This is a genomic window from Micromonospora sp. DT41, from assembly GCF_049841715.1.
Classification (GTDB): Bacteria; Actinomycetota; Actinomycetes; order Mycobacteriales; family Micromonosporaceae; genus Micromonospora; species Micromonospora profundi.
This window is the reverse complement of sequence record NZ_JBNCKU010000009.1, coordinates 24,157-66,259: the sequence shown is the minus strand read 5'-3', so window position 1 is coordinate 66,259 and position 42,103 is coordinate 24,157. Positions and strand designations below refer to the sequence as shown.

Below are 42,103 nucleotides of genomic sequence, written 5' to 3'. Positions count from 1 at the left end.
GGGGGGGCCCCCGGGCCGGCGGGCCGTGCGCGCCCCGGGGGGGGGGGGGGGGGGGGGGGGGGGGGGGCCCCCCCCCCCCCCCCCCCCACGCCGGTGACGGTGCTCAGCTCGCCTTGCTCAGCGCCTCGAACTCGTCGTCGGTGAGTTGCACCTCGGCCGCTGCCACGTTCTCCTCCAGGTGCGCCACCGAGGACGTACCGGGGATCGGCAGCATCACCGGCGAGCGGCGCAACAGCCAGGCCAGCGCGAGCTGCGCGGGCGTCGCGCCGTGCTCGGTGGAGATGGCGTCCAGCGGGCCGCCCGGCCGGGCCAGCTCACCGGTGGCGATCGGGAACCACGGGATGAACGCGAGGTCGTTGCGCTCGCAGTGGTCAAGCACGTCCTCGGCGCTGCGGTTGACGAGGTTGTACAGGTTCTGCACCGAGACGATCTCGGTGATCGCGCGGGCCTGCTCGATCTGCTCCACGCTCACCTCGGACAGCCCGATGTGGCGGATCTTGCCCTCCTCGCGCAGCAACGCCAGCTCGCCCAACTGGTCGGCGAGCGGCACCTGCGCGTCGATCCGGTGCAGCTGGTAGAGCGGAATGCTGTCCAGGCCGAGGTGGCGCAGGCTCAGCTCACACTGCTGGCGCAGGTACTCCGGGCGGCCCAGCGGGCGCCAGTCGCCGGGGCCGGAACGGCTCAGCCCGGCCTTGGTCGCGATGACAAGATCATCGGTGTACGGGTGCAGGGCCTCACGGATCAGCAGCTCGGACACGAAGGGCCCGTACGAGTCGGCGGTGTCGATGAACGTCACGCCCATCTCGACGGCCCGGCGCAGCACCCGTACCGCCTCGGCCGGGTCCTTCGGGTCGCCCCAGACGCCCGGCCCGGTGAGCTGCATCGCCCCGTAGCCGAGCCGGTCAACAGTGACGTCACCCCCGATCCGGTACGTGCCGGACGCCTTCGCGGGCTGGTTGCTCAGGTCGGTCGCCATACGCGGATCCCCAATCGTCTTGGTTGTGACCGGGACGAAACACCCGACCACCCACTGATCGTGCCCCGGGACCGGCTCGCCATGCGTCCGGCGGGTCGATTGTGCGCCGCGCCACGGCAGTTGCGCCGAGCGGCCGGTACCGCCGTCGGTGACGTGCGACGCTGAGCGCGTGCCGGTACGGGAGGCTCGGGCAGCCCGACCGATGCGGGCCGGCGCGACGGCGGAGGGAGCACCATGGCGGGGGAGCCGCAGGTCGACTTCGCGCTCGACACGTACGAGTGCATAGTGATCTATCCCGGCGCGGCCGGCCGTGCCCTGCCCGCCGAGACGGTGCAGCGGTTGCAGGCCGAGCACGCCGAGCACATGCAGGCGTTGCAGCGGCGCGGCATCGTGCTGGTCGCGGGCTCGATCGACGGCACCACGAGCAACCCGGAGCCCCCGATCGGGTTCGGGCTGGCCCGCACCGGCAGCGTCGACGACGTACGCAGCGTGCTGGAGGCCGACCCGGCAGTGCAGGCCGGCCTCTACCGGATCGACGTGCTGACCTTCCTGTGCCCGGCTGGCTCGCTGGAGTTTCCGCTGGTCAAGACCGAGAGCTGACCGGTTGGCCCGGCAGTGGGTGTCGGGCGGACGACCGCGGCGGTGGTCCACCGGTGCTACGGTCGCGCCCACGGGGGGCCGGGTCCGGGGCGTGCGCTGAAGCCGTGGTCCGGGCGTGTGCGCGGGAGCGCCCCCGAGTGGACACGCCGATGGAGGCGTACCATTCCGGGCGCGCGGTCGCCGATGCCCGTCGCCACAACGTTCCCGGTGCGGTTCCGCCCGCCGGCCCGACGCGCACCGCGCGTCGTTGGACAAAAGTTCCGCTGCCTGCAAGGGGTCGGCCCCGAGTCCGACCCGAAGGAGAGACTAGCCTGATGGGCGTGACACGCCGCGCGAAGATCGTCTGCACTCTTGGTCCCGCCACCTCGTCCCCGGAGCGCATCCGGGGTCTCGTCGAGGCCGGCATGAACGTGGCGAGGCTCAACTTCAGCCACGGCAGCCACGCCGACCACGAGGCGGTCTACCGACTGGTCCGGGAGGCGTCCGAGGCGTCCGGCAAGCCGGTGGCCGTCCTTGCCGACCTGCAGGGCCCCAAGATCCGCCTCGGCCGGTTCGCCGACGGCCCCCACGAGTGGCGCACCGGCGACTCCGTCGTGATCACCGGCGACGACATCGTCGGCAGCAAGGACCGGGTCTCCTGCACGTACCGCAAGCTGCCGCAGGAGGTGCGCGCCGGCGACCGCCTGCTTATCGACGACGGCCGCGTGGCCGTCGAGGTCACCGACGTCACCGGCAACGACATCCGCTGCCTCGTCACCGAGGGTGGTCCGGTCTCCAACAACAAGGGCGTCTCGCTGCCCAACGTGGCGGTGAGCGTGCCCGCCATGTCGGAGAAGGACGCCGAGGACCTGCGCTTCTCTCTGGGGCTCGGCGTCGACCTGGTGGCGCTCTCCTTCGTCCGCTCGGCCGAGGACATCAAGCTCGTGCACGGCATCATGGCCGAGGAGGGCGTGTTCCGGCCCGTGCTGGCCAAGGTCGAGAAGCCGGAGGCCGTGGACAACCTCGAAGCCATCGTGCTGGCCTTCGACGGCGTCATGGTCGCCCGCGGTGACCTCGGCGTCGAGATGCCGCTCGACGAGGTTCCGCTGGTGCAGAAGCGGGCCGTGCAGCTGTGCCGGGAGAACGCCAAGCCGGTCATCGTGGCCACCCAGATGCTCGACTCCATGATCGAGAATTCCCGGCCCACCCGGGCGGAGGCCTCCGACGTGGCAAACGCCGTGCTCGACGGCGCGGACGCGGTGATGCTCTCCGGCGAGACGAGCGTCGGCAAGTATCCGGTGCTGACCGTCAGCACCATGGCCAAGATCGTGACGACCACCGAGTCCGGCTCGATCGGGGTGCCCCGGTTGCAGCACGACCCGCGTACCCACGGCGGCGCGCTCACAGTTGCCGCCTCGTCGATCGCCAGGGCCATCAACGCCAAGGCGCTCGTCGCCTTCTCGCAGACCGGCGACACCGTCCGGCGGCTCTCCCGGCTGCACTGCGACCTGCCGCTGCTGGCCTTCACCCCGGTCCCCGAGGTGCGCGACCAGCTCGCCCTGAGCTGGGGCGTCGAGACCTTCCTGATGCCGTTCGTGCAGCACACCGACGACATGTTCCGTCAGGTCGACCAGGCGCTGCTCGGCCTCAATCGGGCCAACCCGGGCGACTACGTGGTGATCGTCGCGGGCAGCCCGCCCGGCACCCCCGGCTCGACAAACACGCTGCGCGTCCACCAGCTCGGCTCGCTTGTCGACGCCGCGTCGGCGCGGGCGTTGCAGTGAGCGACGGCCGCGCCGCGGTCGGCCAGGCCGCCGTGGACCAGCTGCTGGAGGTGCTGGACCTCGACCCGACCGGGGAGATGACCTTTCGGGGGATGAGCCCTCCGGTCGGCCCCCAACGGGTGTACGGCGGCCAGGTGGCCGGTCAGGCGCTCGTCGCCGCCGGCCGCACTGTCGACCCGGAGCGGTTCGTGCACTCGTTGCACGGCTACTTCGTCCGCCCCGGTGATCCCGCCGAGCCGATCGACTACCAGGTGGAGAACATCCGCGACGGTCGGTCCTTCTCGGTCCGCCGCGCGGTAGCGCTCCAGCACGACAAGCCGATCTTCTTCATGTCGGCGTCCTTCCAGCGAGCCGAGGAAGGGCTGGATCACCAGGCCACCTCCCCGCTGGACGTACCGGAGCCGCAGGACGTGCCGACGATGTCCGACCGGCTCGCCCGCTACCCGGAGCGCCTGGGCATCTGGGGTCAGATCCCGCGCCCGATCGACGTGCGGTACGTCGGCGAGCCTGGTTGGGTCCGTCCGGGCGACCGGCCGGCCGACCCGCACCAGCGGGTCTGGATGCGCGTCGACGGCAAGCTGCCGGACGATCCGCTGCTGCACGCCTGTCTGCTCACCTACGCCTCGGACCTCACCCTGCTGGACTCGGTGCTGTCCATGCACGGCGAGGTGTGGGGGCCCGGCGGTGTGGTCGGCGCGAGCCTCGACCACGCGCTCTGGTTCCACAGGCCGTTCCGCGCCGACGAGTGGTTCCTCTACGACTGCTGGAGCCCGTCGGCGTCCGGCGCCCGCGGCCTGGCCACCGGCCGGATGTTCACCACCGACGGCCGGCAGATCGCCAGCGCCGTGCAGGAGGGCCTGCTGCGCCGCGTCGGCGCCTGACGTTCGCGGTCATCCCCGCCAGGTACGCCCCTGCACGCAGGTGGCGTCATGGCGGGGACGACCGCCGGGCGGAGTCACGTCTGGTGGATGGCCTCGCCGGCGATCTCGATCTGGACGGTCCGGCCGACCAGAACGCCGCCGCTTTCCAGCGCGACATTCCAGAGCAGGCCGTAGTCCTCCCGGTTGATTTCGGCGCTCGCGCTGAAACCGAAGATGTTCTGCCCGTACGGGTCGCGGCGGGCGCCACCGAAATTCACCTGTAGGTCGACGGCCCGCGTGATTCCCTTCACCGTCAATTCGCCGGTGAGCACGAATCGATCGGGGCCTGCCTGTGGTGGCGGATTGTGACCTCTTCCTCGCCCACCGAAACGGTGGTTCCGCAGGCGCGCCCAGTAGAAAATGGGGTCCTCAGTGGACTTCAACTGGATGCCCGTGCTTCGATATTCGAGCGTCGGATAGCGCTCGACGTCGAGAAAGTCGGCACTTTTGAGGTGGGTGTCCCGGTCCTCGCTGCCGGTGGTGATGCTCGCCGTCTGGATGGTGGCGGTCACGCCCGACAGCAGCGGATCCTCGGCCACGGAGATCTCGGCGGTCGCCTCGGAGAACTCGCCGCGTACGGGGCTGACCATCATGTGGCGGGCCAGAAAACCGATCCTTTTGTGCGCCTGATCGAGGCGATAGGTGCCGGCGGCCGGGATGGTCATGCCATCCCAGGTGCGTGTGGCGACATCGGTCATTGGTGGTGCCTTCCCCCCGGGCTGAAAGAACCCGGGTGTTTATCAATGTGCTGCCCGAGCCCCCGTAAACGGTCAGACAGTCGTACCTCCCACCCAGCATAGGGACGCGCCGAATCGGCTCCCCAGGCCCCCGAAGGCCGTCGATCATGACGTATCTCACGACCTTGTCGTGAAATCCGGCGCGGCCCAGATATATGTCGATGCCTGACCGATCGGCCGAGGGTCGCCCGGCCGGGCGGACGACCAGCGGGCTAACCTTGCCGGCATGCGTCTCTCCGCCCGGGTCGACTATGCCCTCCGCGCGGCCGCCGAGCTCGCCGCGACGGCCAGTGGCCCCGGGCGCGGCCGGCCGGTCACCGCCGACCAGATCGCCCGCGCCCAGGAGATCCCGCCGAAGTTCCTGGAGAGCATCCTGCTCCAGTTGCGCCGGGGCGGCATCGTGCACGCTCAGCGTGGCCCCGAGGGCGGCTACTGGCTGGCCCGCCCCGCCGAGGAGATCTCTCTCGCGGAGGTGATCCGGGTGATCGACGGGCCGCTCGCGCACGTCCGAGGGCAGCGCCCGGAGCAACTCGGCTACCACGGTCCGGCCCGCGCCCTCCAGGAGGTCTGGATCGCGTTGCGGGCAAGTGAGCGGGAGATCCTGGAGCTGGTGAGCGTCGCCGACGTGGCTGCCGGCACCCTGCCTCCCCGGGTCACCGAACTGGTGGCCGACCCCCGCGCCTGGATCTGATCCCGCTCCGCCGGTCCGGCCCCGCCGTACCGCTCGGCGGCGTCCCATCCACCGATCAGGCACTTGACCCAGGCTTCTCCGTGGCGCATTGTCGACCAAGTTGATAGGAGATACCGAAAAGCTAGGGGGCGCTCGTGCGCAAGCTGCTGGTCCTCGCTCTGGTCGGACTTGCCGCGCAGCTCGTCGATGGTTCGCTCGGCATGGCGTACGGGCTGACCTCGTCCACCCTGCTGCTGCTCGTCGGGGTCGCCCCCGCCGCCGCGTCGGCCTCGGTGCACCTGGCCGAGATCGGCACCACCCTGGCCGCGGGCGTGTCGCACTGGCGGTTCGGCAACGTCGACTGGCGGGTGGTGACCCGCATCGCGCTTCCCGGCGCGATCGGCGCGTTCGCCGGTGCCACAGTGCTCAGCTCGATCTCGACCGAGTCGGCCGCACCGTGGATGGCCGGCATCCTCTTCACGCTCGGCGCGTTCCTCCTGGTCCGCTTCGCCAGGCCCCTGCGTACCGACCGGATCGGCGGGCGACTGCGCGGGCGGTTCCTCGGCCCCCTCGGCCTGGTCGCCGGCTTCGTCGACGCCACCGGCGGCGGAGGCTGGGGTCCGGTGGCCACCCCGGCGCTGCTGGTCTCCGGCCGCATGGAGCCGCGCAAGGTCATCGGCTCGGTGGACACTGCCGAGTTCGTTGTGGCGGGTGCCGCAAGCGTCGGCTTCCTGATCGGGTTGGGCACCGAAGGTTTCCTGCTCCCCATCGTCGGCGCGTTGCTCGTCGGCGGCCTCATCGCCGCCCCGCTGGCCGCCTGGCTGGTGCGTATCGTCCCGGCGCAACTGCTCGGCGCGGCGGTCGGCGGCGTGATCGTCCTGACCAACGCCCGGACGTTGATGCGCTCCGCCGGGCTGGACGGTCCGGTCCCTCCCGTGATCTACGTCCTCCTGGCGGCCGGCTGGGTGGCAGCGCTGGTGCTGGCCGTACGGGCCCTGCGCCGCACCCGCCAAGCCCAGGCCGCAGCCGCAGCCGCAGCCGCAGCCGGGGTCTCCCCGGCCCCCGAGGTCGTTTCGGCCGGTCTCAGCAGCGCCGACACGCCAGCCGCCCACTGACCTTCGGCGGGTGGTCGGCAGTCTGCGGACCCTGGTGGTAGGCCGCCCGTCCGCTGAGCGGCGGTAGGCGCGGCCCTACGGCACGCCACCTCGGCTCCGGCTGAGCCCGGCGCATGTCAGTCGGGGACTGCCGCGCGATCGGTGATACCTGTGAGTCATCTTGATGACTCACAGGTATCACCTGCCTGACGGGCTCGGCCGGTCAGGTGAGCAGGTCGTCGGCCGCCTCGGCCAGCAGCGCCCACGTCTCGTCGACGTGTCGCTCGGCGGTCTGCGGCGAGCCGACCGCCAGCCGCAGGGTGTACCGGCCGTCCACCCGCGTGTGGGTCAGGTGCGCCCGTCCGGTGCCGTTCAGGCGGGCCAGCAGGTCGGCGTTTGTGTCGTCGTCGGCGCGCAGCCGGAAGCAGACAAGCGAGAACGGGTGCGCCGCGGCCAACTCGAAACGATCGTCGGAGCGGACCCGGTCGGCGAACCGGGCGGCCAACGCCACCCCGGACCGGATGTGCGCGCGTAGCCCTTCGACGCCGTACCAGCGCAGCACGAACCACAGCTTCAACGCCCGGAAGCGGCGGCCCAGCGGGACCTGCCAGTCCCGGTAGTCGATCACCGCGCCGGAGTCGGACGCCGCGTTGCGCAGGAACTCCGGCAGTACGGTCAGCGCCTCGATCAACTCAGCCCGGTCGGCTACCCAGAACGCGTCGCAGTCGAAGCCGGTGAGCAGCCACTTGTGCGGGTCGAAGCAGTACGAGTCGGCGTACTCCAGGCCGGCGTGCGACCAGCGCAGTTCGGGACAGACGGCGGCGGCCCCCGCGTACGCGGCGTCCACGTGCAGCCAGATCCCGTACTCGGCGCAGATCGCGCCGATCTCCGGCAGTGGGTCGACGGCGGTGGTGGAGGTGGTGCCGATGGTGGCGACCACGATGGCGGGGACGTCCCCGGCGGCCAGGTCGGCCTGGATCGCGGCCCGCAGCGCGTCCGGTAGCAGTGCCTGCGTGGCCGGGTCCACAGCGATCGACCGGACCCCGTCGGTGCCCAGACCGGCGATGCGCACGGCTTTCTCGATCGAGGAGTGCCCGTGTACTGACGTGTACGCGCGGTAGCGCCGGTCGACGCCGACGTCGCGCCACCGACCTCCGCTGGCCCGGTGCAGCGCGGCCAGTGTGGCGACAAGGGTCGCCGAGGAGGCCGAGTCCTGGATGACGCCGCCGCCGGTGCCGGTCGAACGGAACCGCTGGGGAAGGTCAAGCAGTTGGGCCAGCCAGTCCATCATCACCGTCTCCAACTCGGTGCAGGCGGGGCTGGCGGCCCAGAGCATGCCCTGTACGCCGAGCCCGGAGCTGACCAGGTCGCCGAGCACGCTCGGGCCGGAGGTGTTGGCCGGGAAGTAGCCGAAGAAGCCCGGGTGCTGCCAGTGGGTGAGGCCCGGCGCGACGATGCTGTCCAGGTCGGGCAGGACCGCTTCGATCGGCTCGCCGACGGTGGGCGGCCCGGCGGGCAGGGCGCCCGCCACAGTGCCTGGCGGGTCGGCCGGCGCGACCGGTCGCTGCTCCAGTGTGGCCCAGTAGTCGGCGATCCAGTCGACGACGGCGTGGCCGGCGCGGCGGAACTCGTCGGGGTCCATGTGGGGAACGCTCACCACAGGAGTCGATCAGGCATCGGTTGCCGGGGCAAGACCGGTAGGTCGGAGGGGTCGGGGCAGGGTGTGACGGTCGTCGATATTGCGGACCGGAAAGCGCTTGCCCTACGATGCGCCTTGAGCCGGATCCGCGCATTCCCAGGGCGTCTCACCCGATCAGATCGCCGTCCGTCGCCGTCGTGACGGGTCGTCCACCGTGCTTCCCGGGCAGGGCCGGTGGACCTACAGCGGTCACCACCGGATCTCCGGAGGCAGTTCATGCACGCGTCCAAACAACGGCTGATCCTGCTGGCCGCCACAACGGCGACAGCGGTCGTGGCCGGCAGCGTCGGCGCGGTCGTCGCCTCAGCCGCCGCCGTCGGCTGCCAGGTCGACTACCAGGTCACCAACCAGTGGCAGGGCGGCTTCGGCGCCAACGTCACAGTCACCAACCTCGGCGACCCGGTCAACGGCTGGGCCCTGACCTGGTCGTACGCCGCCGGGCAACAGGTCACGCAGGCGTGGAGCGCCGCCGTCACCCAGTCCGGCGCGCAGGTCACCGCGCGCAACGTCGACTACAACGCCGCGATCGCCACGAACGGCACCGCCTCGTTCGGCTTCAACGGCTCGTGGACCGGCAGCAACCCGGCGCCGACGAGCTTCGCGCTCAACGGTGTCACCTGCACCGGCGCGCCGGCCACCGATGGCCCGACGACGCCGCCACCCACCACGCCGCCACCGACGACCCCACCACCGACCACTCCACCACCGACCACACCACCACCGACCACCCCGCCGCCGACCTCCGGCGTACTGCAGATGGAGAACCTGGACCGGGGGCTCGTCAGCGTCCGATCCGGCAGCGGCAACCTGGTCTCCTGGCGGCTGCTCGGCACTGAGACCTCGGGCGTGGCGTTCAACCTGTACCGGGGCTCGACCCGGGTCAACTCCAGCCCGATCACCGGTGCCACCAACTACCTCGACAACGGCGCGGCGGCCGGCTCGACGTACACGGTGCGGGCCGTGGTGGGCGGCGCCGAGCAGGCGGCGTCGGCACCCGCGCTCCAGTTCGGCGACGGCTACCTGGACGTCCCGTTGCAGGTCCCCGCCGGGGGCACCACCCCCAGTGGGGAGAGCTACACCTACAGCGCCAACGACGCCTCCGTCGGTGACCTCAACGGAGACGGCAGCTACGAGATCGTGCTGAAGTGGGATCCGTCAAACGCCAAGGACAACTCCCAGTCCGGCTACACCGGCAACGTCTACGTCGACGCGTACACCCTCACCGGCACCCGGCTGTGGCGCATCGACCTGGGCCGCAACATCCGGGCCGGCGCGCACTACACCCAGTTCCAGGTGTACGACTACGACGGCGACGGCCGCGCCGAGGTGGCAATGAAGACCGCCGACGGCACCCGCTCCGGCACCGGTCAGCTCATCGGCTCGTCGTCTGCGGACTACCGCAACTCCAGCGGTTACGTGCTCTCCGGCCCGGAGTACCTGACCATGTTCAACGGCCAGACCGGCGCGATCCTGTCCACAGTCAACTACGACCCGCCGCGCGGCACCGTGTCGTCGTGGGGCGACTCGTACGGCAACCGCGTCGACCGCTTCCTCGCCGGTACCGCGTACCTGGACGGGCAGCGCCCCTCGCTGATCATGGCGCGGGGCTACTACACCCGGGCAGTCATCGCGGCCTGGGACTTCCGCAACGGCACGCTGACCAAGCGTTGGACGTTCGACTCGAACTCCTCAGGCAACGGCGCAGCCGCCGGTCAGGGCAACCACCAGCTCTCCGTGGCCGACGTCGACGGCGACGGCCGCCAGGAGATCGTGTACGGCGCCGCCACAATCGACGACAACGGCCGGCTGCTCTACTCCACAGGCAACGGGCACGGTGACGCCCTGCACGTCGGCGACCTCGACCCGGGCCGTGCCGGCCTGGAGGTGTTCAAGGTCGACGAGGACGCCAGCAAGCCCAGTTCCTGGTTCGCTGACGCGCGTACAGGTCAGATCCTGTGGTCCACGCCGGCCTCGGGCGACAACGGCCGGGGCGTCTCGGCGGACATCTGGGCGGGCAGCCCCGGCGCCGAGTCGTGGTCGTCGGCGGTCTCCGGGCTGGCCAATACCCGCGGTCAGAACGTCGGCCGCAAGCCGTCGTCGGCAAACTTCCTCGCCTGGTGGGACGGCGACCCGGTGCGGGAGCTGCTCGACGCCACGAAGATCGACAAGTACGGCACGGGCGGGGAGACCCGGCTGCTCACCGGTAATGGCGTGGCGTCGAACAACGGCACCAAGTCCACTCCGGCGCTTTCCGGCGACATCCTGGGCGACTGGCGCGAAGAGGTGATCTGGCGGACCAGCGACAGCCGGGCGCTGCGCATCTACAGCACGCCGACGCCGACCAGCACCCGGATCTACACGCTGATGCACGACCCGCAGTACCGCGTGGCTATCGCCTGGCAGAACACCGCCTACAACCAGCCACCGCACCCGGGGTTCTTCATCGGCGACCAGATGGGCAACCCACCGACACCGAACATCTACCTGCGTTGATCTGGTGGTCCTGATCGGGTTCGCCTAAGGTGGCAGGCACCGGGCCGCAGCCGCGGAATCCGCACAGCTCCGGCCCGGTGCTCCACACCGCGGCACTCCCGACCCGTCCCGACCGGGAATGCCGTACCACCACCGGAACCAACATTAGGCACCGTCCGGGTCGCGGGGGTGACGCTGACGTGAAGATCGTGTTTCACGCGTCCCGGCGCAAACCGCCCGCCACCTGCTCGGCGATCAACTCGTACGAGCGCACCCGGTCCTGTACGTCATAGACGAGCGTTGTCAGCATCAGCTCGTCGGCGCCTGTGCGCTCCAGCAGGTCGGTCAGCTGCTGCCGCACCGTCTCCGGTGAGCCCATGGCCTGACCGTCGCGCCGTTGCAGGACGAACTCCCGCTCGATCTCGGTGTACGGGTACGCCGCTGCCTCGTCGGGCGTGGACAGCGGCTCCGGCCGCCCGGACCGCAGCTTCAAGAACGACAGGGCGCTCGGCCCGGCCAGCCACTCGGCCCGCTCGTCGGTCTCGGCGCACACCGCGTTGACGGCAACCATCGCGTACGGCTTGTCCAGCCACTGCGACGGCCTGAAGTTCTGCCGGTACAGCGCCAGCGCCGGAAGCGTGTTCGCCGAGCTGAAGTGGTGCGCGAAGGAGAACGGCAGACCGAGCAGGCCGGCGAGCTGGGCGCTGAACCCGCTGGAGCCGAGCAGCCACACCGCCGGCTGCTCACCCTGACCGGGGGTGGCGATGATCTGCCCCGGGCGCTCCCCGCTGAAGTAGTTCATCAGGTCGGCCAGCTCCCGCGGGAAGCCCTCCGCCGAGAGCCCCTCCATCGTGCGGCGCAACGCCAGGGCGGTCACCTGGTCGGTGCCCGGCGCCCGGCCGATGCCCAGGTCGATCCGGCCCGGGTGCAGCGCCTCCAGAGTGCCGAACTGCTCGGCCACCACGAGCGGCGCGTGGTTGGGCAGCATCACCCCACCCGAGCCGAGGCGGATCGTCGAGGTGTTGGCGGCCAGGTGGGCAAGTAGCACCGCCGGAGCCGAGCTGGCGATCGCCGGCATGTTGTGGTGCTCGGCCACCCAGAACCGGCGGTAGCCCAGTTCCTCCGTGCGCCGCGCCAACTCGGTGGTGGCCCGCAACGCCGCGCCGGCGGTGGTTCCCTTGGCGACCGGGGCAAGATCAAGAACAGACATCGGTACGGTGATCACACGCGTGGCCAACCCGCCGCCGGTCGGTTTTGTTCCGGCCTCGGTGTGTTCGTCGGGCAACTCACCCGCTGCTCAGCCCAGCCCACGGGCCTGTTCGAAGATCAAACTCGTCTGCGTGTGCTGCACCGCCGGGTCGACCGCCAGGTGGTCCAACACGAAGTCCCGCAGCGCGTCACCCGAGGCCGCTCGGACGTGCAGCACGTAGTCCTCCGCACCGGCCACGTGGAACACCGACACCACCCCGGGCAGCCGCACCGACCGGGCCCGGAACGCGTCCACCGCCGCCCGCTCGTGCGCGGTCAACCGCACCGACACCAGCGCCTGCAAGGGCAGCCCCAGCGCCGCCGGGTCCACCTCGGCGTGGAACCCGCGGATCGCCCCGCGCTCGCGCAACGCCCGGGTACGCGTCAGACACGTCGACGGCGCCACCCCCACCCGCTCGGCGAGGGCGTTGTTCGGCAGTCGGCCGTGCGCGGCCAGCTCGGCGAGGATCGCGCGGTCCACTTCGTCCAGGGGTGGATACGACCGCACAACGTTCGGCTCAGGGGGCATCCCGCCATCCTTTGCCGAATTGGCTACCGATGCTAGACCCTCGTGCAGAATTATCTGCCGAACCGTTGCCCGAACGACACCAGATGTTCGACGCTACCGCCATGATGACGGTGGACACCCAAGCCGTACACGCCGGCCGTGACGACCTGCGCGCCCTCGGCGTGCACGTACCGCCTATCGACTTCTCCACCACCAACCCACTGCCCTCGGTCGACGACGGCGGTAACGCCTACGAGCAGCTCGCCACCGGCGGCACCCTCCCCGCCGAAGGCGGCGCCGTCTACCAGCGGCTCTGGAATCCCACCGTCGCCCGCTTCGAAACCGCCCTCGCCGAACTGGAGGGCACCGCCCAGGCCGTCGCTTTCGCCAGCGGCATGGCCGCCCTCACCGCGACGGTGCTAGCCGCCACCCGGGACGGCAAGCGTCACATCGTCGCCGTCCGGCCCCTCTACGGCGGCACCGACCACGTCCTGGCCACCGGCCTGCTCGGCACCACCGTCACCTGGGCGGACCCGGACCAGGTCGCAGCGGCCATCCGCCCGGACACCGCGCTCGTCGTCATCGAGACACCCGCCAACCCGACCCTCGACCTGGTCGACATCGCGGCCCTCGCCGCCGCGGCCGGCGACGTGCCCCTGCTCGTCGACAACACTGTCGCCACCCCCGTCCTGCAACAACCCGCCCGCCACGGCGCGGCCCTCGTCCTGCACAGCGCCACCAAGAGCATCGGCGGCCACGGCGACGTCCTGGCCGGTGTCGTGGCCTGCGACGCCGACTGGGCCAGCCGACTGCGCCAGGTCCGCGCCGTCACCGGCGCGATCCTGCACCCCCTCGGCGGCTACCTCCTGCACCGTGGCCTCCAGACCCTGCCGCTGCGGGTCCGCGCCCAGCAGGCCAGCGCCGAGAAGCTCGCCGGCTGGCTCGCCGACCACCCCGCCGTACACCGGGTGCACCACCCCTCGGTGTACGACCCGGCGGCGCTCGTCGGCCGGCAGATGGCCGGCCCCGGCAGCCTCCTCGCCTTCGAGGTACGCGGCGGCGCACCCGCCGCTGCCACCGTCGCCGGTGCCTGTCAGCTCATCACCCACGCCGTCTCGCTCGGCGGCGTCGACACCCTCATCCAGCACCCCGCCTCGTTGACCCACCGGCCCGTCGAAGGCGACGCGAAGCCGGCAGGCGGCCTGCTGCGCCTCTCGGTCGGTCTGGAAGACCCCGAGGATCTGCGTGCCGACCTCGCCCGGGCGCTGGACACGATCGCCTGACGGCCCGCGGCCCGCGGATCCGTCCAGCTGCGCGGGCTGCGTATCGCCACGTCGCTGGCGGCGCGCTGAGGCGTTGGCGGAGCAGTGGCCGCGCAGCACCGACCCGCCGGTCGTCACGAGGCGCTGTCGCCAAAAGAAGGGACCGGGTGGCCGGCGGGTCGGTCGGATTGTCGACATCCGGCGGGCGACGACAGCACCCCGGCCTGGTGCCGGACATCGCTGGTGCGGGTCGGCCGAAGCGCCATTGCCGGAGCCTGGTGCGGGGCTTGCCGGAGCACGGCGCGGGCGCTCACTGTCGAGCGGATGGTGTGCCCGCGAGCGCAGAGAGTGCGGGCTCGCGCCCGCATCTGCGGTGTGCGCACACCTGCCTGGTCGAACAGGTGTGCGTCAGGGGTGCCGGGAGCGGGATTCGAACCCGCAAGCCCTTTCGGGCAGAAGTGTTTGAGACTTCCGTGTATGCCGTTCCACCATCCCGGCGGGTGCCGCTTACTGTACCCGACTACGCTTCTGCGGGAGCATGGGTGGTAGCCGTGCAGAAGCGATGGTGGGGGTAGGGCTGGTGGCTGAGATGCCGACGGATGCCGAGCGCAGGCGCGTACTGATCGCCGAGGACGAGGCGCTGATCCGGCTGGACCTCGCCGAGATGCTTGTCGAAGAGGGCTACGAGGTGGTGGGGGAGGCCGGCGACGGCGAGACCGCCGTCCGTCTCGCCGAGGAGTTGAAGCCCGACCTCGTCATCCTCGACATCAAAATGCCGATCATGGACGGGCTGGCCGCCGCCGAGCGGATCGCCGGCGCCCGGATCGCTCCGGTGATCATCCTGACCGCGTTCAGCCAGCGCGACCTGGTGGAGCGGGCGCGGGCGGCGGGCGCGATGGCGTACCTCGTGAAGCCCTTCCAGAAGAGCGACCTGGTCCCGGCGGTGGAGATCGCGCTGTCGCGTTACTCGGAGGTCGCGGCCCTGGAGGCCGAGGTCGCGAGCCTCACCGACCGCCTGGAGATCCGCAAGACGGTGGAGCGCGCCAAGGGTGCGCTGATGACCACCTACGGGATGACCGAGCCGCAGGCGTTCAAGTGGATCCAGCGCACCGCCATGGACCACCGGATGACAATGAAAGAGGTCGCCGAGCGGATCCTCATGGAGACCGCCGGCGGCGAGGCGGCTCAGCCGACCGTCTGAGCGCCCGGCCGCGCGGGGCGCCGCGTGCGCCCGCCGGTGGCTAGCATCGACGGGTGTCCGTCCGACGGGTTGTCGCGGTGTCCGGTCTCTTCGCGCTGCTGCTCGTGGGTTGTGACGGGCCGCCGACGGGCGACGGGTCGGCCGGGCCGACGACGGCTGCCGCGCCGGCGCTGCGGCCGGGTTGGCAGGCGCTGACGCTTCCGGCGCCGCCGGGCGACGCCGGGCGGTTGTTGGTCCGCGACCTGGCGGCCTGTGCGGGTCGGTGGTTCCTGGCCGGCGGCGTCGCGGACGCTGCCGGCGGCACCCGTCCAGCCGTGTGGACCAGCGTGGACGGTACGACCTGGACGTCGCTGCCGGTACGCGCGGATTCCTTCTACGGCAGGCAGAACGTGCTGTCCTCAGTGGCCTGCCGCGACGGCGCGGCGGCGGTGATCGGTGCGAAGGTCGGTGGGGCACACGGTTATCCGCGGATCAGCACCTGGCGGCAGCGGGCCGACGGCGCCCTCGTCGAGGTGCAGGCGCCGTTCGAGACGTACGGCGGGCCGAAGGCGGTGAACGTGTCCCGGCTGGCGGCGGGTCCGTCGGGCTGGCTGATCGTCGGCAACCGCTCGGCGGGCGCGGCCTCCTGGGTGTCGGCGCCGGCCGCGGCGGAGTTCGCGCTTATCGAGGGCGCACCGGAGCTGGCGAGTGACGCCACAGGCGTGACCTGGGCGTTCGACGCGGTGGCCGTACCGTCGGGTTGGCTGGCGGTGGGCGGTCTGCTACCGGCTGGCCGGATCGACAGGGACCCAGCGGTGTGGTCGTCGCCGGACGGGCGGTCGTGGCGGCGCACGGTGCTGCCGGGCGGCCCGGAGTACGAGGAGTTGCAGCGGGTGGCAGTGGTCGGCGGGGTGCCGGTGGCTGTCGGGTTGCGCGGGTCGACGTTCGGGGCGTGGCGGCAGGAGCCGTCGGGCTGGGTGGCCGCGGGTTCGTTCGGGCGGCGGTCGTCGACGGGCGTGCCGATGGTGGCGTCGCTGGCGTCGGCGGGAGATCGCCTGGTCGCGGCGGTGACCGACGGTGCCCGTCACTCGCTGTGGATCTCGATGGACCGGGGTGGGTCGTGGCGGGAGGCCGTGCTGCCCCTGGAGGTAGCGGCGGGTGCCGATCGGGACGTTGCGCTGGTGGCGGTGGGTGACCGCTGGTGGTTGGCGGCGGACGACGGTTCGCGGGCCGGTCTGTGGTGGGCGAGCGGGTCGGGCACCTGACGGGCGGCGAATGGGCGGCGCCGCGGCGCAGTCGCGCCGACGATCGGGAATTTTCCCAGCTCAGACAGCGTTTTCGCGCGTTCTGATGGGCCCGATGGGGGTGGTGTGGTCCCCTCCGGACGCAGACTTAAGGACCGATCGACGGATTCGCCTGTTACGGGCAACTGCACGATGGTGCTCGTCTTCGTAACGGTTTCGCAGACCCCCCGTTCAGGCCTTCCACGACGGTGCGCGATGTCGGTACGCTCCGCCATCACGAGCCGTAACGCAGGGGAAGTCCCTGCGGGGTGGGTGGAATTGCGGGTCAGCTGCTGTCGCCGTCACTAGCGGGTCAGTCGCGTCCGCATCTGGAGGAGGTCAGGAAGCCGTGAGGCGAAGCTATGTACGGGCGCTGGGAACTGTCGCGCTCGCCGCGTCCCTGGTGGTCGCGGCCGGTTGCCAGGATTCCGGTGGCAGCGAGGGTGGAACCGCGTCCGGTGACTGCGGTGGCAAGATTGCTATCTTCGGCGCGTTCACCGGTGACAACGCGGGCCTGGTGATCCCGTCGCTGAACGGCGCGAAGCTCGCCGTGAAGCAGTTCAACGAGGCGAACCCGGACTGCAAGGTCACCATGCAGGAGTTCGACACCCAGGGTGACCCGGCTGTCGCGACCCCGTTCGCGAACCAGATCGCGGGGGACAACTCGTTCCTCGGTGTCATCGGTGGTCACTTCTCCGGTGAGTCGGACGCGACGATGCCGATCTACCAGGCCGCGGGCCTGGCGATGGTCAGCCCGTCGGCGACCCGGACCGACCTGACCCAGAAGGGCAACACGTCCTTCTTCCGGGTCGTCGGCAACGACGGCACGCAGGCCGGCGCGGTGGCGAGCTACATGAAGTCGCAGAACGCGCAGAAGGTCTTCATGGTCGACGACGCCAGCGCGTACGGCGCGGGCATCACCGACGAGCTGGGCAAGCAGCTCGGCCCGCTGGTGGTCAACAAGGACAAGATCCAGGAGCGGCAGTCGCAGTTCGACGCCACCATCTCCAAGATCAAGTCGTCGCAGGCGGACTTCGTCTTCTACGGCGGTTACACCCGTGAGGCCGCTCCGCTGGTGAAGCAGATGCGTGCCGCCGGTGTCCAGGCCAAGTTCGTCGGCCCGGACGGTCTGTACGACACCGCGTTCCCGAAGGGTGCCTCCGGCGGTGCCGAGGGCGCGATCATCACCTGCCCGTGCCTCCCGGCCGACAAGGCCGGCGGCACCTTCTCCGCCGACTACCAGAAGGAGTACGGCATCCCGCCGGGCTCCTACGGCGCTGAGGGCTTCGACGGCGCGAAGGTCTACCTGGACGCCTTCAAGGACGGCAAGAAGACCCGGGCCGACATCCTGGCGTACGTGAAGTCGTACGACAAGCAGGGCGTGTCGAAGTACATCAAGTTCGATGACAAGGGCGACGTCGACCCGTCGAAGGTCGTCATCTGGGCCTACCAGATCAAGGGCGAGGCCATCGAGGCGCTGCAGGAGCTCAAGCTCAGCTGACGCCCAGGCGCTGGAGTGCGGCCGGGGTCTATCCACCCCGGCCGCACTCGATTCAAGGAGACCCCCGGTGCATTTCGATGAACTGATCGGCCATCTCGGCCAGCACACGGTCGACGGCCTTTCCAAGGGCGCCATCTACGCCCTGATCGCCCTCGGCTACACCCTCGTCTACGGCGTCCTTCGCCTCATCAACTTCGCGCACTCCGAGGTCTTCATGGTCGGCACCTTCGCGGTGCTGATCGTCTGGAACCAGCTCGGGGTGGAAAATAACCCGCCTATCGGCCAGGCGATCCTGCTCCTGGTGCTCGGTCTGATCGTCGCGGCGGTCGCGTCCGGTGGTACGGCTCTGGCGCTGGAACGGATCGCGTACCGGCCGTTGCGGCGTAAGAACGCGCCGCCGCTGATCTTCCTGATCACCGCGATCGGCCTGTCGTTGGTCTTCGTGGAACTCTTCGGGCAGGTGCTGCCCAAGCTGTTCGGCACCCTGTTGCCGGATGTGTTCGGCCGGCCCCGGCAGATCGTCGGTATGCCGACGATCATCCAGCAGGAGACCCTGTTCACCATCGGCAACACGGCGATCACGAACATCCAGCTGATCGTCTTCGTGTCGGCTGTCGTGATGATGGCGCTGCTGGACTGGTTCATCAACCGCACCCGGTACGGCCGGGGTGTGCGGGCGGTGGCACAGAACCCGGAGACCGCCGCGCTGATGGGCGTCAACCAGGAGCGCGTGATCATGCTGATCTTCGTGCTCGGCGGAATCATGGCCGGCGCCGCCGCCCTGTTGTGGAGCATGCGGTTCGGCTTCACGCAGAACAGCATCGGCTTCGTGCTCGGCCTCAAGGCGTTCACGGCCGCGGTCCTGGGTGGCATCGGTAACCTGCGCGGCGCGCTGCTGGGTGGCCTCTTCCTCGGCATCGTCGAGGTCTACGGCGCCACGCTCTTCGCGTCCAACTGGGAGGACGTCATCGCCTTCGTGGTGCTGATCGTGGTGCTGATGTTCCGGCCCACCGGCCTGTTGGGTGAGTCGCTCGGGAGGGCCCGCGCATGATCGACAAGCTTCGCACCGCAGACCGCCGCCGGGTCGGCATTCTGAACTCGGTCGGCGACCGTTGGCAGGCACTGCCGAGGTGGCAGAAGGCCGTGGGCGTCGTCGCTCTGCTGGTCTTCCTCTACCACCTGCCGTACCTGGGCAAGCTGCCCGGTGGTCTGATGATCCCCGGTCTGAACAACCTGCGTACCGACTCGATCGAGGGCGGCAACAACTGGGCGGGCGTGCTCTTCGTCTGCGCCATCTACGTGCTCGTCGCGATCGGCCTGAACGTGGTGGTCGGCCTCGCCGGCCTCCTCGACCTGGGCTACATCGGCTTCTTCGCCATCGGCGCGTACAGCGTGGCGCTGTTCGGTTCGGTGAACTCGCCGGTGGTCAAGTGGATCCAGCAGGAGTTCGACCTGCCGCCGACCTGGGCGGTGACCTGGGGCATCTGTCTCCTGCTCGCGATCGTGTTGACGATGATCTCCGGGGTGATCCTGGGCTGGCCGACGCTTCGGCTGCGCGGTGACTACCTCGCCATCGTGACGCTCGGCTTCGGTGAGATCATCCGGATCGTGGCCCGCAACGCCACTGGGGTCACCAACGGCCCGGTCGGTATCTCGGCCATTCCCGGTCCGGAGGGTCCGCCCTCGGCGGACAACAAGGTCTTCGGTCTGATCGACGCGAAGCCCTGGTACTGGCTGGCGATCACGTTCGTGCTGCTGATGGTGGTCCTGGTCCGCCGGTTGGAGCACAGCCGGGTCGGCCGGGCGTGGCTGGCGGTCCGTGAGGACGAGGACGCCGCCGCGGTGATGGGCGTGTACCCGTTCAAGTTCAAGCTCTGGGCGTTCGCAATGGGTGCGGCGCTCGGTGGCCTGTCGGGCTTCCTCTTCGGCAGCCGGAACGCGTTCATCGACCCGACACAGTTCAACGCGAACCTGTCCATCCTCTTCGTCGCCATGGTCGTGGTCGGCGGTTCCGGCAACATGATCGGCGTCTCGCTCGGCGCCGTGCTGTTGGCGTACCTGCCGGAGCGGTTCCGCGACTTCGCCGACTACCGGTGGCTGGTCTTCGGCCTGGCCATGGTGCTGGTGATGATCCTGCGTCCACAGGGTCTGATCCCCAGCCGGCGGCGAGCCCGCGAGTTGAAGGACCGCGCGGCGGAGGCAGAGGAGGCGCCCGCTCATGTCTGACCAGCCCACCAGCACTGCGACGCCGAAGATCCCGACTCAACCGGGGCCCCGGCAGGTGCTTCTCGAAGTTGACGACGTCACGCTCCGCTTCGGCGGCGTGGTCGCCCTCGACAAGATCAATTTCCAGATCTACGAGGGTGAGATCCTCGGTCTCATCGGGCCGAACGGCGCCGGCAAGACCACAAGCTTCAACGTGATGACGGGGGTCTACAAGCCGACCTCCGGTGCGGTTCGGTTCCGTGGCCAGAAGGTGACCGGCCGCAAGCCGCACCAGATCAGCCAGCTCGGCATCTCCCGGACGTTCCAGAACATCCGTCTCTTCCCGGAGATGACGGCGTTGGAGAACGTCATGGTCGGCACGGACTCCCGGCACAAGACAAGCGTGCCGGGGGCGCTCTTCCGGTTCCCCCGGAAGAAGGCGAAGCCGCACGAGTTGCCGCAGGTGACCGCCGAGTCGGGCATCCAGCGGACGTGGCAGGAGACGCGCCGGGCGTTCGCCAAGACGTTCGGTCTGTCCCGGCACATCCTGGAGGAGCGGGCAGCCGAGGCCAAGGCGCTGGAGCTGCTGCGCTTCGTCGGGATCGCCGACCGGGCCAACGACGAGGCACGCAACCTCCCGTACGGCTACCAGCGTCGGTTGGAGATCGCCCGTGCGATGGCCACCGAGCCGAAGCTGATCTGCCTGGACGAGCCGGCCGCCGGCTTCAACCCGGCGGAGAAGGAGGAGCTTCTCACCCTGATCCGGAAGATCCGCGACATGGGCCTGACCGTGCTGCTCATCGAGCACGACATGCGGCTGGTCATGGGGGTCACCGACCGGATCGTGGTGCTGGAGTTCGGCCGCAAGATCGCCGAGGGTGCGCCCGCGGAGGTCAGCCGCGATCCGAAGGTGATCGCCGCGTACCTGGGGGAGTCCGCCGATGACGCTGCTTGATCTCGAGAACGTCTCCGTCGCCTACGGCCGGATCGAGGCGCTGCACGGCATCAGCCTGACCGTCAACGAGGGCGAGGTGGTGGCCCTGATCGGCGCTAACGGCGCCGGTAAGACCACCACCATGCGGGCCATCTCCGGGACCCGGGCGCTCGCCGGCGGCAAGATCACGTTCAACGGCGAGGACATCAGCAAGCTCCGGGCCGACCTGCGGGTCGTCCGGGGGTTGTGCCAGTCCCCGGAGGGCCGGCAGATCTTCCCGGGTATGACGGTCATGGAGAACCTGGACATGGGGGCGTACACCCGGCGGGACTCCGCCGGCATCGCCGCCGACCTGGAACGGGTGATGACCCTCTTCCCGCGGTTGCGCGAGCGGCGCAAGCAGGCCGGCGGCACCCTGTCCGGCGGTGAGCAGCAGATGCTCGCTGTCGGTCGGGCGCTGATGAGCCGGCCGAAGCTGCTGCTGCTCGACGAGCCGTCGATGGGTCTGGCTCCGCTGGTGATCCGGCAGATCTTCGACATCATCACGGAGATCAACCAGCAGGGCACCACCATCCTGCTGGTGGAGCAGAACGCCCAGCAGGCGCTCTCCCGGGCGCACCGCGGGTACGTGTTGGAGACCGGCCGGATCGTGAAGGAGGGGTCCGGGCAGGACCTGCTGCACGACCCGTCGATCAAGGAGGCGTACCTCGGCGTGGCCTGAGCCATCCCGTCCGGCGGCCGGCTGTCCCCACGCGGGGGTGGCCGGCCGTCGGCGTTGGGTGCCCGGCTGTCCGTTTTCGCGGCAGTGGCACGGTGTCGCCACTCGGGTATGCCGCTGCGACTTTCGCGACGGTGGCGCGGTGCCGCCACCCGGGGTTGTCGGTGCGACGGACTAGAGTCGCTGCCGTGACAGCTACGACGCCGCGCCTGCTCCTCGTCGACGGACATTCCCTGGCATACCGGGCTTTCTTCGCCCTGCCGGTCGAAAACTTCTCGACCACGACGGGTCAGCCGACCAACGCGGTCTACGGCTTCACCTCGATGCTGATCAACGTGCTGCGTGACGAGCAGCCCACCCACATCGTCGTCGCCTTCGACGTCTCCCGCCGTTCCTTCCGCACCGAAAAGTACGCGGAGTACAAGGCCGGCCGCAGCGAGACCCCTACCGACTTCAAGGGCCAGGTCAGCCTCGTCAAGGAGGTGCTGGCAGCCCTCCAGATCCCCGTGGTCGAGATGGAGGGCTACGAGGCCGACGACGTCATCGCGACGCTCGCCTGCCAGGCGCGTGACCAGGGCATGACCGTGCTGATCAGCACCGGCGACCGGGACGCGTTCCAGCTCGTCGGCGACCAGGTCACGGTGCTCTACCCGCGCAAGGGCGTCTCCGACCTGGCCCGGATGGACCCGGCGGCCATCGAGGCGAAGTACGGCGTCGGCCCGGAGCGCTACCGCGACCTCGCCGCTCTGGTGGGCGAGACCAGCGACAACCTGCCCGGCGTCCCGGGCGTCGGCCCGAAGACCGCCGCCAAGTGGATCACCACGTACGGCGGGGTGGAGGGCGTGATCGCCCGCGCCGACGAGATCAAGGGCAAGGCCGGTGACAGCCTGCGCGAGCGACTCGCCGACGTCATTCGCAACTACGAGATCAACTGCCTGGTGTCCGATCTGGAGCTGCCACTGCGCCCGGAGGACGCGCGCTGGTCCGGCTGGGACCGGGAGGCGGTGCACCAGGTCTTCGACACCCTTGAGTTCCGCATCCTGCGCGACCGGCTCTACCAGTACCTGGAGGCCGTCGAGCCGGAGGCCGAATCCGGCTTCGACCTCACCGGCGAGGTGCTCACGGTGCCCGGAGCACTGAGCGCCTGGCTGGGCACCCACGCCCCGGCCAACACCTCGGTCGGGCTTGCCGTCAAGCTCGACACCGGCCCCAACCGCAGGCACACCGCCTCGATCACCGGCCTGGCGTTGGCCACCGCCGGTGGCGCGGCAGCCTGGGTCGACCCGGCGCAGCTCGACCCGGCCGACGAGAGCGCACTGGCCGCCTGGCTGGCCGACCCGCAGCGACCCAAGGTGCTGCACGACAGCAAGCCGGCAGTGTTGGCCTGCTCCGCGCACGGCTGGGAGTTGGCCGGCGTCGTCCGCGACACCCAGATCGCTGCATACCTGGCCCGCCCCGACCAGCGGTCCTACGACCTGACCGACCTGGCGCTGCGCTACCTGCACCGTGAGCTGCGGGTGGACGTGCCGGAGACCGGCCAGCTCACCCTCGACGGGCTTGGCGACGAGGGCGTGGCCGAGCAGAACCTCATGCTCCAGGCCCGGGCCACCCTCGACCTTGCCGACGCGATCGACGCCGAGCTGTCCCGTGACGGCGAGCAGTCCGCCCGCCTGATGGCCGGTGTGGAGCTGCCTCTGATGCGGGTCCTCGCCGGCATGGAGCGCACCGGCATCGCCGCCGACACCGACTATCTGTCCGAATTGGAGGCGCACTTCGCCGCAGAGGTGAAGGCCGCCGCGCAGGGCGCTTACGAGGCGGTGGGCAGGGAGTTCAACCTCGGCTCGCCCAAGCAGTTGCAGGAGATCCTCTTCACCGAGCTGGGCCTGCCCAAGACCAAGAAGATCAAGACGGGCTACACCACCGACGCCGACGCGCTCCAGTGGCTCTACGCCCAGCAGCCGCACCCGGTGCTTGCCCACCTGCTGCGCCACCGCGACGTCGCCAAGCTCAAGTCGACAGTGGACGGTCTGCTCAAGTCCGTCTCCGACGACGGCCGGATCCACACCACCTTCAACCAGACGGTGGCGGCCACCGGGCGGCTCTCGTCCACCGAGCCCAACCTTCAGAACATCCCCATCCGCACCGAGGAGGGCCGGCGCATCCGTCGCGCCTTCATCGTGGGGGAGGGGTTCGAGTGCCTGCTCACCGCCGACTACAGCCAGATCGAAATGCGGATCATGGCGCACCTCTCGTCGGACGACGCGCTCATCGACGCGTTCAACTCCGGCGCCGACTTCCACGCGGCCACCGCCTCGTCGGTCTTCGGAGTGCCTGTCGACGAGGTCACAGCCGACCAGCGCCGCAAGATCAAGGCAATGAACTACGGCCTGGCGTACGGGCTCAGCGCGTTCGGGCTGTCCCAGCAGCTCAACATCGGCACCGAAGAGGCACGCGGGCTAATGGAAAACTACTTCGCCGGCTTCGGCGGAGTGCGCGACTACCTGCACCAGGTCGTCGCCCGAGCCCGCCAGGACGGCTACACCTCGACAATCCTCGGTCGCCGCCGCTACCTGCCCGACCTGGTCAGCGACAACCGGCAACGCCGCGACATCGCCGAACGGATGGCCCTCAACGCCCCGATCCAGGGCTCCGCGGCCGACATCATCAAGGTGGCGATGCTGCACGTCGACACCGCGCTGAACGACGCCGGCCTGCGCTCCCGCATGCTGTTGCAGGTGCACGACGAGCTGGTCTTCGAGGTCGCCCCCGGCGAGCGCGAGGCGTTGGAGGCGCTGGTCCGGCGTGAGATGGGCGAGGCGTACCCGCTGTCGGTGCCGCTGGAGGTGTCGGTGGGCGAGGGTCGGGACTGGAACAGCGCTGATCACTGATGTTTTGTGGTTGCGGTTGAGGGGGTTCCGGGGCAGCCCGACCCGCTCCGGGCGGTCAGGCTTGATCCCTGCGCGGGTCGGGCTGCCCCGGAACCCCTGACCTGGTCGCCCTGGTGCCGGCCGTAGGCGTGGTGGGCGTCGGCCAGGCCAAGCGGAGCCCTCGCGCCGCCCGTCCCCGGCCGGCACCACCGTCCGTCCCCGGGCGGCACCCCGTCCGTGCCCGGGCGGCACCCCGTCCGTGCCCGGGCGGCACCCCGTCCGTGCCCGGGCGGCACCCCGTCCGTGCCCGCGCGGCACCCCGTCCGTGCCCGCGCGGCATCCCCGTGCCCGCGCTCCGCTGCCCGTCCCGCGCCGCCCGTCCCCTGGCCGTCCGCCCCCACAGCGCCCGGCGTGCACCGGCGGCCGGGCACTGGATCAAGGCGCACCCGTTTCATGATCTGGGCAACTTCGGGGAAAGTGCTGGGTCGTGGCGTTCTGAGGCACCAACTTCGCCGAAGTTGTGCGGATCTTGCGGGCGGGAGCCTGCGTGAGCGGGCCGGTTCTTATTTCAGGGGGTCGTGGCCCCAGTTCATCAGGGACCAGCGCCACTTGGTGTCGCGGACGTTGCCGGAGGGACGCTGCGCCATGTGCCGGCGTACGTAGCCGACCACCTTGCGCATGTGCTTGTAGTCGCCTTCGGACAGGTCGCCGCGTTTGCGGCGGAGCAGGTTGATGATCTTCCGTCCGGATTCGTGCCCGACGGACTCGCCACCACCAGCGCGACCGCCCTTGTGCCAGCCGACCTGCTTCGACTCGTCGGTCTCCAGCCACGTGGACAGCTCGCCGGGCTTCATGTTCACCGCCTCGGTGAACTCCCGGTAGGTGTCCCGGCCATCGTTACGTTCGGCCATGGTCCCGGGCTACCCGACGCGGCCGGGGCGAAACGACTGCGGCGTGATCTCGCTGATCGGAAGTTTGATGTCGAACGGCTCGGTCAGCTCGATCACGTCGGCGCCGTCGGCCGCCAGCTCGTACTGCCGCTCGCCGCCCGGCCCGACCCGGTCACCGATCCGGTACGCGTAGACGTGCAGAGGATCCTGCTCGATCCGCCAGTAGAAGGGGATGCCGGCGGCCGCGTACTCGCCGGGTTTGGCGAACCGGTCGATCCGGCGGGTGCCCGGCGAGACGATCGCCACCGCGAGGACGACGTCCTCCGCCCGCAGAATGGACTGGACGGACGTCACGCCTGCGCGGTGCAAGAGGACATCGGGCTGTCGACTGGTGTTGTGGCTGAGCTTGACTCCGACGGACTGCGCGGCGCCGAGGTGGGTCGGCGCATGGTTGTGCAGCCAGAGCCAGAGCAGGCTGGAGATGTTCTGCTGGCCCAGGGTGGGGGAGGGTGTCACCCGGATGATTCCGTCGACGAGTTCGACGCGGGGGGCGTCATCCGGCAGTTCGAGCAGATCCTCGACCGTGTAATCGGCGAGCTGCTGCCGCATCAGGTCCGGACACCAGGGGCCAGGTGATGTCGGGACGGGCTCGGCCCTCATGCGACGAGGCTACCGACCGTCAACGGGATCGGGGTCGCACCGCGCGTGCGACGCCGTCACTCCGGCTTCTCGGTGACGAAGATGGCGGTGCCCGGGAAGAGCTTGCCGCGCAGCGGGCTCCACTGCCCCCAGATCCCCTCGTGTCCCTCCGGCCACTCCGGCTCCACCAGGTCCAGCAGACGGAATCCGGCGCCGACCAGTTCGCGGATCCGGTCGCCGAGAGTGCGGTGCTGTTCGACGTAGGTCGCCACGCCGGACTCGTCCTGCTCCACGTAGGGGGAGCGGTCGAAATACGAGTGCACGGCCCGCAGCCCGCCCTCGCCCGGGTCGTCCAGGAAGATCCACCGCATCGGGTGGGTCACCGAGAACACCCACCGGCCACTCGGGCGCAGCACCCGGTGCACCTCGGCGAGCAGGGCCGCCGAGTCGTCCACGAACGGGATCGCGCCGAACGCGGTACAGGCGGTGTCGAACGACTCGTCGGCGAACGGCAGGGCGAGCGCGTCGGCCTGCACCAGCGGTACGCGTACCCCGCTGCGGTCGGCTGCCTGCGCGGCGTGCCGCAACATGCCGGCGGACAGGTCGAAGGCGACCGGCCGGGCACCCTGGGTGGCCAGCCAGCGGGCGGCGGCCGCCGCTCCGCAGCCCACCTCCAGAATCCGACGCCCGACCACGTCGCCGAGCAGCCGGGCGTCGGCCTCGCGCAGCCCTTCGGGGCACCAGACGAAGTCCACGTCGCCGAGGAACGCGCCGTGCTCGGCCTGGTAGTCGTCGGCGTCGGTGTCCCACCAGCCGCGGTTGGCCCGCCGGACCTCGGCGTCACCGACCCGGCGCCGGGTAACCCGTCTGTCGTCATCCACGCGCTCACGCTAGGCCCCACCCACCCCATTGGGTACGGCGGCGCGTCCATGATCTGCGCGAATCCTCAAGCCGCCGGGACGGCCGGGCGGCGTGGCCCGTGAGGCTCCTGTGACGTACGAGACAGCAGTGGTGGTTTCCGGGCGATTGTTCGGCTTTCGCAGGTAACCACACGGCGAGGAGGCGGGAGGGCTTGCACGCTGTGGTAATGCGCACGGTAGGCTAGACGATGCGCTCGCGGATCGTGTGTCTCGGCAGGGAGCAGGTGCGCGGTCGACGGAGCCACACCATGATCTCACTAGACGATCGTTCGGTGTGTCCGGCGACGGATCCGCTGGCGCGAACAGGTCACTGCGACACCAGCCTGCTGTGACAACCCACCGACCGGAGCAACCGCCCACATGACGAGCAGCATCGAGGCCCCCTCGAGCGCCACCCGGGTCACCCACGACGATCTCGGTTCCGAGGAGGCTTTCCTCGCCGCGATCGACGAGACCATCAAGTACTTCAACGACGGCGACATTGTCGAAGGCACCGTCGTCAAGGTCGATCGGGACGAGGTCCTGCTCGACATCGGCTACAAGACCGAGGGTGTCATCCCCTCTCGTGAGTTGTCGATCAAGCACGACGTGGACCCCGCCGAAGTTGTGACGGTTGGCGACCACATCGAGGCCCTGGTCCTCCAGAAGGAGGACAAGGAGGGTCGTCTGATCCTCTCCAAGAAGCGGGCGCAGTACGAGCGGGCCTGGGGCACGATCGAGAAGATCAAGGACGAGGACGGTGTCGTCCGCGGCTCGGTCATCGAGGTGGTCAAGGGTGGTCTCATCCTCGACATCGGGCTGCGTGGCTTCCTGCCCGCCTCCCTGGTCGAGATGCGGCGCGTGCGTGACCTGCAGCCGTACGTCGGGCGCGAGCTCGAAGCCAAGATCATCGAGCTGGACAAGAACCGCAACAACGTGGTCCTGTCCCGCCGTGCCTGGCTGGAGCAGACGCAGTCCGAGGTGCGCACCGAGTTCCTCAACAAGCTGCAGAAGGGCCAGGTCCGCAAGGGCGTCGTGTCCTCGATCGTCAACTTCGGCGCCTTCGTGGACCTCGGCGGCGTCGACGGTCTGGTGCACGTCTCCGAGCTGTCCTGGAAGCACATCGACCACCCGTCCGAGGTCGTCGAGGTGGGCCAGGAGGTCGAGGTCGAGGTCCTGGACGTCGACCTGGACCGCGAGCGTGTCTCCCTGTCGCTGAAGGCGACGCAGGAGGACCCGTGGCGGCAGTTCGCCCGCACCCACGCGATCCAGCAGATCGTGCCGGGTAAGGTCACCAAGCTGGTGCCGTTCGGTGCGTTCGTCCGGGTGGACGACGGCATCGAGGGCCTCGTCCACATCTCCGAGCTGGCCGAGCGCCACGTGGAGATCCCGGAGCAGGTCGTGCAGGTCGGCTCCGAGGTCATGGTCAAGGTCATCGACATCGACCTGGAGCGCCGCCGGATCTCGCTGTCGCTCAAGCAGGCCAACGAGGGCTTCGTCGAGGGCGAGGAGCACTTCGACCCGACCCTCTACGGCATGGCCGCGACGTACGACACCGAGGGCAACTACATCTACCCGGAGGGCTTCGACCCGGAGACGGGCGAGTGGCTCGAGGGGTACGACAAGCAGCGCGAGACCTGGGAGAACCAGTACGCGGAGGCTCGTCAGCGCTGGGAGGCCCACACCAAGCAGGTGCAGACCTCCCGGGCCGCCGACGCCGAGGCTGCTGCCAACCCGGCCCCGGCCGTTCCGGCCGCTGCTGGCGGTGGCGGCACCACCTCCTCGTCCAGCCCGGCCCCGAGCCGGCAGGCCGAGGAGCCGGCCGGCACCCTGGCCACCGACGAGGCGCTCGCCGCACTGCGGGAGAAGCTCGCCGGCGGTAAGTGACCCGCTGAACGACGAAGGGCCCCGTCCCCGCGATCTTTCGATCGCCGGGGGCGGGGCCTTCGCCATACCCCGCGGCACGCCCGTCGCCCGCGGCGTCCCGGCCTGAGCGCGCCCGATCCTTGATTCAGGGGCTTCGGGTGGGCTGGGATGCCACTGCATCCTGGATCGAGCGTGATCAAGGTCGGGCCCGTCCCACCGCATCGCCGCGAACCCGCCAGGCGGGAGGTGGTTTGGTGGAGGGGCCTGTGATCCGGTTGACTGGTCGGGTGCTGAGGGTGGGGTTGACCGGCGGTATCGGGTCGGGCAAGAGCGCGGTGGCCGCGCGGCTTGTCGAGTTGGGTGCGGTGCTCATCGACGCGGATCGCGTCGCGCGGGAGGTCGTCGCGCCGGGCTCCGAAGGGCTCGCCGAGATCGTCGCGGCCTTCTCCGACCGGGTGCTGGACGCCGACGGCGCGCTCGACCGTGCCGCGCTGGGCGCTGTGGTGTTCGCCGACGAGGCGGCCCGCCTGCGGCTGGAAGCGATCACCCATCCTCGGGTCCGCGCCCGTACCGCCGAGCTGATGGCTGCGGCGGCGCCGGACGCGATAGTCGTCAACGACGTACCGCTGCTGGTGGAGGTGGGGCTCGCGCCGACGTACCACCTTGTGGTCGTGGTGCAGACGGCAGTGGCGACCCGACTGGACCGACTGACGCGTCTCCGGGGGATGGACCGGGCGGAGGCCGAGCGGCGGATCGCCGCGCAGGCCGACGACGCGCGCCGCCGCGCGGCGGCGGACGTGGTGCTTACCAACGACGCAAGCCTCGGGGAACTGCACGCCGCGGTCGACGCGCTGTGGCGGCGGAGGTTGCAGCCCTACGAGCACAACCTGCGGGAGCGGCGGGTGGCCCCGCCGGGCCAGGGTGAGGTGGCGAGGAGCGACCCGAGTTGGCCTGAGCAGTACGCGCGGTTGGCGGCCCGGATCCGCCACGCGCTCGCCCCGGCCGACCTGCGGATCGACCACATCGGCGCCACTGCGGTGTCCGGCTCCGCCGCCGCCGACGTCATCGACGTGCAGGTGGCTGTGCCCACGCTCGCCGACGCCGACGGGGCACTTGCCGACCGGCTGGCGAACGCCGGGTTCCCCCGGGTGCCTGGGCACTGGTGGGACGACCCGCGTCCGGCCGGGCAGGGGCGGTGGGAGAAGCGGCTGCACGGCAGCGCCGATCCGGGCCGGCCGGTGCGCCTGCATGTGCGGGCCGCCGACTCCCCGGGCTGGCGGTATGCGCTGCTGATGCGCGACCATCTGCGCGCCGACCCGGACCAGCGGGCCGCGTACCTGATGCTCAAGCGGGATCTGGTCGAGGCCGCGCCGCACGTCGACGGCTCCGGGACGGCACGCGACCCCTGGTTCGACGAGGAGTACCTGCGGGCCGAGCAGTGGGCCGAGCAGACCGGCTGGCGACCCTGAGCACTGCCGACCAGCGCTGTCGGCCAGCGCTGGGTCAGCGGGCGCCGGGACGTGGCGCGGTGGTCGCCGGGCGGGGTGGTGGGCCGAGGCGTGGCACCACGGCGGGGTTGAGGTCCAGCTGTGCCCACGCGCCGCTGCCGGTGAGCAGCTCCACCCGGCGCAGCGACCCGTCCCGCTCCATCCAGTAGCGCAACCGCCCGGCGGTCGTGCGCAGCTCCACGACGTCCACGATCCGGCCGTCGGCGACGTCCTCACGGATCCGCACGGCCGCGCCCCGCTGTCGTACCGGGCCGGCGGCAGCGACCGCCGCGTCGACGAGCAGGTCGAGTTCGTCCTTGGCCGACCGGGAGTGCCGCCACGCACCGGCGGGCGCCGGCAGGGGAGGCCGGCCGGGTGCCTCCGCGGTACCGCCGCCACCGGCGGTGGCCGGCACGTCCGTCCGGAACAGGCCGGCGGCGTCCCGGCGCAGCAGGGTCCGGCGATCCGGTACGCCCAGGTCGGCGACCGCGAGGTACGCGGTGCCGGTGGTCCAGCTCAACCAGCCGGCGCCCCGCAGGTTGGTGTCCGTGCCCACCGGCGCGCTGACCGTCACCGTGGCGCCGCCCAGGGCGCGTAGTCGGGTCGGTAGCCGGTTCACCCGGCGCTGCTCCGCATCGGTCAGGGCGCGGGGCAGACCGGGTCGGCCACCGAGCGCCTCCACCGGCCGCAGCGTGGGCCGGTCTGCCCGGTTGAGGAGCACCGTGACAGGGCCGACGCCGGGCAGTCGTGTCGTGACCTTGTGCAGCCGCGCGTCCTGGTCGAGCCAGTAGCGGGTGGACCCGTCCGGCGCGGCCTCGGCGGCGGACGACGCACCTGCGGCGGACGGCGTGCCTGCCGTGGCAGTGCTGCCTGCCGGAGTGCCGCTGGAAAGGGGTGGGGTCGCGGGAGGCGGCGATGCCGCCACGACGTCCACCGGCCCGGCCGCGAGCACGTCCCGGGCGATCCAGCGGGCGTCGCCGTCGCCGGGGTCGGGGCGGTCGGCGGCCAGGCCGCGGAGCAGGTCGAGGACCGGCGCCAACGCCGTGCCGGGCGTGAGTCGGTGCAGCCGCCACCGGTCCGGCGGCGGCACCAGTGGCGGCGCGGCGGGGGTGGGCACAGCCGTCGGGTCCGGCCGGATCACCAGCACCGAACCGGTGCTCTGCAACAGGCCCCGTTCGGCGCCCGCCCCCGGCCCGCCCACGTCCAGGTAGAGCAGGGGCCGGGACCAGTCCACCCACCCCACCAGTTCGGTACGGGCGGCGCCGGTGCCGGCCGTGACGTGGATCCCGGAGCGGAGGTCGCGCAGGTTGGTGACCCGCATCGCCGCCAGCCGCTCGGCTTCGGCGACGGTCAGCGGCCGGGCCGGCTCGGGCGGCTCGGGTGCCCAGCTCAGCAGCCCGAGCACAAGCGCCGTCGCGGAGGTCACAGCGGTCAGGCCGAGCGCCAGCAGCACCGTACGTCGGCGGCGGCTCGCCCGGGGCGGCGCGCCGGTGTCCGTGTCGATGGCGTCGGTGGTGTGGTCGGGCCGGGACGCGTCCCCGGGGTCGGGCTCGTTTGTCGGGGGCGCTGAGGTGTCCACGGATGTGAAACGGGTGGGACGGCGTGGGGTGACGTGCAGGGGCGCTCGCGGCGGCCGGTCTGCGCCGTGAGCGCGACCACACGGGTGCGCACGCCGGACGAGCCGGGTGCTGCGACCGCTGTGCCGGGGGCGGGCCAGCCGTGATGACGGCCTGGCCACCGGCCCGGTCGGCCGCCGCGAGCGGCCTACATGAAGAGGGTAGTCCCGGTGACATGTGACACACAATGGGAATATCGAAGCCGATCAAGTACCCTGCGCGATGGCGCAAACCTGTCGGACCTCCGGCGTACCGTTGAGGTCATGGCGCTCGACATTCCCCGGCTCGACGGCCGTTTCCAGGTCGTCAGCGACTTCCAGCCGGCCGGTGACCAGCCGGCCGCCATCGATGACCTTGAGCGTCGGGTTCGACGCGGCGACCGCAACACGGTGCTGCTCGGCGCGACCGGCACCGGCAAGAGCGCCACCACCGCGTGGCTTGTCGAGCGGTTGCAGCGCCCGACCCTGGTGCTCGCCCCCAACAAGACGCTCTGCGCGCAGCTGGCCAAGGAGTTCAGCGAGCTGCTGCCGCACAACGCTGTCGAATACTTCGTGTCGTACTACGACTACTACCAGCCCGAGGCGTACATCCCGCAGACCGACACCTACATCGAGAAGGACTCCTCGATCAACGAGGAGGTCGAGCGGCTGCGGCACTCGGCGACGATGTCCCTGCTCACCCGGCGCGACGTGGTAGTGGTGGCGACCGTCTCGGCGATCTACGGCCTGGGCACCCCTGAGGAATACCTCGACCGGGCGATCCGTGTCGAGGTCGGCCAGGAGGTCGACCGCGACCAGTTGCTGCGGCGGCTTGTCGACATCCGCTACACCCGCAACGACATGGCGTTCCAGCGGGGCACCTTCCGGGTCCGCGGCGACACGCTGGAGATCATCCCGGCGTACGAGGAGCTGGCGGTCCGCATCGAGTTGTTCGGCGACGAGGTGGAGAAGCTCTATTACCTCAACCCGTTGACAGGTGACGCGGTCCGCGAGGTCAACCAGTTGGTGATCTTCCCGGCGACGCACTACGCGGCCGGCCCGGAGCGGATGGAGCGGGCCATCCGCGACATCGAGGCCGAGCTGGCCGAGCGGCTCGCCGAGCTGGAGCGGCAGGGCAAGCTGCTGGAGGCGCAGCGCCTGCGGATGCGCACCACCTACGACATCGAGATGATGCGGCAGGTGGGCTTCTGCTCCGGCATCGAGAACTACTCGATGCACATGGACGGGCGGCTGCCCGGCAGCCCACCGCACTGCCTGCTCGACTACTTCCCCGACGACTTCCTCACCGTTGTCGACGAGTCGCACGTGACGATCCCGCAGATCGGCGGCATGTACGAGGGCGACGCGTCGCGTAAGCGGATGCTCATCGACCACGGCTTCCGGCTGCCCAGCGCCGCCGACAACCGGCCGTTGCGCTTCGACGAGTTCCTGGAGCGGGTCGGCCAGATGGTCTACCTCTCCGCGACGCCCGGCACATGGGAGATGGAGCAGGCCCAGGGCGAGTTCGTGGAGCAGGTCATCCGCCCCACCGGTCTGGTCGACCCGCAGGTCGTGATCAAGCCGACCAAGGGCCAGATCGACGACCTCATGCACGAGATCAAGCTGCGCACCGACAACGACGAGCGGGTGCTCGTGACGACCCTTACCAAGAAGATGGCCGAGGATCTGTCGGACTACCTGCTGGAGAACGGCGTCCGGGTGCGTTACCTGCACTCCGAGGTGGACACGCTGCGCCGGGTGGAGTTGCTGCGCGAGCTGCGCCAGGGCGAGTACGACGTGCTGGTGGGCATCAACCTGCTCCGTGAAGGTCTGGACCTGCCCGAGGTGTCGCTGGTGGCGATTCTCGACGCCGACAAGGAGGGCTTCCTGCGCAGCGGTCGTTCGCTGATCCAGACCATCGGTCGGGCCGCCCGTAACGTCTCCGGCCAGGTGCACATGTACGCCGACAAGATCACTCCGTCGATGGCGGCGGCGATCGACGAGACCGACCGACGTCGCGCCAAGCAGATCGCGCACAACGAGGCACACGGGATCAGCCCCGAGCCGCTGCGTAAGAAGATCCACGACATCCTTGACGACATCTACCGCGAGGCGGAGGACACCGAGAACTCGCGGGTGGGCGGTGCGGCGCGGCAGCTCTCCCGGGGCAAGGCGCCGGTCAAGGAGACCCGCAGTCGCGGTCGGTCCGCTGTCGCCACCACCTCGCGGGAGGGGATGGCGCGCGCCGACCTCGCCCAGCTCATCCAGGAGCTCAACGACCAGATGCTGGCCGCCGCCCGCGAGTTGCAGTTCGAGCTGGCGGCGCGGATCCGTGACGAGGTCGCCGACCTGAAGAAGGAACTGCGCGGGATGGACGTCGCCGGCGTGAAGTGACCGGCCGGGCGCGGTCCGGCGGGTGCGACAGTGGCGGCCGTGGTCGGGAGCGGTCGAACGGCAGGTAATAGGCTGTTCGACCGCTCGCCGCGTCGCCGGCCTGGTTGCGGTGTGCAAGCAAGCTATTGCACTGGGTGACTGCCCTGCGTACGCTCCCACGGTGGGAGGCCGGATGCCGTTGCCAACAAGTCCTGTCATTCGACGTGCGCGCCTCGGCGCTGAGCTGCGCCAGCTACGCCGGCGTGAGGGGCTCACCCTGGAGCAGGTCTGCGACCGGCTGGGGTGGGCCTCGACGTCGAAGCTGTCCCGCATCGAGCTGGGCCAGAGCCGCCCGGACCTCGCCGACGTGCTGGACCTGCTCGACGTCTACAAGGTGCCGGCGCCGATCCGGGACACGCTGATCGTGATCGCCCGGGACGCCGCCACCAGCCGTGGCTGGTGGAAGACGCTTGGCGAGATGAGCGAGCGCCAGCGGGTCTACGCCGAGTTGGAGGCGGGTGCCGCCCGCATCGTCGAATACCAGCCGGTGATCGTGCCAGGGCTGTTGCAGACACCGGCGTACGCGCGGGCGCGGGTCGCGGCGGGCGCCATCCTCACACCGAAGGTCGACATCGAGGCGGAGGTGCGCGCCAGGGCGCTGCGGCAGGAGGTCCTGCACAGGGCCAACCCTCCGGACTACACGGCGGTACTCACCGAGGCGGTGTGCGAGCCGGGTGACCTGTCTGTCGACGTGTGGCGGGAGCAGCTGCGTCACCTGGTGGCCGTGACAGGGCTGGAGCACGTGACTGTTCGCCTGCTGCCACGGGGGGCGTCCGGCGACGGGCTGCACCCGCTCACGCCGTACTCCTGGTATTCCTTTCCCGACCCGGCGGACCCGCGGACGGTGATGCTCGAGGCGTTGACCACCGACGTCCGGCTGGCGACGGTGCTCGACGTCGACAGGTACGAGCTGATGACCGAGGCGCTGTTGGCGGCTGCCCTGTCACCGGAGGAGACGGTCACGGCGTTGGCGCGACGCGTCGGCCAGTGAGGGGCGCGGTGGCGCGCCACGCGGCCACCGGGCCCGGCGCCCCCGAGACCGTCGGGACCGGTGACCGACGCGTGCGGTGGGCACGATAAACCGGGGGTACGACAGCTTCGCTCAGGCGGGAACGTCGATGAAGTGTTCGACGAGCGGCGGGCCGGCGAAGTGCGGCCCGATCAGGTCGCGCCACGTGGTGAACCGCTCGGTGGCCCGGAAGTTGTCCTCGTGCGCCTCGACCGAGTCCCACTCGACAAGCAGCACGAACCGGGTCGGGGACTCGACGCCCCGCGTCATCCGCACTGACCGGCAGCCGGGTGCTCCGGCGAGAACGGGGTGACCCTGGGCGTACGCGGCGGCGAACGCGTCTTCGTGTCCGGGCAGTACGTCGATCAGCGCGACCTCAAGCACCATGGTGGAAGCCTCCCACGGCTGGGGGAGTCCCTGTGTCACGGGGTCTGTGCGGCCCGGGTCGATGCCCCTAGGGTGGGTGCCCGGGAGGGGCACCGTGATCATCGACTGGCTCACCGGCACCGCGTTCGAGGTGGCCGGGACCACCTGGGCGGAGTTGCTGGGGTTCGACACTGATCGTCGCACCCGATTCACACTAGCTACCTAGGAAGCTGGAGGCGGCGTGACGCCGACCCCCGTAGATACCACCCGGCTGCCCGGAGTGTGATCACGGCGAGTGGTGGGCAACAATGGTCGGCGAGGAGGGGAGTATTCCCCCGCGACGAAGTCGTCAGCACGGTCGATCGCCGGATCTTCGGCGCCCGACCCGGTTTCGTCGGTCGCCGTCCGTTCGCGGTCGGCGGCGGAAGAGACCTCCGACAGTCACCAGAGTGAGCGACAGAGGCACACCGGCACGCGTTGAGGCGTACGGTGTGCCCGACGCCGCGTGTCTGCCGGAGGAATGAAACGTTGGACGTGTCCGGGCTCGTGTGGGCGGGAACTCTCGTCGCACTGATCGCGGTGCTACTCGTCGATCTGCTGATCATCGGTCGACGCCCGCATGAGCCGAGCGTGCGGGAGTCGAGCCTCTGGGTCGCCTTCTACGTCGGCCTGGCACTGCTCTTCGGCGTCGGCGTCTGGCTGACCTCGGGAGCGAGTGCGGCGGGGCAGTTCTACACCGGCTGGCTCACCGAATACAGCCTCTCGGTGGACAACCTCTTCGTCTTCGTGATCATCATGGCCCGCTTCGGGGTGCCCCGGCAGTACCAGCAGAAGGTGCTGCTCGTCGGCATCGTGCTGGCGTTGCTGATGCGAGGCGCCTTCATCGCCGCGGGCGCGGCCCTGATCAGCCAGTTCTCCTGGGTGTTCTACATCTTCGGTGCGTTCCTCATCTATACGGCTGTCAACCTGGCCCGGCAGGGCGAGCCGGACGAGGACGAGTTCTCCGAGAACATGCTGATCCGGTGGAGCCGCAAGGCGCTGCCGATCTCCAAGACGTACGACGGCGCGAAGCTGATGACGCACGAGGGCGGTCGCCGGCTCTTCACCCCGCTGCTCATCGTGATGATCGCCATCGGCACCACCGACCTGATCTTCGCTCTGGACTCGATCCCGGCGATCTTCGGCATCACCCAGGAGCCGTACCTGGTCTTCACCGCAAACGTCTTCGCGTTGATGGGCCTGCGGCAGCTCTACTTCCTGCTCGGCGGCCTGCTCAACCGACTGATCTACCTGAGCTACGGGCTGGCCGTGGTGCTGGGCTTCATCGGGGTCAAGCTGGTGCTGGAGGCGTTGGCCGACAACAACCTGCCGTTCATCAACGGTGGCGAGCACGTCGGTTGGGCACCGCACATCCCGATCTGGCTTTCGCTGCTGGTCATCGTCGGCACGTTGGGCGTGGCCACCGTCGCCAGCCTGATCAAGTCGGCCCGGGACCGGCGCCGCGAACTGGCCGACGCCCGACGCTGAACCGCCCGCCCCGGGCCGGGGCCTGAGGATTGACCGTCGCCGGCCGGTAGCCCCTGGGCTTCCGGCCGGTCAGACCCGGTGCACGCCGACAAGTGTGGCGGAGCGGTCGGCAGGCATCGGCTCCTCCACCACACGTCGCCGCCGGTAGCAGGCGTGCAGCATCCGCCGGCTGCCGCGACCTCCGGCGACGGCGGTGACGATCCCGATGTGGTGGATCTTGCGGCCGGGACGGGCGAAGAAGTAGAGGTCGCCGGGGCGTTCCGCGCCGAGCGGCAGCGGGTTCGTCGCCACCGCCTGGTCGTCGGCGTCGCGCGGCAGCAGGACACCGAACCGGCGCCAGGCAAGGTGGACCAGACCCGAGCAGTCGATGCCGTACGCGGAGAGCCCACCCCAGATGTACGCGACGTGCAGCAGCCGCTGCGCCACGGCCAACACGTCGGCGGCCTCGGGTGGCCCCACCGGTATCGGCACGAGCTGGCCGTCGGGCAGCCAGAGCGGGGCGGGCTGACCGGGGACGTGCACCGGCCGCCAGCCGTTGCGCGCCGGGCCGGCCGGGACGAGGCGGGTGCCGACGATGACACCGGGCAGCACCACAGGGCCGTCCGGGTCGGCGCGCAGCTCGGTGATCGTGGCGTCCACGACAAGCGGGTCGCCGGTGCGGGCCGGGTCGACAGCGACCAGTTGGTCGGCGGGAAGCCATCCCGGGTAGCCGTGCGGGTCGAGTTTGGCCGCCGGTTGTTCGACGGCGACCACGCGCGCCCAGCCGTCCGTGCGTAGCTCGGTGACGAGCACCCGCTCGCCGAGCAGGAGCTGGCTCAGCACGCAGTCGCCCACCTGCTGCTCGGTGTCCATGCCGGAGACCCAGGTCGGAATGTCCGCGCCGGTGGTGAGCGCTGGTCCGTCGATCGGCCGGATCGCCTCGGGGGATGACCACAGCGTCGCCACGGCGACCCGGACGAGGGCCTCGCGGCCCGGTTGGAGCTCCACGTCAACCCCCAGCTCGTGTCGGCTGTTCACTGGAACTCTATGAAAATAATCAACGACCATCAACCACGGGTCTGCATCTTTACTTCAGCCAGACCGGGAATGCCCAGGCCAGGGGCGTCGGGAAGCACCACCGTCGGCCCCTCGTACCGGATGCCGCCTCGCACCGGCGACCAGGCCAGCCACCAGGCGGCGTCCAGATCGGCGACCGCGGTCGTGCCGTACGCGCCGACCAGGCTCGCCGCCGCCCCGATGCCGACCTGGGTCTCCATCATCGACCCGACCACAGTGCCGAGCCCGTGCGCGGCGGCCAGCTCCAGCAGCGTGCGCGCCGGGAGCAGCCCACCGCACTTGGCAAGCTTGACGTTCACCAGATCGGCGGCCCGGCGGCGGATCACCTCCACGAGATCGCGGACCCCGAAGACCGCCTCGTCGGCAAGGATCGGCACCGACACCCGGTCGCTGACCCAGGCCAGCCCGTCCAGGTCCCAGCGGACCACCGGCTGCTCGACCAGTTCCACGTCCAGCCCCGCGTCCTCCATGCCGCGGATCACCCGGACCGCCTCGCGGGGCGTCCAGCCCTGGTTGGCGTCCACCCGGATCCGAACCTGGGGGCCGACCGCCGCACGGACCGCGCGTACCCGGTCCAGGTCACCTGCCGCGTCCGTGCCGATCTTGAGCTTCAGCACGCCGAAACCGTCGGCCTGCCGCTGCCGCGCGGCCGCCGCCAGGTCCACAGCGTCACCCGCCGCCAACGTGACGTCCGTCGGCACCCGCAGGGTGGTGCCGCCGAGCAACCGCACGAGGGGTACGCCCAGTCGCCGCGCGGCCAGGTCGTGCAGCGCCACGTCCACCGCGGCCTTCGCGGCCTCGTTGCCGACCACCGACCGCTGCACCTCGGAGCAGCGGGTCACCAGGTCGTCCGGGTCGCGGCCGGAGAGCAGTGGCCCGATCAACTCCTGCACGCAGGCCTGCGACCCGGCGACCGACGCGCCGGTGACCTGCCAGACCTGGGGGGCCTCGCCGAAGCCGGACCGGCCATCGGCGTCGATCACCTCGACCACCAGAGTCTCCACAGTGGTCGTACGGCGCAGCGCGGTGATGAACGGCGTGTGTAAGGGGGCGGAAACCCGGTGGGTACGTACCGCCGAGATCGTCATGTGGGGCACCCTATACGTAGGTACGCGGCGGAAGGGGACACCGAATGGGCGGGCGGGAATGGGAGCTGATCGGTGCGCCGAACGCGCGTGACCTGGGCGGTCTCGTCACCGTCGATGGCCGCCGGGTACGCCCCGGACGGCTGATCCGCACCCCGGCTCTGGGCCGGCTCACCGACGAGGACCTGCCGGTGCTCGCGAAGCTCGGGCCGACCTGCGTGCTCGATCTACGCGACCACACCGAGATCGCTGTCGCCCCGGCGGACCGGTTGGCCGGTGAGCCGCGCGTCGTGCACCTACCGGTCCACGACCCGGACCACCCGGTCTTCACGTACGTCTCCGCGGTGCTGCTCGGTCACGACCTCGACGCGTACGCGGAGCTGGCCCGGCAGGGCACGGCGGGGGCGATGGCCGAGATCTACCGGTGGTTCGTGGCCGGGGAGGCGGCCCGCGCCAACTTCGGCGCTGCGGTACGGCTGGCCGCCCAGCCGGAGAACCTGCCGCTCGTCTACCACTGCTCGGCGGGCAAGGACCGCACCGGTTGGCTCACCGTCATCCTGCTCAGCGCGCTCGGCGTGGACGAGGCCGCCATCCGCGCCGAGTACCTGCGCAACAACGAGCTGACCGACAGCCTCCGCGCGGTGATCGTCGAGGCGATGCGGCGGCGACAACCCACACTGGACGCCGACGCGGTGCTGCCGGTGCTTGAGGTCCGGCCCGAATACCTCGACGCCGGCTACCAGGAGGTGCACCGGCGGCACGGCTCGTTCGACGGCTACCTGCGCAACGGGCTGGGGCTCACCGACGACGTCCTCACGGCGCTGCGGGCGCAACTGCTGGAGTGACCGCAGCACCGGGCGGCGCGGTCGCGCGGGCGACCAGTCCGATGACGATCAGCGCCTGGCCGGCCGCGTACGTGGCCATCACCAGCACCGGCGCGCCGGGCGGCTGGGCCACTCCGGCCACCCCGGTGGCGATCAACAGGTCGGAGCCGAGGAACAGCGCGGCGCCCAGGCCGACCCGCCAGCCCTGGGTGACGGCGGTGGCGGCCATCGCGGCCAGCGCGAACGCGTACCCGGCGACGGGCACGGCCAGCCCTGCGTCGGTGAGCCCCGCCCACATCCAGGCGAGCGCGACGACGGTCAGCACCGCGTACCCCAGTGGGACCGCGACCAGCGGCGGACGGCGCAGCGGGGCCGCGGCGCCGTGTCGGGTGAAGGCCACGAGGTAGCAGACGTGGGCGGCCAGGAAGAAGACCATGCCGGCGATGAACCAGCCGGTGCCGTCGCCCAGCAGCGCCACGTCGCCGGCGGTGGAGCAGGCCAACGCGGCGAGCACCAGCCGGTCCGGGCGGACGCCGCGTTCCGCGCTGGCCCGCCAGAGGTACGCGGCCAGCAGCGGCATCAACAGCGGCTTGGTGAGCAACTCGGCAACACCATTGTCGGTGGCGTTGGCCAGCAGGTTCGCCGCCGTCACGACGAGGAAGACGACGAGCAGGGTGCGACTGCGGGGCATCAGCGGCTCCGGGGTGGGGGTGGGAGCAGCAGCCTAGCCGGATCGGCTGATGGCCGGTCAGAGCCGGTGACGCGCGGCCCAGACCTGGGCGGAGATGTGGGCGATCAGCAGGCATGCGTCGTCCTCGACGTCGTCGCCGCTGCTGCCGCCGTCGGCCAGGTCGGTGGTGGTGCACACGGCGATCACGTACGGCGGCGCGTCGTCGGGCAGCACCACGCCGGCACCGTGGCGCACCCCGCGTACCCAGCCGCTCTTGTGGGCGATCCGGGTGCCATCCGGCAGGCCTGCGGCCAGGTCCTCGCGGTGCTCCTGGGCGAGCAGCACGTCCAGCATGGCGGCGCAGCTGGCCGGCGAGGCGAGCCGGCCGGGCGTCGCGGCCCCGGTGGCCAGCGCGCCCAGCAGGGCGGCCAGGTCGGCGGCGGTGACCGCGTTGGTGATGCCGGCCCCGCGGGCCGCGAAGTCCTCGATGCCCCGGCCGGTGACGCTGTGCCGGGCGCCGACAAGCGACCACACCTGCGCGACAGCGTCCAGGCCGACGTGCGCGATGACCAGGTTGGTGGCCAGGTTGCTGGACCGCACGATCATCCGTTCGGCGAGCCACCGCAGCGACACGTCGCCGCCGAGCCGGTCCCACACCGCGTCGTCGTTGTCGTAGTGCGGGGCGCAGGAGAACCGTGGTGTGCCGGGTTGGGCCGAGTCGAACTCGTTCACCACCGGTACCTCGGCGTCCAGCTCAAGCGTGCCGGCCTCGGCGGCGCGGTACAGCGCGGCGAGCACACCCACCTTCATGGTGCTGGCCGCGTAGTGGCTGGCGTCCGCGTGCCGGGTCCACGTCGGCGGCGCGTCGAGCCGGCCCACGTACGCCGAGACGGTGCCCGGTACCCGGGCCAGATGGGCGTCGAGATCATCCCAGGTCATGTCGGTGACCGTAGCCGACCACCGGCGGGTCGGGTCGGCGTACCAGCGTCGGAAAGCGGACGGGCGCGCCCCACCGTAGCCGGCGGCGCGCCCGGGGGCGGGTGCGGCGGGGGGGGCCGCCGGCGGGCGTGGGGGGGGCGGCGGCCCCCCCGCGCCGCGGGGGGGCGGGGGCCACCCGGGGG

Annotated in this window: 34 protein-coding genes, 1 tRNA gene and 1 pseudogene; 21 read left to right on the top strand and 15 right to left on the bottom strand. The window is 70.7% G+C overall.

The features are described from left to right. Window positions 1–103 precede the first annotated feature (103 nt). The gene (locus ACLQ23_RS18255; RefSeq protein WP_355592904.1) at window positions 104–976 is read right to left on the bottom strand and encodes an aldo/keto reductase; all 873 of its coding nucleotides are present in this window, start codon (window positions 974–976) and stop codon (window positions 104–106) included. 234 nt (window positions 977–1,210) lie between these two features. Here ACLQ23_RS18255 and ACLQ23_RS18250 point away from each other — a divergent pair, with 234 nt between their 5' ends. The 3 genes from ACLQ23_RS18250 (at window position 1,211) to ACLQ23_RS18240 (ending at window position 4,220) form a co-directional block, all read left to right on the top strand. Continuing rightward, a complete protein-coding gene (locus tag ACLQ23_RS18250) occupies window positions 1,211–1,576 on the top strand; it encodes a YciI family protein (RefSeq protein ID WP_053658206.1) in 366 nt (121 codons plus the stop codon). Between the two features lie 314 nt (window positions 1,577–1,890). Beyond that, complete coding sequence (gene pyk, locus ACLQ23_RS18245) at window positions 1,891–3,339, top strand: pyruvate kinase (RefSeq protein ID WP_355592902.1); 1,449 nt, start codon at window positions 1,891–1,893, stop codon at window positions 3,337–3,339. After that, the gene (locus ACLQ23_RS18240) at window positions 3,336–4,220 is read left to right on the top strand and encodes an acyl-CoA thioesterase (RefSeq protein WP_355592900.1); all 885 of its coding nucleotides are present in this window, start codon (window positions 3,336–3,338) and stop codon (window positions 4,218–4,220) included. Before pyk ends, ACLQ23_RS18240 begins: the two co-directional genes overlap by 4 nt. A 74-nt stretch (window positions 4,221–4,294) precedes the next feature. Here ACLQ23_RS18240 and ACLQ23_RS18235 read toward each other — a convergent pair whose 3' ends face one another. Beyond that, window positions 4,295–4,957, bottom strand: a complete 663-nt coding sequence (locus tag ACLQ23_RS18235; RefSeq protein WP_425880870.1) for a YceI family protein — start codon at window positions 4,955–4,957, stop codon at window positions 4,295–4,297. 265 nt (window positions 4,958–5,222) lie between these two features. Here ACLQ23_RS18235 and ACLQ23_RS18230 point away from each other — a divergent pair, with 265 nt between their 5' ends. Together ACLQ23_RS18230 and ACLQ23_RS18225 are read left to right on the top strand one after the other, a co-directional pair. Next, window positions 5,223–5,687 carry an RrF2 family transcriptional regulator gene (locus tag ACLQ23_RS18230; protein ID WP_053658213.1) on the top strand — a complete coding sequence of 155 codons (465 nt, stop codon included), beginning with the start codon at window positions 5,223–5,225 and terminating at the stop codon, window positions 5,685–5,687. A 134-nt stretch (window positions 5,688–5,821) separates the two neighbouring features. Beyond that, the gene (locus tag ACLQ23_RS18225) at window positions 5,822–6,781 is read left to right on the top strand and encodes a sulfite exporter TauE/SafE family protein (RefSeq protein ID WP_355592896.1); all 960 of its coding nucleotides are present in this window, start codon (window positions 5,822–5,824) and stop codon (window positions 6,779–6,781) included. A gap of 202 nt (window positions 6,782–6,983) precedes the next feature. Here ACLQ23_RS18225 and ACLQ23_RS18220 read toward each other — a convergent pair whose 3' ends face one another. Continuing rightward, window positions 6,984–8,417: a pyridoxal-dependent decarboxylase gene (locus ACLQ23_RS18220; RefSeq protein ID WP_355592894.1), complete on the bottom strand. Its 1,434-nt coding sequence runs from the start codon at window positions 8,415–8,417 to the stop codon at window positions 6,984–6,986. 258 nt (window positions 8,418–8,675) lie between these two features. Between ACLQ23_RS18220 and ACLQ23_RS18215 the strand changes: the two genes are divergently transcribed. Continuing rightward, window positions 8,676–10,952, top strand: a complete 2,277-nt coding sequence (locus ACLQ23_RS18215) for a cellulose binding domain-containing protein (protein WP_355632105.1) — start codon at window positions 8,676–8,678, stop codon at window positions 10,950–10,952. 193 nt (window positions 10,953–11,145) lie between these two features. Here ACLQ23_RS18215 and ACLQ23_RS18210 read toward each other — a convergent pair whose 3' ends face one another. Further along, window positions 11,146–12,141 carry an LLM class flavin-dependent oxidoreductase gene (locus tag ACLQ23_RS18210; protein ID WP_355592890.1) on the bottom strand — a complete coding sequence of 332 codons (996 nt, stop codon included), beginning with the start codon at window positions 12,139–12,141 and terminating at the stop codon, window positions 11,146–11,148. 87 nt (window positions 12,142–12,228) lie between these two features. After that, the gene (locus ACLQ23_RS18205) at window positions 12,229–12,708 is read right to left on the bottom strand and encodes an Lrp/AsnC family transcriptional regulator (RefSeq protein WP_355592888.1); all 480 of its coding nucleotides are present in this window, start codon (window positions 12,706–12,708) and stop codon (window positions 12,229–12,231) included. An 83-nt stretch (window positions 12,709–12,791) separates the two neighbouring features. On the opposite strand from ACLQ23_RS18205, the gene ACLQ23_RS18200 reads away from it, so the two are divergent. Further along, window positions 12,792–13,970, top strand: coding sequence for a trans-sulfuration enzyme family protein (locus tag ACLQ23_RS18200; RefSeq protein WP_355632108.1), 1,179 nt, complete (start codon window positions 12,792–12,794; stop codon window positions 13,968–13,970). 394 nt (window positions 13,971–14,364) lie between these two features. Here ACLQ23_RS18200 and ACLQ23_RS18195 read toward each other — a convergent pair. Further along, a tRNA-Leu gene (locus ACLQ23_RS18195) sits at window positions 14,365–14,447 on the bottom strand. Window positions 14,448–14,529: 82 nt separating this feature from the next. On the opposite strand from ACLQ23_RS18195, the gene ACLQ23_RS18190 reads away from it, so the two are divergent. From ACLQ23_RS18190 to polA, 8 genes are all read left to right on the top strand, one after another. Then, entirely contained in the window at window positions 14,530–15,150 is a 621-nt protein-coding gene (locus ACLQ23_RS18190) for an ANTAR domain-containing response regulator (protein ID WP_355592884.1), read from the top strand. Window positions 15,151–15,203: 53 nt separating this feature from the next. Further along, on the top strand, window positions 15,204–16,394 hold the full coding sequence (locus ACLQ23_RS18185) for a hypothetical protein (RefSeq protein WP_355632111.1): 1,191 nt from the start codon (window positions 15,204–15,206) through the stop codon (window positions 16,392–16,394). Between the two features lie 367 nt (window positions 16,395–16,761). Further along, complete coding sequence (locus ACLQ23_RS18180) at window positions 16,762–17,913, top strand: branched-chain amino acid ABC transporter substrate-binding protein (RefSeq protein WP_053658228.1); 1,152 nt, start codon at window positions 16,762–16,764, stop codon at window positions 17,911–17,913. Window positions 17,914–17,980: 67 nt separating this feature from the next. Then, the gene (locus ACLQ23_RS18175) at window positions 17,981–18,964 is read left to right on the top strand and encodes a branched-chain amino acid ABC transporter permease (protein ID WP_355592879.1); all 984 of its coding nucleotides are present in this window, start codon (window positions 17,981–17,983) and stop codon (window positions 18,962–18,964) included. Beyond that, the gene (locus ACLQ23_RS18170; protein ID WP_053658232.1) at window positions 18,961–20,139 is read left to right on the top strand and encodes a branched-chain amino acid ABC transporter permease; all 1,179 of its coding nucleotides are present in this window, start codon (window positions 18,961–18,963) and stop codon (window positions 20,137–20,139) included. Before ACLQ23_RS18175 ends, ACLQ23_RS18170 begins: the two co-directional genes overlap by 4 nt. Continuing rightward, window positions 20,132–21,073 (top strand): ABC transporter ATP-binding protein, encoded by a 942-nt coding sequence (locus ACLQ23_RS18165; protein ID WP_355592877.1) that lies wholly within the window; start codon window positions 20,132–20,134, stop codon window positions 21,071–21,073. The genes ACLQ23_RS18170 and ACLQ23_RS18165 overlap by 8 nt, the downstream gene beginning before the upstream one ends. Further along, complete coding sequence (locus ACLQ23_RS18160) at window positions 21,060–21,773, top strand: ABC transporter ATP-binding protein (RefSeq protein ID WP_355632114.1); 714 nt, start codon at window positions 21,060–21,062, stop codon at window positions 21,771–21,773. The genes ACLQ23_RS18165 and ACLQ23_RS18160 overlap by 14 nt, the downstream gene beginning before the upstream one ends. A 185-nt stretch (window positions 21,774–21,958) precedes the next feature. Then, window positions 21,959–24,658 (top strand): DNA polymerase I, encoded by a 2,700-nt coding sequence (gene polA, locus ACLQ23_RS18155; protein ID WP_425880869.1) that lies wholly within the window; start codon window positions 21,959–21,961, stop codon window positions 24,656–24,658. 545 nt (window positions 24,659–25,203) lie between these two features. Here polA and ACLQ23_RS18150 read toward each other — a convergent pair. From ACLQ23_RS18150 to ACLQ23_RS18140, 3 genes and pseudogenes are all read right to left on the bottom strand, one after another. Then, a pseudogene (locus ACLQ23_RS18150) lies at window positions 25,204–25,548 on the bottom strand (DUF3140 domain-containing protein); the annotation flags it as partial. 9 nt (window positions 25,549–25,557) lie between these two features. Next, entirely contained in the window at window positions 25,558–26,187 is a 630-nt protein-coding gene (locus ACLQ23_RS18145) for a Uma2 family endonuclease (RefSeq protein WP_425880868.1), read from the bottom strand. A gap of 56 nt (window positions 26,188–26,243) precedes the next feature. Next, entirely contained in the window at window positions 26,244–27,047 is an 804-nt protein-coding gene (locus ACLQ23_RS18140) for a class I SAM-dependent methyltransferase (protein ID WP_425880867.1), read from the bottom strand. A 399-nt stretch (window positions 27,048–27,446) separates the two neighbouring features. Between ACLQ23_RS18140 and rpsA the strand changes: the two genes are divergently transcribed. Beyond that, window positions 27,447–28,952, top strand: a complete 1,506-nt coding sequence (gene rpsA / locus ACLQ23_RS18135; protein ID WP_355594292.1) for a 30S ribosomal protein S1 — start codon at window positions 27,447–27,449, stop codon at window positions 28,950–28,952. 266 nt (window positions 28,953–29,218) lie between these two features. Then, complete coding sequence (coaE, locus tag ACLQ23_RS18130; RefSeq protein WP_425880894.1) at window positions 29,219–30,400, top strand: dephospho-CoA kinase; 1,182 nt, start codon at window positions 29,219–29,221, stop codon at window positions 30,398–30,400. A gap of 34 nt (window positions 30,401–30,434) precedes the next feature. On the opposite strand, the gene ACLQ23_RS18125 is transcribed toward coaE, so the two are convergent. Further along, window positions 30,435–31,997: a hypothetical protein gene (locus tag ACLQ23_RS18125; RefSeq protein ID WP_425880866.1), complete on the bottom strand. Its 1,563-nt coding sequence runs from the start codon at window positions 31,995–31,997 to the stop codon at window positions 30,435–30,437. 300 nt (window positions 31,998–32,297) lie between these two features. Between ACLQ23_RS18125 and uvrB the strand changes: the two genes are divergently transcribed. Together uvrB and ACLQ23_RS18115 are read left to right on the top strand one after the other, a co-directional pair. Further along, window positions 32,298–34,406: an excinuclease ABC subunit UvrB gene (gene uvrB, locus ACLQ23_RS18120; RefSeq protein ID WP_425880864.1), complete on the top strand. Its 2,109-nt coding sequence runs from the start codon at window positions 32,298–32,300 to the stop codon at window positions 34,404–34,406. Window positions 34,407–34,578: 172 nt separating this feature from the next. Further along, complete coding sequence (locus tag ACLQ23_RS18115; protein ID WP_425880863.1) at window positions 34,579–35,436, top strand: helix-turn-helix domain-containing protein; 858 nt, start codon at window positions 34,579–34,581, stop codon at window positions 35,434–35,436. Between the two features lie 111 nt (window positions 35,437–35,547). On the opposite strand, the gene ACLQ23_RS18110 is transcribed toward ACLQ23_RS18115, so the two are convergent. Next, entirely contained in the window at window positions 35,548–35,841 is a 294-nt protein-coding gene (locus ACLQ23_RS18110; protein WP_167943335.1) for an antibiotic biosynthesis monooxygenase family protein, read from the bottom strand. Window positions 35,842–36,348: 507 nt separating this feature from the next. On the opposite strand from ACLQ23_RS18110, the gene ACLQ23_RS18105 reads away from it, so the two are divergent. Then, complete coding sequence (locus tag ACLQ23_RS18105; protein ID WP_355594300.1) at window positions 36,349–37,347, top strand: TerC family protein; 999 nt, start codon at window positions 36,349–36,351, stop codon at window positions 37,345–37,347. A 69-nt stretch (window positions 37,348–37,416) separates the two neighbouring features. Here the strand turns inward: ACLQ23_RS18105 and ACLQ23_RS18100 are convergent, their stop codons facing one another. Both ACLQ23_RS18100 and ACLQ23_RS18095 read right to left on the bottom strand, forming a co-directional pair. Continuing rightward, complete coding sequence (locus ACLQ23_RS18100) at window positions 37,417–38,364, bottom strand: NlpC/P60 family protein (RefSeq protein ID WP_355594302.1); 948 nt, start codon at window positions 38,362–38,364, stop codon at window positions 37,417–37,419. A gap of 29 nt (window positions 38,365–38,393) precedes the next feature. Continuing rightward, window positions 38,394–39,491: a mandelate racemase/muconate lactonizing enzyme family protein gene (locus ACLQ23_RS18095; protein ID WP_355594304.1), complete on the bottom strand. Its 1,098-nt coding sequence runs from the start codon at window positions 39,489–39,491 to the stop codon at window positions 38,394–38,396. Between the two features lie 44 nt (window positions 39,492–39,535). On the opposite strand from ACLQ23_RS18095, the gene ACLQ23_RS18090 reads away from it, so the two are divergent. Continuing rightward, window positions 39,536–40,333, top strand: a complete 798-nt coding sequence (locus ACLQ23_RS18090) for a tyrosine-protein phosphatase (protein WP_355594306.1) — start codon at window positions 39,536–39,538, stop codon at window positions 40,331–40,333. On the opposite strand, the gene ACLQ23_RS18085 is transcribed toward ACLQ23_RS18090, so the two are convergent. Together ACLQ23_RS18085 and ACLQ23_RS18080 are read right to left on the bottom strand one after the other, a co-directional pair. Next, complete coding sequence (locus ACLQ23_RS18085) at window positions 40,302–41,003, bottom strand: lysoplasmalogenase (protein WP_425880862.1); 702 nt, start codon at window positions 41,001–41,003, stop codon at window positions 40,302–40,304. The genes ACLQ23_RS18090 and ACLQ23_RS18085 overlap by 32 nt on opposite strands. Before the next feature lie 57 nt (window positions 41,004–41,060). Further along, window positions 41,061–41,921 carry a serine hydrolase gene (locus ACLQ23_RS18080; protein ID WP_355632451.1) on the bottom strand — a complete coding sequence of 287 codons (861 nt, stop codon included), beginning with the start codon at window positions 41,919–41,921 and terminating at the stop codon, window positions 41,061–41,063. Window positions 41,922–42,103 lie beyond the last annotated feature (182 nt).

Bases quoted from the DNA above. Each gene is read 5' to 3' on its own strand.
- ACLQ23_RS18255 (WP_355592904.1), bottom strand. From the start codon at position 976: ATGGCGACCGACCTGAGCAACCAGCCCGCGAAGGCGTCCGGCACGTAC.
- ACLQ23_RS18250 (WP_053658206.1), top strand. From the start codon at position 1,211: ATGGCGGGGGAGCCGCAGGTCGACTTCGCGCTCGACACGTACGAGTGC.
- pyk (WP_355592902.1), top strand. From the start codon at position 1,891: ATGGGCGTGACACGCCGCGCGAAGATCGTCTGCACTCTTGGTCCCGCC.
- ACLQ23_RS18235 (WP_425880870.1), bottom strand. From the start codon at position 4,957: ATGACCGATGTCGCCACACGCACCTGGGATGGCATGACCATCCCGGCC.
- ACLQ23_RS18230 (WP_053658213.1), top strand. From the start codon at position 5,223: ATGCGTCTCTCCGCCCGGGTCGACTATGCCCTCCGCGCGGCCGCCGAG.
- ACLQ23_RS18215 (WP_355632105.1), top strand. From the start codon at position 8,676: ATGCACGCGTCCAAACAACGGCTGATCCTGCTGGCCGCCACAACGGCG.
- ACLQ23_RS18210 (WP_355592890.1), bottom strand. From the start codon at position 12,141: ATGTCTGTTCTTGATCTTGCCCCGGTCGCCAAGGGAACCACCGCCGGC.
- ACLQ23_RS18205 (WP_355592888.1), bottom strand. From the start codon at position 12,708: ATGCCCCCTGAGCCGAACGTTGTGCGGTCGTATCCACCCCTGGACGAA.
- ACLQ23_RS18200 (WP_355632108.1), top strand. From the start codon at position 12,792: ATGTTCGACGCTACCGCCATGATGACGGTGGACACCCAAGCCGTACAC.
- ACLQ23_RS18170 (WP_053658232.1), top strand. From the start codon at position 18,961: ATGATCGACAAGCTTCGCACCGCAGACCGCCGCCGGGTCGGCATTCTG.
- ACLQ23_RS18165 (WP_355592877.1), top strand. From the start codon at position 20,132: ATGTCTGACCAGCCCACCAGCACTGCGACGCCGAAGATCCCGACTCAA.
- ACLQ23_RS18160 (WP_355632114.1), top strand. From the start codon at position 21,060: ATGACGCTGCTTGATCTCGAGAACGTCTCCGTCGCCTACGGCCGGATC.
- ACLQ23_RS18145 (WP_425880868.1), bottom strand. From the start codon at position 26,187: ATGAGGGCCGAGCCCGTCCCGACATCACCTGGCCCCTGGTGTCCGGAC.
- rpsA (WP_355594292.1), top strand. From the start codon at position 27,447: ATGACGAGCAGCATCGAGGCCCCCTCGAGCGCCACCCGGGTCACCCAC.
- uvrB (WP_425880864.1), top strand. From the start codon at position 32,298: ATGGCGCTCGACATTCCCCGGCTCGACGGCCGTTTCCAGGTCGTCAGC.
- ACLQ23_RS18115 (WP_425880863.1), top strand. From the start codon at position 34,579: ATGCCGTTGCCAACAAGTCCTGTCATTCGACGTGCGCGCCTCGGCGCT.
- ACLQ23_RS18110 (WP_167943335.1), bottom strand. From the start codon at position 35,841: ATGGTGCTTGAGGTCGCGCTGATCGACGTACTGCCCGGACACGAAGAC.
- ACLQ23_RS18095 (WP_355594304.1), bottom strand. From the start codon at position 39,491: ATGACGATCTCGGCGGTACGTACCCACCGGGTTTCCGCCCCCTTACAC.
- ACLQ23_RS18090 (WP_355594306.1), top strand. From the start codon at position 39,536: ATGGGCGGGCGGGAATGGGAGCTGATCGGTGCGCCGAACGCGCGTGAC.
- ACLQ23_RS18085 (WP_425880862.1), bottom strand. From the start codon at position 41,003: ATGCCCCGCAGTCGCACCCTGCTCGTCGTCTTCCTCGTCGTGACGGCG.
- ACLQ23_RS18080 (WP_355632451.1), bottom strand. From the start codon at position 41,921: ATGACCTGGGATGATCTCGACGCCCATCTGGCCCGGGTACCGGGCACC.